Below are 57,671 nucleotides of genomic sequence, written 5' to 3'. Positions count from 1 at the left end.
GCCGGAGAATTCGTGCGGGAAGCGGTTGCGCCAGGCAGGATCGAGCCGGACCTCGTCGAAGGCCTGCGCGGCGCGCCGGTCGCGCTCTTTTCGGGATATGCTGGGCTCATGGACCAGCAGCCCTTCGGTGACAATCTCGCCCGCCGTCATGCGCGGGGAGAGAGACCCGAAGGGATCCTGGAAGACGAGCTGGAGGTGTCGCCGCAAGGGGCGCATCCCGCCGCGATCAAGCGGCATGAGATTGCGATCTTCGAAGCGCACCATTCCCGAGGCCGGCAGGAGGCGCAGGATGGCCCGCCCGAGGGTCGACTTGCCCGAGCCGGATTCGCCTACGACTCCGACCGTTTCGCCGGCGCGGACCGATAGGCTCACCCCGTCGACGGCGCGCAGCACATGGCTCGTGCGGCTGAACAGTCCTGACTTGATGGCGAACTGCACCTCGATGTTCCGGGCATCCATCACAAGGGGCGCATTGAGGGGCGCGGGCTCCTTCCGGCCGGTAGGCTCGGCGTCGATGAGCATCCGGGTATAGGGATGCGTCGGGGCGGAGAAGATGTCCTGCGTGCGGCCGCTTTCCACCACCTCGCCGCGCTTCATCACATAGGTGCGGTCCGCGAAACGGCGCACGATGCCGAGGTCGTGGGTGATGAACACGATGGACATGCTGAGCCGCTTCTGCAGGTCGCGCAGGAGTTCGAGGATTTGCGCCTGCACGGTCACGTCGAGGGCCGTAGTCGGCTCGTCGGCGATCAGCACGTCGGGATTATTGGAAAGCGCCATCGCGATCATCACGCGCTGGCGCTGGCCCCCCGACAATTCATGCGGATAGGAGTCGATGCGCCGGGCCGGATCCGGGATGCGCACGAGCTCCAACAGTTCAATGGCCCGCGCCCGCGCCTGTGCCTTGCTCAATCCTCCATGAGCGGTGAGCGGCAGGGCGAGTTGATCTCCGATCCGATAGAGCGGATCGAGCGACGTCATCGGCTCCTGGAAGATCATGGTGAGCTTGGAGCCGCGATAGTGGTTCAGCTTGTCGGGAGTCAGGCCCACCAGCTCGTCGCCCCGGTACCTCACCGAACCCTCTGCCCAGCCATTCGAGGCTAGAAGCCCCATGACAGACATCATGGTCTGGCTCTTGCCGGAGCCGGACTCGCCCACGATAGCGACCGTCTCGCCCGCGGCTACGTCGAGGTCGATGCCCTTCACCGCATGCAGGGTGCCGTCGCCCGTGCGGAAGCGGACGTGAAGGTTGCGGACCGAAAGAACGGGGTCTGCCATGTCAGCGATCCTTCGGGTCGAGGGCGTCGCGCAGGCCGTCGCCGATGAAGTTGAGGCAGAACAGGATCGCGACCAGGGTGATGGACGGATAGATCAACATCCAGGGCGCTCCCTGGATGTTCTTCGCTCCCTCGGAGATCAGGACGCCGAGGCTTGTATTGGGCTCCTGAACGCCCAAGCCCAGGAACGACAGGAAGCTTTCGAGCAGGATCACTTTCGGGACCAGCAGGGTCATGTAGACCACCACGGGTCCAAGCGTGTTGGGGATCACGTGTCGGCGGATGATGCCCCTCGTTTCCACGCCGAGGGCTTCGGCTGCCTGGACGTATTCCTGGCGTTTGATCGACAGCGTCTGGCCGCGAACGATGCGCGCCATGTCGAGCCATTCCACCGCGCCCACCGCGATGAACATCAGGATGAAATTGCGGCCGAAGAACACGACCAGCATGATGACGAAGAAAATGAACGGCAGCGAATAGAGGATGTCGACGATGCGCATCATCACGAGGTCGACCCGGCCTCCGAGATAGCCCGAGGTCGCGCCGTAGATCACCCCGATGAGAATGGCCACGAAGGTGGCCAGAAGTCCGATGGCCAACGAGATCTGCCCCGCCTTCATGGTCCGGGTCAGAAGATCGCGCCCGTTCGTATCGGTCCCGAACAGGAAGTGCTGGCGTCTCACCGGAACCTCGACCAGGAGGCGCTGGCCTTCGTCCTGGCGCTCCACAACCCGGGCGGTGCTGAAGAGATCCGAGCGCTCGAAATAGGCCAGAAGCCTCTCGTCCACCGGGCGGCTGCTCGTGCTCACCAGGGTCATGCGCGCAACGTCGCCGTCGATCGTGATGTTCTCCGGCTTCGCCCGCACGCGGGAGCCGATGCGCTCGATGTTCGGCTCGATCTGCTCGGCTGTGGGATAGGCCTCGAGGCTCGCCGGAACCTTGACGTAGTCAGGATAGACCCGATCAAAGGGATGCCCGGTGAAAAAGGGCCCGAAAATGCACGCGAGCGCGATCAGCCCCAGGACGATGAGACTGGTGAGGGCTGCGCGGTTGCGCACGAGCCGCCCCCGGGCCTCCGCCCAGAGGGAGCGCCCGACGACGGGGCCGGTCATGGTTTCGACAGGAAGAACAGCGCCTTCGGCCATGGCACACCTCAGTCGTAGCGGATGCGCGGATCGATGAGGGCGTAGAGGATATCGACCACGAGGTTGAACAGGAGAACGAACACGGCGACCACCACGACCGTGCCCATGACGAGGGTGTAGTCGCGGTTGAGCGCCCCTTCGACGAAATAGCGGCCGATGCCCGGCAGGCCGAAGATGGTTTCCACCACCACCGAGCCGGTCAGAAGCGCCGCCGCGGCAGGACCGAGATAAGACACCACCGGCAGCGCCGCGCCGCGCAGGGCGTGGGCCACGATCACCCGGGTCGGCAGGCCGAGCGAACGCAGGGTGCGAATATGGTTGGAGCGCAGGTTCTCGATCATGGCCGCGCGGGTCATGCGCGACACCACGGCGATCTGCGGCAGGGCAAGCACGATCACCGGCAGCACGAGATTGCGCGGGCTGCCATTGGCCCACCCGGCGACCGGCAGCCAAGCCAGCGCAAGGCCGAAGACGATCTGAAAGACCGGCGCCACCACGAAATTGGGGATGGTGAGGCCAAGAGCGCCCATGCCGGTGACGAGATAATCCACCCCGCTGTTCTGGCGCAGGGCCGCGATGGCCCCGAGCGTGCCCCCGACCAAGATCGCGAAGGAGAGGGCCAGCGCACCCAAGGTCATGGAAATGGGAAGACCTCGGGCGAAAAGCTCGGCCACGGAGAAGTCCCGCAGGATGAAGGATGGGCCGAAATCCCCGCGCATGACCGCGCTCAGGTAGAGCCAGTACTGCTCGATGAGGGGACGGTCGAGCTGATAGATGCGGTTAAGGTTCTCCATCACCTTGGCCTCGAGGGGCCGCTCGAGATCGAACGGCCCACCCGGCGCGAGCCGGATCAGGAAGAACGAAATGGTGACGATGATGAAGAGGGTGGGGATGGCCGATAGAAATCGGCGAAGGATGAAGGAGAGCAAGGTAAGCTCCTCCCGCTGCAACGCATCAACGCAAAAGAAATAGGGCGGTCTGGAGACCAGACCGCCCCACGGGGGTCAAAAAGTTACTGGACCTTCGAGAGGAAGCGAGACGGATAGACGCCGCGCGTGTTGTGCTCGAAGCCCTTGATCTTGGGCGAGATCAGGTGGCTCTTGCCGTAGTACATGACCGGAATCCACGGCATGTCCTTCATAGCGACGGCTTCCGCCTTCTTCATGATGTCGGCGCGCTTCTTCAGATCTAGCTCGCCTGCGGCCTGCTTGAGGAGGTTGTCGAACTCAGGATTGTTGTACTTGCCGGCATTGAAGCCCTTGTTGTCGCTCTTGAGCAGGAACAGGAAGTTCTCCGGGTCGGAGAAGTCGGCAATCCAGCCGTAGCGGGCGATGTCGAAATCGCCGCCGTCACGCAGATGGGCGAAGTGGGTCTTGCCGTCCGTATTAATCATGGACGTCTCGACGCCGATCTGCTTCCACTGGTCGGCGACAGCCACAACGGTGTTTCGGTTGTTATCCGTGGTGTTGTAGCGGATTTCGACCTTGAGCGGCTTGCCCGGGCCGAAGCCCGCTTCTTTCAAGAGCTCCTTGGCCTTCTCCTCGCGGTCGATCGGCGACGCGGACTTATAGTCCATGAAGGCCGGCTCGCCGTAGTTGCCAACGCCCGGAGGCATGAAGGAATAGCCGGGCAGCATGGTTCCGCCCCAGATCTGCTCGGCAATGAACTCGCGGTCCATGGCCATGGAGAGCGCCTGGCGCACGCGCACGTCGTTGAGCGGAGCCTTGGAAGAGTTCACGATCATGAAATAGGTCCCGAGCCACGGGCCGACGTGAACCTGATCCTTGAAGCGCTGCTTGAGCGACTTCATCTGGTCGGCTGGAACGTCGTCTGTGGTGTCGAGCTCGCCGGCCTCGTAGCGGCGCACCATGGCGGCGAAGTCCGGGGTCGGGAAGTAGTTGACGGTGTCGATCTGGACGTTCTTGACGTCGTAGTAGTTCTCGTTCTTGGCGAGCTTGATGTGCGAATTCGGCACGAACTCCACGAGCTTGTAGGCCCCATTCGTGACCATGTTGCCGGGCTTCACGAAGTCCTTGCCGAACTTTTCGACAGACGCCTGATGAACCGGCAGGCTGGTCTGGTGGGTCAAGAGCTCGATGAAGTACGGGGTGGGCTGCTCGAGCTTGATCTCAACGGTCTTGTCGTCCACCGCCTTGACGCCGAGATCTTCGATCTTGCCCTGGCCCTTGTTGATCTTCTCCGCATTCAGGATCGGGTACAGGATATTGGCGTATTTCGCGCCCGTCTCCGGGTTCACGATGCGCCGATAGGAGAAGACGAAGTCGGCAGCCTTGACCGGGTCGCCGTTGGACCATTTCAGGCCGTCGCGCAACGTAAAGCGATAGGTCTTGCCGTCGTCGCTGATTTCCCACTTGGTGGCTTGGCCCGGAACGGCTTCGCCCTTCGCGTTGTAGGTGACGAGGCCTTCGAGCATGTCGCGCAGGATGTGGGATTCCTGCACGGTGGAGGTCTTGTGGGTGTCGAGGGTCTCAGGCTCGCCGGAATTGGCGCGATTGTAGACGACTTCGGCCGACGCGGCGCCCATGAGGGCTGCCGTGGCGACGGCTGTGAGCGCCGCTCTTTTCAACCATGACATTGGATCCGTTCCCTTCTCGTTATTGAGTTTTGAAATGCTTCGGCCGCTACCTTGAGGCGTGACCTTGTCTCATTTGTTGCGCGAACAACCGTTCCTGTCCAGTGGGATTGAAAGCCCTGAAAAGACCGGACTTTACCGTCCGCGGGGCCTTACGCTCCGGCATCGAACGTGAGCCCCGCGGCCTCGATTCCGCCCGCGGCCGCGATTTCGTCGTTGTCGGACGTATCGCCCGAGACGCCCACCGCCCCAAGCAGGTGCCCTTGGGAATCCTTGATCAGGACGCCCCCCGGAACCGGCACCATGAAGCCGCCGACTGCGTGGGTCACGCCCGCGATGAAATGAGGCCGGTCGGTCGCCATCTTGTGAAGGGCCCGCGACCCCAAGCCCATGGCCAGCGCCCCCTGGGCCTTGCCCATGGCGATCTCCATGCGCTTGAGGCTGGTGCCATCCTCCGATGCTGCTGCCTTGATGGCGCCGCGCGCGTCGTAGACCACCACGGACAGCGGCTTGAACCCCCTGGTCCGCGCGGCCCTGAGCGTCGATGCGAGAATGGCTTGAGCGGTTTCTAGCGTGAGTTCGGACACAGCCGGTTCCTTGTTGCGTGAGCAGGTTATAGATCAGAGGTTGAGAGCGGCCAGAGCGGAGACGTCCCGTCTTTAGGTGCATGTCCCCTGGAAGGCCTTCACTGCGTTGCCGCTTCCTTCTGGGCCAGCCAGTTGGCCACGATCTTTCGCTCGTCCAGGGTCATCTCTGTGATGTTGTTGGGCGGCATCGCATGGGTCAGCACGCTCTGGATCCGGATGATCTCCGCATGGCGGGCAATCTCCTCCGGCGTGTCGAGCCGCACCCCCTTGGGGGCGATGTGAATGCCCTCCCAGACCGGCTCGGCGGCATGGCACATGGAGCAGCGCGCCTGGATGGCCAGAACCGCCTCGTCGAAGGAAGCCGTCACAGTTGTCGGTGTAGTTTCGCCTTGAACATCCGCCAGATTGGCGTTGCCAGGCTTGCCGATGATCGACAGCCAGATCGCAAGGGCGATGGAGGCGGCAGCCACGCCCCAAGTCCACCAGGGCGAGCGCTTGCCGGCATGCTGCGAGTTGAAGAAGTGCCGGATGATTGCGCCCGCAATGACGATCAGCCCGATGATCGCCACCGCGTAACGGGATGACCAGGCGAGGGGATAGTGGTTCGAGAGCATCAGGAAGATGACCGGCAGCGTCAGGTAATTGTTGTGGGTCGAGCGCTGCTTGGCCTGCTTGCCGAGGGCGGGATCCGGCTCACGGCCGGCCAGCAGGTCCGCCACCACCTTCTTCTGGTTCGGGATGATCACGAAGAAAACGCTGGCCGACATCCAGGTAGCGATCATCGCGCCCGTATGCAGGAAGGCCGCGCGGCCGTTGAAGACCTGGGTGAACACGAAAGCGGCGGCCAGAATGTAGAAGAACAGCACGATGCCCAGCGCGCGGTCGTTCTTGCCGAGGGCTGAGCGGCACAAGCCCTCATAGACCAACCAGCTCAAGAGGATCCCGCCGATGCCGATGACTGGAGCCTGCCAGGGCGCGAGAGCCCGCACGGCAGGGTCGATCGTGTAGAGGTCGGCATGGAGGTAATAGACCCATACGATCAGGAAAAAGCCGGTGATCCAGGTGGAATAGCTCTCCCACTTGAACCAGGTCAGCTCCTTGGGCATCTCGGGCGGGGCCACGAGATATTTGCGCATGTTGTAGAAGCCGCCGCCGTGGACCTGCCAGGCCTCGCCGCTGACACCGTGAGGCAGGCCCTCCCGCCGTTTCAGACTCAGATCGAGATGGATGAAATAGAAGGACGAGCCAATCCAGGCAATCGCGGTGATGACATGGACCCAGCGGAGAAGCTGGCTGATCCATTCGGAAATCTGCGGATCGATCATACGGCCACTTGAAAGATATCGGGAGGCGGTAGCCTAGGGCGGCCCACCGGTTTGCGAAAGGGCCGGGCCGGCGCTTTTTCAACAGGAACCGACTCCCGAAAATCAATCCTTCGCCTTGACGCGGAGACGTGGCATCGAAAAGCTCCGTCGCCTGACTGACGGTACGAGGTTCCCATGGGCCGACTTTCCACCCACGTCCTGGACACCGCCAATGGCAAGCCGGCCAAGGGCGTGGAGATCGAGCTCTTCATCATGGAGAGCGATGCACGGCGCTCGCTTCTGCGCGCGACGACCAATGCGGACGGACGGACGGACGCGCCCCTGATGACCGGGGAGGCCTTCCACACGGGAACCTATGAACTGGTGTTCCACGTGGGGGCCTATTTCAGGTCGGTCGGGACGGCCGCGGCCGATCCGCCTTTCCTCGACACCGTTCCCATTCGCTTTTCCATTGCAGAGCCGCTCGGGCACTATCACGTGCCCCTTCTCGTCTCGCCTTGGAGCTATTCCACCTATCGAGGAAGCTGACCATGGCCGAGACCTCTTACCCCCGCGACCTGATCGGCTACGGCCTGAACCCACCCCATCCCCATTGGCCGAATGTTGCCCGCATCTGCGTCCAGTTCGTGATCAACTACGAGGAGGGCGGCGAGAACAACATTCTGCACGGGGACCGGGCTTCCGAGGCCTTTCTGTCGGAGATCGTGGGCGCTCAGCCCTGGCTCGGGCAGCGGCACATGAGCATGGAGTCGATCTACGAGTACGGCTCCCGCGCTGGCTTCTGGCGTTTGTGGCGGATGTTCAACGAGCGCGGCATGCCGGTCACCGTCTATGGGGTCGCGACCGCCCTCATGCGCAATCCCGACGCGGTCGCCGCCATGAAGGAGGCCGACTGGGAGATCGCGAGCCACGGCCTCAAGTGGATCGACTACCGCGACTTCTCGGTCGAGGAGGAGCGGGCTCACCTCAATGAAGCGATCCGCATCCACACGCAGGTGACCGGGGAGCGGCCGCTGGGCTGGTACACCGGTCGCACGTCCGAGCACACGAACCGCCTTGTGGCGGAGGAGGGCGGCTTCCTGTACAGCGCCGATTCCTATGCGGACGAGCTGCCTTACTGGGAAATGCACGGGCAGCATGTGCAACTGATCGTGCCCTACACCCTCGACGTCAACGACATGCGCTTCGCGACCCCGCAAGGGTTCAACTCCGGCGACCAGTTCTACGCCTATCTCAAGGACACTTTCGACACCCTCTATGCGGAGGGCGAGACGGCGCCGAAGATGATGTCGGTGGGTCTGCACTGCCGGCTGGCCGGTCGTCCCGGGCGCGCGGCGGCTGTGGCGCGCTTCCTCGATTACGTGGCCTCCCACGAGCGCGTATGGGTGGCAAGGCGCATCGATATCGCGCGCCACTGGCTCCGGCGGCATCGCCCGGCCTACCTGAAGCCCAGCACCATGAGCCGGGCTGTCTTCATCGAGGCGTTCGGGGATATTTTCGAGCATTCCGCCTGGATCGCCGGTCGGTCTTACGATGCGGGCCTCTCTCCTGCACAGGACACCGCCGAGGGGCTGCATGCGGCCATGGTCCATGTGCTCTCGGAGGCAAGCCGCGACCAGAAGCTCGCCCTCATCCGCGCCCATCCCGACCTCGCCGGACGGCTGAAACTCGCCGAACTCACCGACGATTCCCGGGGCGAGCAGAGATCAGCCGGCCTCGATAGCCTCACCGAGCAGGAGCGGACCCGGTTCCTGGCCTTGAATGACGCCTACAAGCAGAAATTCGGGTTTCCGTTCATCATGGCGGTCAAGGGCCGGTCGAAGGCCGAGATCATGGCAGCCTTCGAGGAGCGCCTGGAACACGAGGCGGATGAGGAGTTCGACGCCGCCATCGTGCAGATCGAATTGATCGCGCTTCTGAGGCTCAAGGACCGGTTGCCCTCGCTCGCGGACGTATTCTCGTCCCTGGCCTAAGCGGAACCGTTCAGCCCGTCGCACGTCTTGTTCGTAGCTTGGCCGCGTCCTCGACGCGGCGTCCTAGGAGGAGACAGTCATGGGTTTGTTCAAGTTCATCAAGGAGGCGGGAGCCAAGATTTTCGGGGGCGGAGCCCAGGCTGCAACCCCTGAAAAGCTGCAGCAGCAGGTCCAGGGCCACGGTTTCGACGCTGGAAAGCTCGGCATCCAGGTCGAAGGCGACAAGGTCAAGCTGTCGGGCCAGGCGGTCAGCCAGGAGGAGGCCGAGAAGATCATTCTGTCCCTGGGCAACACCTACGGCGTGGCCGAGGTGGACACCAGCGAGCTCCAGATCCAGCAGCCGGCCACCCAGTCGACCATGTATACGGTCCAGAAGGGCGATACCCTCTGGGAGATTGCAGAGAAGCATTACGGCAAGGGCAAGGGCGCGAAGTACACCGAGATCGTGAAGGCGAACTCTCCTCCGGTCAAAGATCCCGACATGATCCAGCCCGGCTGGGTGGTTCGCATCCCGCCGCTTTCATAAGCCGGCGATTGCGGTCCTCCGTGCGGAGACTTAATGAGTCGTCAGCAACACGGAGGATCCTTTCATGAGCGGACACGTCGTCGATCTCGATCGCCAGGACGTCAAACAGGGACTCGCGGACGGCTCGATCGTTCTGGTCGACGTCCGGGAGCCGCATGAATTCGCGGCCGGGCACATTCCGGGTGCGGTCTTGAATCCCTTGTCGGCGTTCGATCCGTCAGCCTTGCCCACCGACAAGCGGATCGTGTTCTCCTGCGCGGCGGGCGTCAGATCCCTGCGGGCCATTGAGTTTGCGCAGGCCGCCGGGCGAGACATTCGCGAGCATTACAAAGGCGGTTTCAAGGATTGGGCGGCGGCCGGAGAGCCGATCGCATAGGCGGCGCAAGAATAAATTGGATCCATCACACAGATTTGTTCGAAGCTAGAGTGCTCATCTTAAGGAACTTGTGCACTAATGTGGCCCGCGGGCGCCGGCCGAAGAGAAGCCGAATGCCGTAGCAAGAATAGGGGAACTGTATGAAGCGTAGTATCTTCGTCGCCGGCCTTCTGGCACTCGGCGTGACCGCAGCGATCGCACAAAGCAACATCGTCGAGCAGCGCCAGGGCCTGATGAAGGAGATGGGCGCACAATCGCGCACGCTGGGCGGCATGCTGCGCGGGCAGGCGCCTTTCGATCTGGCCCAAGCCCAGGCTGGCCTGAAGGTTTTCTCCGAGAACGCCAAGAAGTCCACGCCGCTGTACCCTGAAAGCACGAAGGGCGCCGAGAAGACCGGAGCGCTCCCGACCGTTTGGGAGAAGAAGTCCGACTTCGAATCGCATTTCGCAAAGCTCGATCAGTCGGCGCAGGCCGCGCTCGCCGCCATCAAGGACGAGGCCACCTTCAAGGCGGAACTTCCCAAGGTTCTACAGAACTGCGGCGGCTGCCATACATCCTTCCGCAAGAGCTGAGTTCTTGGCGACTTGATTGATCCGGGCGGCCGACGCGGCCGCCCGTTTTGACGAAAGGTTGGATGATGCGCAGGGCGCTTGCGGGGCTGCTCTTTCTGATCGCGTTCGGAGCGCTGGGCTTCCTGGCACTGACGTCTCCGTCAGCCTACCGTCTCATTCGAGGCGAGACGGCTGCTGCGCCTCCGGCCGCATCCGGCAGCGCACCGAACCTGGAGAACGGCAAGACGATGTTCTTCGCCGGAGGCTGCACCTCCTGCCATGCAACGCCCAATCCAGGCCAGACTTCGACGCCGAACCAGGAGGATCGCCTGCGGCTCGGCGGCGGCTACGCGCTGGAATCGCCATTCGGCACCTTCTACACCCCCAATATCTCGCCGCATGAGCAGGACGGCATCGGCTCCTGGAGCGCCGCCGACTTCATCCGCGCCATGCGCGAAGGTATGTCCCCGGACGGCAGGCATTATTACCCGGCCTTTCCCTATACGTCCTACCAGCGGATGAGCGACGCGGATCTCTCCGACATGTTCGCGTTCATGCAGTCGCTTCCGCCTGTCGAAGGGCGCGCGCGAGACCACGATCTCCCGTTCCCGTTCAACATCCGGCGGGGCGTCGGCCTTTGGAAGCTCGCCTTCCTGGACGGTCACCGGTTCACGCCAGACTCCTCGAAATCCGAGAGCTGGAACCGAGGGGCCTATCTGGTGAACGGGCCCGGCCATTGCGCCGAGTGCCATAGCGAGCGCAATTTTGCCGGCGCGATCATAGACGAGCGCCGTTTCGCCGGCGGACCGGATCCGGAGGGACGCGGCGTCGTTCCCAACATCACCCCGAGCCCCACCGGCATCGGCGGCTGGAGTCCAGAGGAACTCGTGACGCTGCTCACGACGGGAGAGACGCCGAATTTCGACACCGTCAGCGGGCCGATGGGGTCGGTGGTGCGCAACACCTCACAGATCCCGGACGCGGACCGTCAGGCCATGGCGGAGTACATTCTTTCGCTTTCGCCCAAGGAAGGCTTCAAGAAGCCTGAATAAGTCTTTGGAAAAGGCTGGGGATAAGCTGGGGAAAGCGGTCAGTCCATGACCGCCGCTTTGAGGATGCACACCATGGTGGCGCGCCCCGCAGCGTCTCCGACGCAGCGGACCGAGTGTGGACGGTCGCAGCGATAGCGCAGGGTCTCGCCGGTCTTGGCTCGCTGAGTCACGCCTGCGACCTCGACCTCGAACTCGCCTTCGAGGACCGAAAGGCATTCGACCGACCCGCGCTGATGGCTGTCGGAGTCGAGTACGCCGCCGGGCTCCGACTGTACGTCGTACCATTGCAGCCATTCGATCGTCTTGAGCCAGCCGATAATGGCCAGCCGCATCTTGCCGTCCTCGGAAACGAGGATGGGCGTGTCGGCCCGGGACGATTTCTCGATGAAGGGCTCTTCGTCGCTGGTGGCCAGAACCCGCTCGATGGATACGTCCAGGGCCTGGCTCAGACGCCAGATGGTCGCAAGCGTCGGGTTGGTTTCGTTCCGCTCGATCTGGCTGATGATGGACTTGGCGACGCCTGACTGCTCGGCGAGTTCGGACAGGGACAGGTTGTAGGCCTTGCGCAGCCGCTGGATCGTCTTACCCATATGGCCGGACAGAACCTGAGCGCCAGTCTCGAGTTCCCGGTGCCGCTCTTTGCCTTCAACGCCCATCATACCCGCCTGTTCTGAAAAACCGAACGTTCGTTCCTCAAAAAGGTTGTGGGGTAACAGCCTGGATGGGTCAAGCATCTGGGAGGTCGCGGAAGATTTTTCGCGGTGTGCAGGGCCTTCAGCCGCCGGGCTTGGGCGACACGACCTTCAGTTCCTTGGATCGGATCAGGCCGAGCCGGTGCTCGCGCCAGACGATGAACAACCCTGTCGCGGCTACGATCGCCGCCCCCGTCAGCACGGTCAGGGTGGGGAGATCGCCGAACACGAACCAGCCGAACAGGAAGGCCCAGATCATGGTGGTGTATTCGAAGGGCGCAATAATCGACGCATCCGCATAGCGGTAGCTCTCGGTCAGGAGGATCTGGCCGATGCCACCGAGGATGCCTCCAAGCACGAACAGCATGAGATCGAACGCGTCGGGCATGCGCCAGCCGAAGACGATGGTACAAAGGGAAAGGCCCGAGGCCAGGATGAAGAAGTAGAAGACGATCGCGCCGGTCTTTTCGGTGGCCGTGAGGCGGCGGACCTGGATCATCGCGCCTGCCGAGCAGAACGCTCCCAGGAGCGCGCTGACCGCCCCGAGGGTCGGCCCTCCGCTCAGGGTCCCGGTGAACGCGCCGCCCTGAAGGTAGGGCGACAGCATGATTAGGACGCCGATGAGGCCAACGGCGACCGCCGTCCACCGATAGGCGCGAACCTTCTCGTTGAGCAGAAGAGCGGCCAGGACCACGACGAGCAGCGGAGAGGCATACCCGATGGCGATGGCGTCGTGGAGCGGCAGATAGGACAGGGCCGCGAAGCCGAGATACATGCCGCAGGTGCCGATGATGCCGCGAAGGAAATGGCCCTTCACGTCCTTCGTACGCACCGAATTGATAAGATCTCCCTGCCATCTGAGCCAAGCCAGGAGGGGCAGCAGCGCGAAGGCCGAGCGGAAGAACACGACTTCGCCGACCGGATAGCGGGCCATCAGCGTCTTCAGCGTCACGGACATCATCGTGAAGACGAGGGCCGACAGGACTTTGAGGGAGATCCCGAGGAGAGGTTTCAAAACATCGAGTCGCGTTGAGATGGTCGCGCAACCAACCACGTCGACGGTTCTACGTGAACCCCTTTCGGGCAGGAACAACCTGCGCTGAGCGCATAGGTTTAGCCGGTGCAAGATCGCGAGGATGCCGCGCTTACATGAGAAAGGACGAGTGCGAACCCGGGTGAATGGCAGCTCCGTCGGCTAATCGGGCTTTTCCCGGAAAGGGACTTTCTCCATCCGGAACGGGCTTATCGGGCTCGCAAAGCGCCATCAGTCCGCGAATATGACCTTCGAGAAAGCGCAGTGTCTTCAGAATATGCCGGATGCGCTGCTCTGCAATGACTTCGAACTCGCGTTCGCCCTCTGGTCCGGCCGCCTCCGACACGGCTTCGACGAAGCTCTTCAGGTCATCGCTCTCGCTGGGCGCAAGCCCCATCTCCTGCCTGGTCTGGGCGACCGATCGCGCCATGTCGCGCAGAGCCGCCCTGATGACATCCATCGTTCGCCCGGTCTCATCGCCGTTGATTGCCGCTTCGAGCTTGCCCAACTCGGCCAGGACAGCCTCCGTATCGGCATTGCGATTGCGCTTGGCATATTCGCGCAGGAACCAGCGGCCGCGCTCCGTCTCCATCACGGCGGCCTCGATGGCGTCGTATTCCGCGTCGCTGAACGTGACGGGCGTTTCGTCATCGGTCATGCTGGCAATCCATTTTCTGCAGTGGGGCCTGATTCCATTGTGTCCAAACCTGCAGACCCCTCAACCCCTTCAACGCTTTCATTTCCGGTATTGCACCGCGTTCTTGCTTTCGCAGCGTAATTCTGAAACACCACGGCCCGATGTCTTCCGACAAATCCCTCGCCATTCGCCTGTGCGCCCTGCAGGCCGCAAGCTTCTTCGGTCACGGCTTCTACCTGCCGTTCTTTCCCCTGTGGCTGCAGAGCAAGGCGCTCTCCCCGGCTCTCATCGGGTTCGTCGTGGCCATTCCGATTGTCGTCCGCATCGTGGCGACGGCTCCTCTGCTGAGCCTCGCCGACCGGTCCTTCGGGGCGCGCCGCCTGCTTGTCGCAAGCCATCTCGGGCAGGTGGTCGGGTTCCCGCTCCTGATGCTGGCTGAGAGCAACGCGACGATCATCGCGCTTGTCGCCCTCGTGTCGGTCGCGCAGGCGGCGATCATTCCCGGCAACGACCACATGACCATCTCGGCGGTGCAGCGCCATCCGCAGCTGAACTACGGCCGGATTCGCGGGTGCGGCTCGATTGCGTTCTTCATCGCCAACATCGCGGGCGGATATCTCATCGGCGCATTCGGCCCCAACGCGGTGATCCTGGCTCTGACGCTCATCCCCCTCATGGCCATCGTGGCCACATGGCTCGTGCCCGACCAGGAATTGGGCAGGGTTACGGACGCGGAGGCAACCTCTCCCGTTTCGAAGGCGCTCCCACACGTCTTGTGGATCGTGATGATCGCCGCCGCCGTCACACAGGGCAGCCATGGGGCCCTCAACGCCTTTGCAAGTATCCACTGGCGGTCGCTCGGCTTCGCAGACTCCGTCATTGGCTATTTCTGGGCAATCGGGGTCATTGCCGAGATCCTGGTCTTCATCATGCTCGGCCAAGCGGTGGGGCGCGGCTCCGGTCTTGGGCTTTTGCTGATCGGTTCAGGCGCGGCGGCGATCCGCTTTGCTATCATGGCGCTCAGCCCAGGCCTTGCCGTCACTTTCGTGCTTCAGGCCATGCACAGCCTGTCGTTCGGCGCCTCGCATCTCGGTATGATGGCGGCTTTGACCGCGCTGTCGCCGCCAGGGGTGCGCGGGCGGGCGCAAGGGATCTACGGATCCCTGGCCGCCCTGGCGACGGCGGGCTCCACCATCGTGAGCGGCATGATCTATAAGGACGGCGGCGGGGACGTCTTCGCCGCGATGGCGCCTCTCGGCGCTCTCGGCTTCGTCCTTACTCTCCTGGCCGTCATGCGCCTCCGGGCTCAGCCCCACAAGGCCGGCTGAGGCGGGTGGACGATGCTGCCCTCGTAGACGAGACCGGGCTCTCGGTCCTTTGCCAGGAGGAGGGGGCCGTCGAGATCGACGAAGCGGGCGCGGGGCGCGAGCACCAGGGCAGGGGCCATGGCGAGCGAGGATCCGACCATGCAGCCGATCATGAGGGCAAAGCCCTTGGCCTCCGCCGTGTCGGCCAGCGCCAGGGCTTCGGTCAGGCCGCCGGTCTTGTCGAGCTTGATGTTGATCACGTCATAAAGGCCCACCAGCCTGTCGAGGCTCGGCCGGTCGTGCACGCTCTCGTCGGCGAGGATCGGCACCGGACGGGACAGATCGCGCAGGAACTCGTCCCGGTCGGCCGGAAGGGGCTGTTCCACCAAGGCATATCCGGCCTCGGCGCAGGCGGCGAGGTGGCCAGCGATGTTCTCCTCGGTCCAACCCTCGTTGGCGTCGGCGATCAGGACGGCATCGGGGACGGCCTCCCGAATGGCCGCGATGCGCGCTAGGTCTCCGCTCGGTCCCCCGAACTTCACCTTCAGGATCGGCCGGTGCGCAGCCTTTGCGGCGGCCTCGGCCATGGCTTCGGGCGTATCGAGGCTGATCGTGTAGGCGGTGGTGACAGGCAGCCACCGGTTGACGCCTGCCGTCACATGGGCGCGGATCCCGGAGCGCTTCGCATCCAGGTCCCAGAGGGCGCAGTCCAGGGCGTTTCGGGCCGCCCCCGCCGGCATGAGGGTCTGAAGCCCTTCCCGGGTCAGCCCTGCCTCGATCTGCGGCCGCATCGCCTCGATGGCCGCCGCGACGCCTTCAACCGTCTCGCCGTAGCGGGGGTAGGGGACGCATTCACCCTGCCCAATCGCCCCATCTTCAACGATCCTGGCGGTGACCACCACGGCTTCCGTGCGGGACCCGCGGGCGATCGTGAACTTGCCGGCGATGGGGAAACGGTCGACCGACACGGTGAGCTGGCGCATTCTGTGAACTTCTTTCGTAACTTCGGCTCGACTTGTGGCGCAGCGACACGCTATCACCAAGCGGAATCAATGCCGGAAGGATGACAGTGGCGCAGAGCATCTTGGCTCAAGAGCCGCAAGTGAAAATCGAGCGCGCGGGCGACAGGGTGACGGCCAAGCTGGCCGGGCACTGGACCGCCGAGCACGCCGAGATGGTGGAGCCGTTGGCCGGCGAGATCGCCGCCGAGGCGGGGCAGCATCACGTCATCCTCGATCTCGCCGGCGTCGGGCGGATCGACACCCTAGGCGCCTGGGTGCTCGACCGCACGCGGCACGAGCTGGGCGAGCGCGGCCTCGGGGCCGATTTCACCCATGCCAGCCCGGAGCAGCAGATCCTTCTCAACGAGGTTGCCTATCGGGGCTTTCAGGAACAGCCGACAGTCCGGCGCTCCAAAGCCGTCGATTTCCTGGTGGATGTGGGCAAAAGCGTCGCTGGAGCGGGCCGGGATCTGGTCGACGGGGTGGCGTTCCTCGGCGAGCTTGCCTCCGCCATCGTGAGGGTCGTCACCCATCCCCGCCGTTTCCGCGGCACGGCCGTGGTGAACCAGCTCGAACAGATTGCCTATCGGAGCGTGCCGATCATCGTCCTGATCTCGTTCCTGGTCGGCTGCATCGTGGCCCAGCAGAGTATCTTCCAGCTCCAGCGCTTCGGCGCGACTCCTTTCGTGGTCGATCTCATCGGCATCCTGGTTCTGCGGGAGCTCGCCCTCCTTCTCACGTCCATCATGGTGTCGGGCCGGTCCGGATCCGCCTTCACGGCCGAGATCGGCTCCATGAAGATGCGGGAGGAGATCGACGCGCTGCGGGTGATGGGCCTCGACCCCATCGAGGTCCTGATCGTGCCCCGCATCCTGGCGCTCGTGATCGGGCTGCCGCTGCTGACGTTCATTTCGTCCATCGCGGCCCTCTCGGGCGGCGGCATCACCGCATGGCTCTATGGCGACGTGAGCCCCGACGTCTTCCTCTCCCGCCTGCGGGCGGCCGTGGGCATGAACACCTTCCTGGTTGGTCTTTTCAAGGCGCCCTTCATGGCCCTGATCATCGGGATCATCGCGACCCTCGAGGGGTTGGCCGTCGAGGGGTCGGCCGAGTCCCTCGGCCGTCACGTCACCTCCTCGGTCGTGAAGGCAATCTTCATGGTGATCGTGCTCGATGGTCTCTTCGCCATGTTCTTCGCGGCCATCAGGTACTGAAGCGATGCTCGACCAACGCCATCCCGTTCCGGACAGGAACCGCGAAGTGATCATCAGCGCTCGCGGCGTCGAGGTTGGATTCGGCGAGAAAACCATCCTGAAGGGGCTCGATCTCGACGTCTATCGGGGCGAAATCCTTGGCTTCGTAGGCGCGTCCGGCCAGGGTAAGTCGGTCCTGACCCGCACGATCCTGGGGCTCGTCCCAAAGCGGGCCGGCACCATCGAGGTCCTGGGCCAGAACCTGGATGAGGTGTCGCCGTCGGAGCGGCGCCTGCTAGAACGTCGCTGGGGGGTTCTTTTCCAGCAGGGCGCATTATTTTCAGCCCTGACGGTAAAGCAGAACGTGCAGGTGCCCATGCGGGAGTATCTCAACCTCTCGGACAGGCTCCTCGACGAGTTGGCGATGCTCAAGATCGAGATGGTCGGTTTGAAGCCGGATGCGGCCGACAAGCTGCCCTCTGAGCTGTCGGGCGGCATGATCAAGCGTGCGGCCCTTGCGCGCGCCCTTGCACTCGATCCGGACATTCTCTTCCTGGACGAGCCGACCTCCGGCCTCGATCCTATCGGAGCCGGTGAATTCGACGAGCTTATCGCAACGCTGCAACGGACTTTGGGCCTAACCGTATTCATGGTAACGCACGATTTGGACAGCCTTTACACGGTGTGTGACCGAATCGCTGCGCTGGGTGAGGGCAAGATACTGGCCGAGGGCCCTATCGAGACGCTGCTGGCGTCGGATAATCCTTGGCTCCGCTCCTATTTTCATGGGAAACGGGCTCGTGCGGCCATGGCCAGCGGCGCGTAGGATTTGTGATGGAAACGCGTGCAAATTACGCCTTGATCGGTTTGTTCACCCTGGCGGTGATCGCGGCGGCGTTCGGCTTCGTCTACTGGTTTTCCGGCGGAGACCGGGGGCAGGCGAGCCAGACGGTTCGCATCGTCTTCTCGGGCTCGGTCTCAGGTCTCTCGAAAGGGTCGATCGTATCCTTCAACGGCCTGCGGGTTGGCGAGGTGACCGAGCTCAGCCTGCTGCCTGAGGATCCGCGCCGGGTGGTCTCCATCGCGCAGCTCGACGGGAGCACCCCCATCCGCGCCGACACCCGCGCCCGCCTTGAAATGCAGGGACTGACGGGCGTAGCCACCATCGCCCTGTCCGGCGGCGAGCCCGGCTCCCCACCCCTGGTGGCAGGGCCCGGGCAGCCTCTGCCGACCATCTTCGCCGACCGGTCGGACTTCCAGGATCTCATCGAATCCGCCCGCAACATCGCCCGGCGGGCCGACGACGTGCTGGAGCGGGTTGGGCGGGTGATCTCGGACAACGAGGGGTCCATCAACCGCACGGTGCAGAACGTGGAGCGCTTCTCGCAGGCGCTCGGCGAGAACGCGGAAGGCATCGACCAATTCCTCGCCCAAGTCGGGCAGGCGGCCGAGAAGGTGGGCCCGCTCGCCGAAAAGCTTGAGACCTTGGCCACCAACGTGGATGAGGTGGTTCGCTCCGTGGACCGCGAGCGGGTGGCGCGGATCGTCGAGAACGTGGACAACTTCACCCAGGCCCTGGGCGACAGCCGCGAGTCCATCACCACGGCGACCCGCGATGCGGCGAGCCTTGTGGGACGGCTCAATCAGACGGCTCCGAGGCTGGAGGCCGCGGTCAACGACATCGCCAACATCACCCGCACCATCGATCCGGCGAAGGTCGGGCGCAGCATCGACAACATCGACCGAGTCGTAGGTTCCGTCGACAGCCAGCGCGTTGCCCGCATCGTCGAGAACACGGAAGGCTTCACGCAGGCCCTCGCCCAGAACCGGGAGGCCATCAACAACGCGTTGCGGGACGCAGCGAGCCTCGTGGCCAGCCTCAATCAGTCGGCCCCCAAGCTCGACACCGCGCTCACGGAGATCGGCGAGGTCGCCAAGGCCATCGACCCGGCGAAGATCGGCCGGACAGTCGACAATGTGGACACGTTCACCCAAACCCTGAGCCGGCGCTCCCCCGACGTGGACAAGGCGATCCAGGAGGCGCGCTCCATCACCGAAAAGCTCAACAAGTCCGCAGATCGCATCGACGCCGTCCTGCAAGGAGCCGAGAAGTTCCTCGGGTCCGCTTCGGGAGAGTCCGGCAAGGGAGCTTTCGATGAGATCCGGGCGGCAGCAATCTCCGTCCGCGAGCTCGCCGATGATCTGAACACCCGAACCGAGGGCGTTCTCAAGGGCTTCGGCCGGTTCACGGATTCGGGTCTGCGCGAGTACGAGGCTCTTGCTGTCGAGGGCCGCAGGACCCTTGGCGACATCAGTCGGGCGGTCCGGAGCATCGAGCGTAATCCACAGCAGTTTCTCTTCGGCACCCAGTCGAACCTCCCGCAATACAACGGTCGCCGTTAGTCTGTAGAGCAGTATGTTTGGATCATCCGTGTTGCCTCATCCCGTCGGACAGGTCAGGTCGCTTGCGCGGCTCGCGCCCGCAATGGTTCTTGCGGCTTTAGTCTGCGCCTGTTCGTCCGGACCGGCGCCGACGACCTTCGACCTCTCGGCGCCCACGTCGCGCATCGGCGGCACGTCCGGGGTTCAGGTTTTGGTAGCCGAGCCCGCCGCTCTGCAGACTCTCTCGACTCAGCAGATCCTCGTGAAGGACGCCAGCGGGACGGTCTCGTTCCTGGGGGGAGGGCAATGGTCCGACAACCTGCCCCGCTTGATCCAGACGCGCCTGATCAACACCTTCGAGAATGCATCCCAGTTGCGGGGCGTCTCGCGGCCGAGCAGCGGCGCAGTGGGGGACGTCCAACTCGTGTCCGAGCTTCGAAGCTTCGAGATCGCCACTCCCAGCAACGAGGCTGTCGTCGAGATCTCCGTGAAGATCGTCAACGATACGAACGGCCGGATCGTGAGCGGCCGGATCTTCAAGGCAAGGACTCCCGCGGCCACCGTGGACGCTCCCAATGCGGCCCGGGCTCTCGACGAGGCGCTTTCCGTGGCCATGCTCGACATCGTCCGCTGGGTAAGCAGGAGCCCGCTTCCGCGCCGGGACGAGCCTGGAGCAACGGCCAGTACTGCCCCAGGCCAGGAAGAGCGCCGTGACACCGCCGGTACGCCTCCGGCCTGAGCCTAAGGACATTCAAGTCCAAGACAGGCTCGTCGAGCCTCCGTGCTCCTCAGACTGAGTTTCCCGTCATCCCGGGGCCGCGTCAGCGGAACCCGGGATCGTTCAGCGAGAATGGCGCCTCTTTCGGCACACGATCCCGGATCGCCTGCGGCGTCCGGGATGACGTGTTAGGCGCAACACCTCCACCGTCATTCCCGGACTTGGTCCGGGGATCCACGTCTTTCCTCTATGCAGCCCCAAGACGTAGATGGCCTGGACGAGCCCGGCCATGCCGGTGAGTGTGCTATCACCCAATGCCGCATCGGCTTGGTCCAGAAATGAAGATGGCCGGCGCAAGGCCGGCCATCTTCATCATATTGTAGGTCGGCCGGTCAGTCGAAACGGCCGCTCGCATGGGCCAGCATGGTGTAGACCTTGCCGGTTTCCGACGTCAGGTAGGTCTTCGTCAGCATGGAGTCCCGATCATCGCCGGAAACCTCGGCGAGCAGGCGCTCGAACTCCTCCACATACCGGTCGACGGTCTGCTTGAACTCGTCGTCGCGGCGATACTTGCGGCGGATTTCGTCGAAGGTCTGCTGGCCTTGGATCGTGTACAGGCGGCGGGTGAAGACGTTGCTCTCACCGCGCTTGTAGCGGTCCCACAGTTCGACGGCGGCGTCGTGGTCGATCATCCGGGCGATATCGACCGAGATCGAATCCAGGGATTCGAGGCTGTTGACCCGGGAGCGGTCGGCGCGCGCAGGCCCGCGGCCTGGGCCCGTCTCGTCATCCCGCGACGCCCGGTTCAGGAGATCCGAAAGCCAGCCGCCGCCACGGGAGGCATCGCGAACCGGGGCCGGAGCCGGACGTTCCACGGCTGGAGCCGCCTGACGGACTGGCGCCGGGGCCGGGGCAACGGGAGTCGGCGCCACAGGAGCTGGCGCGGGAGCTGCCCTTTGCTCGACAACCTGCCGGGCTACGACGGGCATTGGAGCCGGGGCAGGAGCCGGAGCAGGCGTCGGGGCCGGCATGGCAGCCACCGCAACGGCTGCCGCCGGAGCCTCATTGACGCGGCGAGCCGGGGCGGCAGGGGCGGCGTCGACGCCACGGTTGGAGCGTGAGACCAGGGCCGACAGCTCGTTCAGGGCCTTGATCTGGTCGGCCACGACGCGGCGCATGTTGGCCGTGGTTTCCTGGGTTTCCTGGGGCAGCTCGACGACGCCGCGGCGGAGCTCCGCACGGGTAGCTTCGAGTTCACGCTGGATCTGGCCCGTCATGCCGCGCAGTTCGCCCATGGTGTCGCGGAACTTGGTGGTGGCGTTGCCGAGAGCCTCGGCCATTTCGGCGGCAGCCCGCTCATAGGCCGTGCGCAGGGCGGCGGCAGTCCGCTCGCCTTCCTCACCGGTGGAGGAGCGGATGAGCTCGAACTGCTCGCTGATCGCGTGGGTGGTGGCCTGCGCCGAGTCGGCCAGCACGGTGCCGATCTGGCGGGCTTTGCCTTCCACGTTCTGCAGAGAGCCTTCCACCAGCGTCGTGAAGGTGCGGGTGACGGTTTCCAAGTCCTGCGAACGCTGGTTGATCCGCTCGAGGAGGTCGTTGAGAGCGTCCTGGCGACCGTTCAGGGCAGCGTTCACGCGCGCTTCCACCTGCTCGAGAGCGGCGGCGGCGGCGGTCAGGGTCTGCATCTGCTCGCGGGTGCTGTCGGCGAGCGAACGGCCGCGCTCCTCCAGGCTGCGGGCAAGGTTCGATGCTTCCTGGAACGCGCCGGACGATACGTTGCGCAGGGCATCCACCTGCTCGGAGACCTGATCCGATGCGCGGTTGGTCTGAACCGCGACCTCCGACAGGAGGCCTTCGATCTGCTGGACACGCCCGGCCAATCCGTCCTCGATGGCTCCGAGATTGCCGCTGGCGCTGGCCGATACCTGCTGGAGTGTCTGATTGGCGTCCTGCAGGCGGCCGATTACCTCCGACAGCTCGCCCTGCAGGCGCTGGTTGGTGCCCACGAGGGATTCGACGGTTCGTGCGGCGCTTTCGTCGATGGATGCGCGCAGAACTTCGGTCGATTGCATGTAGGACGAGGTCAGCTCCATCGTGCGCTCCTGGAGCGACGACAGCATGGTGGCGCTGCGGTCCTGCAGGCTGGCGATGACCGCATTGCTGCGCTCTTCGAGATTGCGCAGGGTGGTGTCGCTGATGGCCGCAACCTCGCGGCCGATCTCCTGGCCCCGGTCGTTGAGGCTCGCCACGAGGGAAAGGCCCTGCGTGTCGAAAATGCTCCTGATCTCGCCGATCTGGGTGCCGAGGGATCCGAGCACGGACTGGCTCTTGTCGTCGATGGCGCCCACCACGCCCTCGAGGCGGTTCACGACCCGCTCCTCGAAGGTTGCCACCCGCTCGTCGAGGGTTTCGGCGATCTCCTGGGCGCGGCTGCCGAGGGTCTGGTTGATCTCGAACGCACGGGTGCCCAGAGTCTCGGTGATTTCGCCGGCGCGGTCGCCGAGGATCTGGTTGATTTCCAGAGCCCGTGTGCTCAGCGTCTCGGAAATCTGATCGGCGCGCTCACCCAGGGTCTCGTTCAACGTGGTGGCGCGGGCCGCAAGGGTCTCGCCGATCTGGTCGGCCTTGGCCGAGATGGCGTCCGCGATGGCGCCGGTGCGTGCGGTGATCGCCTGGTTGATCTCGTCCACGCGGGCCTGAAGGGCGGTCGATACGTCGCGTCCGCCTTCCGCCATGACCCGGGCCATTTCGCCCGTCCGGACGACGAGGGCTTCGTTGAGGGCGGATGCCCGGGCGCCGAGGGCCTGATCGACCCGCTCGACGATGGTGTCGAAGTTCGACGTGATCTCTGTGGTGCGACGGGAGGCATGCTCCTCGAGGGCCGTGAGCTGGCTTTCGATGGCGGTGGTCGCCTCACGGGCACGCTCGGAGAAGGTCTCGGCCATGGTGCGGCCCTGGACCGTGATGAGGCGGTTCATCTCCTCGAAGCGACCGCTGATGGTCTCGGTCAGGCTGCCCACATCGTTGGAGATGCGCTCTGCCACTTCGCCGCCGCGAGCCATAACCTCCTCGAACGCCGCAAGGCGGGTGCCGAGGGTGGTCTCCATCACGCTGCCGCGGGTGTCCACGGTCTCGGCCGTGCGGTTGAGGGCCTCGTTGATGCGCGCCCCCTGGCTGGCGATGGCCAGGACGATGTCCTTGCCGGTGGAAGCCAGGCGAACATGCGTCTCATCCGCATGGTGCGACAGGGTCTCGCCGAATTCCTGGCCACGGGTTTCGAAGGCGTTCTGGAACTCCTCCACCTTGGCGCCCATGAGGGCGGCGATGCGCTCGCCTGCCTGGGACAGGCTGCTTTCCAAGGTCTCGCCCTGAACGGTGACGGTCTCGTTGACCCGCTGGCTTGCGGCCTCCAGGCGGGTGGCGAGGTCTTCGACCCGGCTGCCGATGGATTCGTCCGCAAGGCGCACGGCGCTCTCGAGCTGCTCGCGCACCTCGCTGCCGCGCAGGGCAATCTGCTCGACCACTTCGGTGGCCGTGGAGGCAAGCTGCTCACGCACATTCGTGCCGCTCGCGGTCAGTTCCTCAACGAGCGAGGCGCCCGTCGAGGAGAGCTGCTCGCGCACCAATGCCCCGCGGGAGACGATTTCCTCGCTGACGCCCATGCCGGCCGCCGCGATCTGGTCGCGCAGCTCCGTGGTGCGGGCGGAAATGTCGTCGGCGATCACGCCGCCGGTCGCGGCGAGCTTCTCGGTGATCTCGCTGCCGCGCAGGATGAAGCTCTCTTCGAGGGTCTTGGCCGTGCTCTCGAAAGCCTCCCGCACGTCGTTGCCCTGCTGGGCGAGGGCGTCGATCACGCCGCGGCCGGTCTCCGCGAGGGTGCGGGTCACCTGGCTCGCGCCATCCTGGAGGTGGCGGGTCAGCACGTCGCCGGTGCGCTCGAAGGCGCCGGTGATGTCCTGGGCCTTGCTCTCGAGGGCGCCCGTGATGACGGTCCCGACTTCGGCGATGCCGACCTTGATGTCTTCCGTGGTGCCGGTGATGCGGTGGACGAGCTCGACGCCGCGGCTCGCCATCTCTTCGATGACCCGTTCGCCGGCCCGGCCAAGCGCCTGTGTGATCTGCTCGCCCCGCTGCTCCAGGGAGCCGCTGACCCGTTCGCCTGCGCCTTGAACGGCTGATACGAGCCGCTCGGCGGTCTCGTCCAGATCCTGAGTGAAATTCTGGTGAGCGCCGTTGATGGCGCCGCGAACCCGCTCGGCATTGGCCACGATGGCCTCGCGCTGGGTGACGAGTTCGTCCACCAGCGAGCGGATGCGGATCTCGTTGTCGGAATAGGCGCGCTCAAGGGTGGAGATTTCGCTGCGCACGAGCGTCTCCAGCTCACCGGCGCGGGCCAGAGCGCGCTCCACGCCGTCGCCGACGGCGGCAACTTCGCGGCGCACCGCCTGCGAGACCGACAACACGGCGTCGGTGGAGAAATTCTCGGGCTGGGCCAAGCGCAGAGCCACGTCGCCAATGGCGCGGGCCACGAGCTTCATCTCCTGCGCCCGCACGGTGATCATCGCCACCATGTAGAAAAAGAAAATCGGGGCTAGGAGCACGGCGCCCGCGATCGCGAGCTGGGTCGGCGAGAAGGTGGCCAGGACCTGCTCGGGAGTGGTGATGCCCCTGGAATACAGGAAGGCCCCGGCCGCTCCCAGCCAGAGAAGCGACGCAAGGGTCGCGATCACATAAGCCCCCCGGGAGGGACGAACCTGGAGAGTTTGCAGCATGACGCCGACATTCTGCCGGTCATCGTTGGCGACGGCGTTCCGGTCGGGCGCGACAAAGCCGGAACGGGGCGCGTCCTCCGGCTTCGCGTCGCGAGCGCTCCTTTGGGATTCCTGCCGTTCGCCGGGCTCGGACTCGAGGCCGAAGGGACCTCTGGTGAAGTCGTGATCGTCGATATCGGGAAGACGGGGCTCTTCCGAGGAGGCGGGATCGCCGGACCGGTTCTGTGTCTGGAGCACGAATGTCTCGTCGTCGAGATTGAGCGCATGCTCGACAGCAGACAGAGCAGCCTCTGCCGGATCCTTCATCTTCTTCGTCTCGATCGCCATGAAATCCGCCCTCGTGACGCAACTGATGATGGTCAATGCCGTTGCTGTCGGCCAAGATAACCCGAACACGACATCAGTACGAACCGAAATAACCTTTCACGGTAAATTCCGGTAGGTAACCTGCCATTTACCAAACGAGTTTAGCGGCCGGTCCGGGTGAAGGGAACCCGATGCCCCCCATCACTTGAGAACGTCGTTAACGGCTCGGTAACCAGTGCTGCCGGGTAAAATAAGGCAGGAAGATGGCGCGATATCGTGTCCGGTGTCTCGTTTTCCGGTGCCCGCTGCTTTAAATATGCGCCGTAAGACAGAGGTCCGCAATGATCAACATCACCTACATCGATGCCGAGGGCACGGCCCGCACAGTCGAAGCCGAGGAGGGCGCGACCGTGATGGAAACCGCGATCCGCAACGGCGTTCCCGGCATCGAAGCGGAATGCGGCGGCGCCTGTTCCTGCGCCACATGCCATGTTTACGTGGATGAGGAATGGGAGAGTGCTACGGGGCAGCCGCAGCCGATGGAGGAGGACATGCTCGATTTCGCCTTCGACGTCCGGCCGAATTCACGGCTCTCATGCCAGATCCGCGTCAGGCCCGAGCTGGACGGCCTAGTCGTCCACACCCCCACCCGCCAAGGCTGAACGCGAGGTTTCGCCATGTTCAAGACGCTCTTGGTTCCCGTCGATCTCGGCGAGGTCGAAGCCGCCCAGCCCGCCATCGACAAGGCGGTGGAGCTTGCCAAAAGCGCTGATGGCACCCTGCGGCTGGTCTATGTGCGTCCGATCGTGCCGGTCACCTATATGGAGTTCATGCCCCCGGCCTTCGACGAGGAGCAGCAGGGGGAAAGCGAGATAAGGCTTGCGGAGATCGCGGCGAAGATCGACCTTCCGGCCGAGTCCGTGTCCGCCGTTGTGCGCTTGGGCTCGGTCTATAACGAGGTTCTGGACGAGGCCGAAAAGACCGGGGCGGACCTCGTGGTGATCGGATCGCACCGGCCGACCATGGCCACCTTCCTGCTCGGTTCGAACGCCTCGACCATCGTGCGCCATGCCCGATGCTCGGTCCTTGTCGTCCGGGATTGAACGGCCAATAAAAAAGCCGCAGCGAAAACGCTGCGGCAAGGTGGGATTTGGAAGAACGCCCCCCGGGCCAAGCGGCCCGGAAGAGTGCCTTAGATTACCACTGGGTCGGGTCGCCCTTGACCGCGACGACGATCCGCTGCTCCTTCTGCATCGCCACCGTGCCGAATACGGCGCCGCCGACGAGAGCAAGAGCAAGTGCGACTTTAACGAATGAACTGAGTTTCATTCTTTTACCCCTTGGTGAGGCTCCATCGGACTTCTCTCCGACAAAGCATAATGATATTACATTTCAATATTGCTCGACTCGTCAATGAAATTTTCGAGCCAGGGGCATCTCGTCCGAAAATAATTGAGTTTCTTCAATCGGCGGGAGGGAATGACCGAGGGTCAAAAAATCCCAGATTGTAAAACTCAGGCGGGCAGAAGGTTCGGCGGCGGAGATTCGGGACGAAAGGCCCGCGGCTTGTTGAGTCTCACCATTGGCTCGATCTGCCAGGCGCCGATAGCGACGAAGAGCCCGCCCAGCAGGGCGACATCCGTGAGGCCACGTTGGACCGCTTGCCAGATCAGGAATGCCATGCCCAACAGGCAGGCGACTCCCAGGATCGTGGTAGAAAGCCATAGCCACCAGGGCTTCCCGGCGATGAAGCGGGCGTTCGGATTGGCGCGCCGAACGGCCTCGAACAGGGCGTGCGCAAAGGCCCGGTATTCCTGGGTGAGTTGCTCGGCCTCGATCAAGCTCCTCCAGCTGAGGGACGTGAACGAAAACGCCTTGCCATCCTTCATCACAACTTTCGTCCGGTAAGCCTTCCGGCCCAGCCGCCCGGGCTCGAACGTCATCCTGACCGATTCGACCGCTCCCAGCTGGACTTCATGAACCTTGCGGCCGGAATCCACCGTCAGCGTCTCGCCCTTGAGGGTGAAAGAGATAGGCCCGCCCACGGGGCGGGGACTGTGCTGATAGGTCTGTGTCATGTGCCCTTAACGTACCAATTCCCGCATCGCCTGATCGATGCCTTCCAGGTTGAGCGGATACATGCGGTCCGAGAAGAGCTGACGGATATGCGCAATCGATTGGGTATAGGCCCAATGGGAGCGCGTCACCGGGTTCAGCCAGACCGCCTTGGGGAAGTGGTGCAGGATTTTCTGGAGCCAGACCTGTCCGGGCTCCTCGTTCCAATGCTCCACCGATCCGCCCGGCATCAGGATCTCATAAGGGCTCATGGAGGCGTCGCCAACGAAAACCACCCGATAATCCGACGGATAGGTGCGGATGACGTCCAGGGTCGGGATCTTTTCGTCGAAGCGGCGGCGGTTTTCCTTCCAGAGGTTCTCGTAGACGCAGTTGTGGAAATAGAAGTGCTCGAAATGCTTGAATTCGAGCCGGGCTGCCGAAAACAGCTTCTCGGCCACCTGAATGTGCCAGTCCATGGATCCGCCCACGTCGAGGAAGAGCAGCACCTTCACGGCGTTCCGGCGCTCTGGACGCAGGCGGACGTCGAGATAGCCCTTGTGGGCCGTTTCATGGATCGTCTCGTCGAGATCCAGTTCTTCCACTGCACCGGTGCGGGCGAAGCGGCGCAGGCGGCGCAGCGCCACGCGCATGTTGCGCACGCCAAGCTCGACGGTGTCGTCGAAATCCTTGAACTCGCGCTTGTCCCACACCTTCACGGCACTGAAATTGCGGTTCTTGTCCTGGCCGATCCGGATGCCCTCGGGGTTGTACCCATAAGCTCCGTAAGGCGACGTGCCGGCAGTGCCGATCCATTTGTTGCCGCCTTGATGCCGGCCCTTCTGCTCCTTCAGCCGCTCCTTCAGGGTCTCGAAGAGCTTGTCCCACCCCATGGCTTCGATCTGGCGCTTCTCCTCGTCGGTCAGATAGCGCTCGGCGAGCCTGCGCAGCCATTCGTCCGGGATGTCGGCTTCCTCCACGGCCTGGCCCAACGTCTCGAGGCCCTTGAAGACCTGGCTGAACACCTGGTCGAACCGGTCGAAGTGACGCTCGTCCTTCACCAGGCAGGCGCGGGACAGGTAGTAGAATTCCTCGATCCGCTTGTCGGCCAGATCCTGGTCGAGGGCTTCGAGCAGCGAAAGATATTCCCGCAAGGTCACTGGGATCTTGGCCGCGCGCAGCTCGGTAAAGAGGTTGAGAAGCATCGCGCCAGTGTCCGGCAACGGGCACGGAGGTCAAGGGTCAATCAGGTGCCGGGTTACAATTCGCCCTGCGCGGCCTGTTCGTTGAGGGTCGGGGTCGCGGTCGAAGGTTTCCCTACCGTGCGCCTTGCCCGGAACTCGATGCGACTGGCGTCGCGTATGCGGTTGCTGGCTTTGAGAATTGTCCTGAACTCATCCCTGCGCTCGTGAATGGACGCGATCACGAGGCCCATGGGTACGCCGATATCGGCCAGGACCGCCTCGCTCAACTGCAGGGAGGCCTCGATGGTCTCCGGAACCGCGTCGTCGACGCCAAGCTCATAGAGCTGCGCCGCATGCTTGGCGTCGCGTGCGCGGGCCACGATGGTGATGTCCGAGCGCTCCTGCCGGGCCGCCCCCACCACCGCCTCGACGGAGGTGCGCGTGTCCAGGGTCACCACGAGGGCGAGGGCCCGGTCGATGCCGCAAGCGCGCAGGAATTCCGGATACGATGCGTCACCGTAGTAGACCGGCTTTCCGGCTTTTCGCTCTGCCGCCACGCGAGCCGGGTCCATGTCGACCGCAAGAAACGGGACCTTATGGCGTTCCAGCATTTCGGCGATGAGCTGTCCGACGCGCCCGTAGCCCGCGATGATCACCCGCCCGACCTCATCGGACGGGGGAGGCACGGCCGCGACGGCGTCGAGGGGACGCCGCTCGGAGATGCGGCGGCTCAGGCGCAGACCGAGGCGGGCAAGGAGCGGAATGGCCACCATGGTGAGAGTGGTGACCAGAAGGAGCATTTGGCCGATCCCGATGGGCACGAGCCCGGCCACCATGGCGCTCCCTAAGATGACCAGAGCGAATTCACCGCCAGGACCAAGGAGAAGGCTCGTCTCGGCCGAATCCGCTGCCGAGAGGCCGAAGGGCCGTGCCAGGGCGAAGATGATCACGCCCTTGACCACGATGACGAGGGTGGCGAGCCCCAGGATTGCCAACGGGGCTTCGAGGAAACGGAACAGGTCGAGGCTCATGCCCACCGACACGAAGAAGACGCCGAGCAGCAGGCCCTTGAAGGGCTGGATGGTCACGTCCACGGCGCGCTTGTACTCGGTTTCCGACAGCAGGATGCCGGCGATGAAAGCGCCCAGCGCCATGGACAGGCCGCTCACGGCGGCGATCAGGCTCGTCACCATCACCACGAGCAGGCAGGCTGCCATGAAGAGCTCAGGGCTCTTGGTGGCCGAGACGAGCTGAAAGAAGGGCCGAAGCACCACCCGCCCAAGGCCCACGATTACCGCCAGCGCCAGGGCCGCCTGAAAGAGCGCCCAGCTGAAGGACGACATGGTCACCTCGGGTTGGCCCGTGTCGAATACCGCGATGGTGAACAGGATCGGCGCAACGGCGAGATCCTGGAACAGAAGGGCCGAGAAGCTCGCCCGCCCGGCCGCGGTGTTGAGCCGCCGCTGTTCGGCCAGCACCGGAATCACAATGGCGGTCGACGAAAGGGCGAGACCCAGGCCCACGATGGCGGCCCCCGTGATGCTGCCGATCAAGTTGAGCGCCAGGATTCCGATCGCCAGGGCGCACAGGAAGACCTGGAGCGTTCCGAAGCCGAACACGAGCCGGCGCAAGGTCCGCAGGCGCTGCCAGGACAGTTCGATGCCGATGGTGAAAAGAAGGAACACGACGCCGAATTCCGCAAGATGCGACGTGCCTTCCGGATTAGTGAAGGTCAGCCAGTCGACCCAAGGATGGTTCGGCACGAGCCGCCCGAGCCCATAGGGTCCGAGCAGGGCGCCCGCACCGAGGAATCCAAGGACCGGGCTAATTCTCAGCCGGTGAAAGACCGGCACGACGATGGCCGCCGTCGCAAGAAACAGGATCGGCTCCTGATAAGCATGCAGGTCTATCGAGACGGCCATCAATCCCTGTCCAAGTTCAGATCATCATGGGTTGAGAGACGTCCGTAGAGCAAGGCTGGATTCGGTGCAATCTGAGTGCGGTGACGGCAGAGTGATGCAGCGGCGAGCACGCCAAGCGACATCCACGTGCCATGGCCGTCCCCTAAGCCGTCATGCCCGGCACAAGGCCGGGCATGACGAGGAGGCGAGGGCTTTACTCCAGCGTCGCCAAGGCCTGGGCGAGGTCCGCCACGAGGTCGTCCGGATGCTCGATGCCGATGGAAACGCGGATTGTTGCGTCGCTCACGCCAAGACGGTCGCGGGTCGCCTTGGGCACGCCCGAATGGGTCGTCGAGGCGGGGTGCGAGATCAAGGATTCCGTCCCGCCCAAGCTCACGGCCAGCTTGAAGACCTGAAGGGCGTTGAGCACGCGGAAGGCTTCAGCCTCGCCGCCGGCCACGTCGAACGAGAACGTGGAGCCGGGAGCGCTGCTCTGCGCCTCGAAGACTTCCCGGGCTCGCGAGCCTTCGGGCAGATAGGCGAGGTGGTGCAGCTTCACGACCTTCGGGTGCTCGTTCAGGAACGCGGCCACGATCTCGCCGTTGCGGTTCGCCGCGTTCATGCGCAACGCCAGGGTTTCCAGCGAGCGCCCGAGCATCCAGCAGGAATGCGGGTCGAGCTGCGTGCCGATGGCCGAGCGCAGGAGGCGGACCGGCTTCATCAGCTCCTTGGAGCCCAAGGCCGCGCCGGCGATCAGGTCCGAATGGCCGCCGACATATTTGGTCAGCGAATAAACCGAAATATCGGCTCCGTCCTTGAGCGGCTTCTGGAAGAGCGGGCCGAGCAGCGTGTTGTCGCAAACGATGATCGGCCGGTGGCCTTGCGCTGCGCCGATTTCTTCGGCCACCGCGCGGATGAGAGCGATGTCCACGAGGGTGTTGAGCGGGTTCGACGGGGATTCGATCATGATGACCGAAACGCGGCCCTTGGCCTGCGCCTCCTTGGCGGCGGCGCGGATGCCGGCCTCGTCGACCCCGTCTCCGAAGCCGACCGCCTGGATACTGAAATTGGCGAGCGTCTTGGCGATCAGGGTCTCGGTGCCGCCATAAAGCGGCTGCGAGTGGAGGATCACGTCCCCGGGCTTGGCGAAGGCCAGGATCGTGGTCGAGATGGCTGACATGCCGGACGAGAAGAGGAGGCCCGCCTCCGCCTCCTCGAAGATGGCGAGCCTGTCCTCGACGATTTCGGAATTCGGATGGTTGAAGCGGGAATACACCAGACCGGCGGCCTCACCCTTGGGGGGCTCGCGCCGGCCGGCTACGTAGTCGAAGAATTCCTTGCCGTGCTCGGCGCTGTTGAACACGAAGGTCGAGGTGAGGAAGACCGGCGGCTTCACAGCTCCTTCCGATAGGGTCGGATCATAGCCGTAGCCCAGCATGAGGGTCTCGGGCTTCAGCTTGTGATTGCCGATGCGATCCTTGTGATAACGATTGTACGCCATAAGTCAGTCCTCTCCGTTTGTAATGGACTTACCCTATGAGGGCGGTTGCCGAAAGGCGATGACAGGTCATAGGGTCGCGTTGGTAACAGGGAAGGTGAGACAATTGCGCTTCGTCGGGACAGAATCCTATGTGGCGACCGAGGATCTGACGGTGGCGGTCAACGCCGCGATCGTTCTGGAGCGCCCGCTTCTGGTGAAGGGCGAGCCCGGCACCGGCAAATCCGTTCTGGCGGAGGAGATCGCCAAGGCCCTTGGCGCGCCGCTTCTCACCTGGCACATCAAATCGACCACCAAGGCCCAGCAGGGGCTTTACGAATATGACGCGGTCTCCCGCCTGCGCGACAGCCAGCTCGGCGACCCCCGCGTCTCCGAAATCCGGCACTACATCAAGCGCGGCAAGCTGTGGGAGGCGTTCGCCGCCGAGACACGGCCGGTTCTGCTCATCGACGAGATCGACAAGGCCGACATCGAATTCCCCAACGACCTCCTGCTTGAGCTCGACCGCATGGAGTTCCATGTCTACGAGACCGGTGAGACCGTGCGCGCCGTTCGCCGCCCCATCGTGATCATCACGTCGAACAACGAGAAGGAGCTGCCTGACGCCTTCCTGCGCCGCTGCTTCTTCCACTACATCAAGTTTCCCAACGTCGACACCATGGAGCGCATCGTGGAGGTGCATTATCCCGGAATCAAGCACCGCCTCGTGGAGGAAGCCCTCAAGATCTTCTTCGAGGTGCGCGAGGCTCCGGGCCTGAAAAAGAAGCCTTCCACCTCCGAGCTGCTCGACTGGCTCAAGCTCCTCCTGTCCGAGGATATCGGCCCCGAACAACTCCGGGAGCGCGACACCCGCAAGCTCATCCCTCCGCTGCACGGGGCCCTCCTGAAGAACGAGCAGGACATGAGCCTCTTCGAGAAGCTCGCCTTCATCGCTCGCCGGGAAGGCCGCTGATGCTGCGTCTCATGCTTCTCCGCCACGGCAAGGCGGCTTGGCCGCAGGGCACCCTCGACATGGACCGGCCGTTGGCCAAGCGCGGGCGCGAGGCTTCGGTCCTGATGGGGAATTATCTCAAGAACGAGGATCTCGTGCCGGATCTGGTCCTGGTGTCGCCCGCACGCAGGACCCTGGAGACCTGGGAACATGTCGCGCCCATCGTCGGCGACATCGAGGTCCGTCACGACCCCCGCATCTACGAAGCACCCGTCGCCCGGCTCCTGAGCGTGCTGCAGGAGGTCGAGCCGGAAAACGCCACCCTGCTGATGATCGGCCACAATCCGGGCTTCGAGGATCTGGCGGCCCTACTGGCCAGCGACGGCGACCGCGATGGCATCTTGAGGATCGGCCAGAAGTACCCCACCGCCGGGCTCGCGGTGATTGATTTTCCCGAGAATAGCTGGCGCGACGTGAAGCGCGGATCCGGCCGCCTCGAACGTTTCACGACGCCGAAGTCCCTTGGGACTGGAGAAGACGACTAAGAGATCCATATGACCTCACCATGGTTCTGCCTGAAACCTTCCCAAAGGTTTTCTGTGCATTCGGGGGCTGATCCTCATCATGGTGCCGCAAACTCTCGTTGCGCTCGTTCTTGCCGGCCGCGCTTTCCTGCCGGGCGGAGGCGAGCCTTCGCCTGCCGTTCCCTCCGGCGGAGCCGCGCTGCCCCCCATCACAGCGCGCTATGAGGCAGGGCCTCGGGAGGTCACCAACTGGCGGTTCGAGGCCGTCGACGATCTCCAGCCCAAGTCGCTCGTGGTGCTGGCCGCCCTGTTCAGGGCGGAGCGTCCCGTGGTCAGTCGCTGTGTCAAGCTCAACAACTATTGGTGCATCAAGAGCGCCCGCTGGAATGGCGAACTCGCCACCGACAGCGAAGGCCATGTGGGCTTCGCGTCCGCCGATCACGGAGCGGATGCCGCCGCGAACCTTCTGCGGCGCTACTACCTGAACTTCGGCCGAAAATCGGCCCTCGACATCGTGCGCCGCTGGGCCCCGGCGGAGTGCAACATCGCGACGAGCCTCGGCGGAGCGGCGATGCTGGCCGTCAAAGGCATTGGCGGCACCCTGCGCGCCCGCTATCTCGCCTCGCGGCGCAAGGGAGGGAGCGTGCGGTACACGGCGAAGGCCGGTCCGAGTGGCAAGCCCGGCCGGGTTTCGATGGTGCTGCCCATCCGGACGCCGCAATACCGGGTGCCCGATATTGCCGCCGGAATGGGGGAGAAGAAGAAAGCCGTCCAGCCGGCAGCTCCCCTCGTTCGCGAGGCTCGTCCGGCCCCAAGGCCGGCACCCAGACCCGCCGCTCAGCCAACGGCCACCGCCTCGGTCGCGCCCAAACCCATGCCAAAGCCCGAGACGTCCACAGCCTGCGCCCCGGACGAGCAGCGCCTTCGCAACTATGCCGGCCGCATGGTCGAAACCCTCGGCATCGGCCCGACGGACGACCTCAAACTCTTCGAGGCCAATGGCACCCCGCTGCCGAACCTCGCCGCCGTGATGCTCGCCATGTCGTCCTTTGAACTCGGCGTGCTGCGCGCCACGCCAGACCTCATCGAGGGGGCGATCCAGCGAATGAAAGAGCGGGCGGCAAGCGAGCGGGCGGCGTTGCAGGGTGGCGGAGGAGCGCCGTCTTCCCAATGACAGGCATGTGCCATTTCGCACATTCCCGCAGATTGTCGGCGATTTCCGCGCTCCTATAACGAAACTTTATAACAATCTTTAGCGCGATATGGCTGCGCGGCCTTCCCTCAAGGGCCTGCTGGCGGTGTCGGGGAGCCCTGCTATGCCTTTCACATTAAATGTTCTGTCGTCCAGCAACACTGCCAATTTTTTCACCCGCATATCAACCGCAGCGGATGGAGCTCAGGGCAACGGAGATAGCTATTATTCCTCGTTCAATTCGGACGGGCGCTACGTGGTGTTCACGAGTGAAGCCAGCAATCTGGTCGCGAACGACACCAACGGCAAACAGGACATCTTTCGTAAGGACCTGCTGACTGGCCAAATCGTTCGCGTTTCGACCGCGACCGATAGTACCCAAGCTGACAGCGGAAGCTATGCACCCCAGATCACTACCGATGGCCGATACGTATTCTTCGAGAGTTTTGCCGGCAACCTGACCGTGGGTGACTCGCTCGACAACAACGATATCTTCCGCAAGGACTTGCTCACAGGGGAACTGGTATGTGTCTCGACCGCCCAAGGCGGCGCGGCGGGGAATGCCAGCAGCGAGAGCGCTCACATAACCCCGGATGGCCGTTACATCGTGTTCAGCAGCGACAGCAGCAACCTGGTCGCAGGCGACACCAACAACCGGGAGGATATCTTCTGCAAGGACTTGCTGACAGGCGCCGTGACTCTCGTATCCGCTAATCTGCAAGGCCAACAGGGAAGCAACCCAAGTCATGATTCCCACATCAGCGCCAACGGCCGCTATGTGATATTCTCGAGCGCCAGCAACAACCTGGTTGAAAATGACACCAATGGCAGCAGCGATATTTTCCGCAAGGACCTGGTGACCAACGAGATCGTGCGTGTTTCGACGACTGTCAGCGGCGCTCAAACTGCCGGCTCCGGTTATGAATCCAGCATCAGCGCCGATGGCCGTTATGTTGTGTTCACAAGTTGGAGCGATGCCTTGGTGGCCGGAGACACGAACGGCAGCGTCGACGTCTTTCGCAAGGATCTGGCGACAGGGGAGGTGCTGCGCGTCTCTACGTCGGTTAACGGCACTCAAGGTGTCGAAGATAGCGTAGGAGGCGTGGTCAGCGCCGATGGCCGCTATGTGGTGTTCACGAGTTTGAGCTATAACTTGGTGGCGGGAGACACGAATGGCAACGCCGATGTCTTTCGAAAGGACCTGCTCACTGGTGAGTTGTTGCGCCTGACGGACCAACCCGATGGAACCCAGGGAAATCAAAACAGCGGCTTCGCTGAAATCAGCCTAGACGGTCGGTTCATTGCATTCGCAAGCGGTGCAAGCAATCTTGTTTCCGGCGATTCAAATGGAAAAACGGACATCTTTGTCCTGGACGCGAACCTGCTGCCTTACAGGCAGGCTATCGCCGAAAAGCGCTTCATCGACCTCAAGCTCGGGGTCGGCGCTGCCTCCAGCGTGAGCGTCGCCTGGGGCGATGGCGCGGTCGACACCGTCTCGCCTGCAGGCGGCAGCGCCAGCTTCCGGCATTCCTACGCCAGCACCGGCTCCAAGGCCGCCATGGTGACTGTCAAGGAAGGCGCGCAGACCTGGGTCGTGCCGCACACCATCACCCTGTCGACCGGGCAGGCCGCGCGTAACACAGCCCTGATGGACACACTCTCGGGCAGCGCCGGGATCGACACACTGACCGGTGACGCGTTCGGCAACGTGCTGATCGGCAACGGCAGCAACGATATGCTCTTGGGAGGCCTAGGAGACGACAAGCTTTGGGGCGGAGCCGGCAAGGACGTGCTGACCGGCGGTAACGGCAAAGACATTTTCGTATTCGATGCCCGGCCGAACAAGCGGACCAACCTGGACAAGGTCACTGACTACGACGTGCGCAACGACAGCATTTACCTGGACAATGCGGTCTTCACCAAGCTCGGCAAGAACGGCACCCTGGACGCACCCAGCAGGGTCGACCGGAAATTCTTCGCCTTCGACAAGGCCAAGGACCGCAACGACTACATCGTGTTCAACAAGAAGAACGGCAAGGTCTACTACGATCAGGACGGCTCGGGCGGGAAGGCGATGGTGGAGATCGCCACTCTCAAGAAGAACCTCAAGATGACCGCCTCCGAGTTCTTCGTGATCTGAGGCGAACTTCCAATACTCGCCCTTGGCGATTCTTGCGGGCAGGCAGCGGTCTCGCGTGTCCCCGTGTTGCATTCAAGCGCGGCTAGAAATCCGATTGTTGCCGCAAAAGGAGCATCGAGATGGCAATCAAGGTCGGGCGTTCCAGGGTTCCTGTCGTACTTGATTTCATCAAATTGGAGCCACTGGGTGCCTTGCATCTCAAGAGTCGGCAAATTCTTCTTGAGGGCGTTGACGGCTCTTCGAGCAATGTTGCCTCGTCCATCCGAGCCCAGGTCGTTGAAGTTCCGAACGCCCCTGCCGATGGTCTCGCACCGTTCGATCCGGACGCGCCGTTAATAAGCCTTGAGTATGAGAGTGCTTTCGACGGGAGCAAGGTTGCGGTCGCAGAGGATGCCGGCAGCAATCCTAACCAGAGCGCCGGCTTCATTGTGCACATGTCGAGCGATATCGGCGCCTCCGGAACCAATGGTGACGATGTCATCAATGGCGGGGCTGGCAACGAGGCGCTCTACGGCGAGGGTGGCGACGATACGATCGAGGGCGGGGGCGGTGCCGACAGGATCGATGGCGGGGAGGGCTTCGATTTTGCCTGGTACAACAGCAATTCCACAGTAGGCGTTGTCGTCAATTTAGAAGAAGGCATGGCTCTAGAGGCGAGGCTGAAGGCGACAGGCTTATCAGCATAGAGGGCGTCATCGGCTCAAGAGGTCGGGACTACCTTTTTGGGGATGCAGGCACCAATGTGCTCAATGGTGGCGGTACGCCGGGCGGCAACGACGGTGGCGACGATTGGCTGGATGGAAGCGGTGGCGACGATGCCCTTAACGGCGAGGGTGGCGACGACGTCCTTATAGGTGGCGAGGGTGCGGACACACTGGTTGGCGGCCAAGGGTACGATTACGTAAACTATGTCTACTCCAATGATAGCATCAACATTGATCTGGAGTCGGGTGCTGTTTCCGGCGGCGAAGCGGAAGGCGATGTACTGTCAGGTGTCGAGGGCATCATGGCCACGCAAAAAGACGACACGGTTCGCGGCAACGCTGGCGCTAACTGCCTGATCGGCTATTCAGGCAACGACGTGCTCTCCGGCCGCGGGGGGAATGATACGATCGAGGCCTGGGACGGTAACGATACTCTGGAAGGTGGTGCAGGGGCGGACCTGCTCTATGGCGACATCGGCTTCGATTTCGCTTGGTACAACAGCGGCTCGATGGTGGGTGTCATCGTCGATCTGGAGGAGGGCTTGGGCGCTGGCGTCAACAATGACACCACTAGTGAGGCGGCTGGCGATACTCTGGTCGGCATTGAGGGCGTCGTCGGCTCGCGTGTGTCCGATCTCCTGTCCGGGGATGCGGGCGACAATGTGCTCAACGGCGGCGGCACGCCTGCCGGGAACGATGGCGGCAATGACCAGCTCGATGGCCGCGGCGGTAACGACGCAATCAACGGCGAGGGTGGCAACGATAAGCTCCTAGGAGGTCAAGGTCTCGACACTCTCATCGGCGGCAAAGGCGACGACGAACTCACTGGCGGACTGGATAACGACAGTCTCGATGGCGGTGAGGGCCTCGACAAAGCGATCTTCACCGGCGCCCGCTCCAGTTACATGATCCGACAGAACCAAGACGGCTCCTACACCATCATCGATCGCCGGGCCGATGGTAATGGACGAGATCTTGTCTCGGGCGTGGAGCAGTTCGCGTTCTCCGACGGCACATTCAGCGCAGCCCAGTTGCTGACGACCAATCCTCCGTCCCTGCCTCCGACGGATGTGCGACTGGACGGCCAGACCACGGTGACAATAGCCGAGAACACTGCCTTCGCGGCTGGTTTGAGCGCTACAGATCCGGAGGGCGATACCCTCACTTTCGCGTTTGATATCGACGCGGCGGGCGGCGGGAATGCGGGCGGCATGTTCGTCATCGACAACACCACCAACCAACTTAAGCTTGCGCCCGGCAAGGTGCTGGACTTCGAGAGCGTCCGCAGCTTGACGGTTTACATCAAAGCCTTCGATGGCCAAGGCGTAAGCGCCTCGCAGGCGCTGACCGTCAATCTGACGGACGTGGCTGAGCCATCCGGTCAAGTTCTCATCAGGACGCGCCGGGTCGACAACCTGACAGGCGGTGCCGGTGACGACAAGCTCTATGGGAAGCTCGGTAATGACCTGCTCGCCGGCGGCGGCGGCAAGGACATCTTCGTGTTCGACACCAGACCAAATCACAAACCGAAGACCAAGATGAATGTGGACAAGATCGGAGACTACACCGCGTCCGACGACACGATCTGGCTCGACAATGCAATTTTTAGGAAGCTAGGCAAGGAAGGGGTCTTGAAGAAGGGCTTCTTCAAAGCGGGGATCAAAGCAGGGGACGGCAACGATTACGTGCTCTACAACAAGAAGACGGGAGTGTTATCGTATGATGAGGATGGGTCGGGACTGAAGGCTGCGGTCCGGCTGGCCGTGCTGACTAATAAGCCCAAGGACCTTTCCTTTACGGACTTCGTCATCATCTAGAAATTGATCTCAGCCTTGGATCGCTCATCAACGTTCAATCTCCTTAGGAAACATCAGGCTCTCACCATTGCCCGAGGTGAAAAAGCGCGCGCCTGCTTTGCAATCGGGCCCGCGGGACCCATCTTGAAACGGACCTAAAGCAAAGCTCGGGATCGTCCTTGTCCGTCATTACCAATATCGCGTCCCGCGCCGGGTCGGCTGCGCAATCGATCTGGGAGGCTTCAGGCCAGCTCGTCCAGCCGTCTCTTCGGCTTGGGGTTACGGGCTTGGCCCGCTCGGGGAAAACCGTGTTCACCACGGCTCTGGTGCACCATCTCACCCGCGGCACAAACCTGCCGGCCTTCCGGGCCTCGGCAGAGGGGCGAATCCGGCGGGCGCATCTGGCCCATCAGCCGGACGACACCATCCCGCGCTTTCCCTACGAGGAGCACCTGACGGCCCTGACGGAGGACCGCCGCTGGCCGCAATCCACCAACCGCATCAGCGAGTTGCGGGTCGATGTGGAATATGAACGCAAAGCCGGCTGGCGGACCGGGCCTGCGTCGCTTGCCCTCGATATCGTCGATTATCCGGGCGAGTGGCTGCTCGACCTCGCGCTTCTCGATGCCGATTATGCCGACTGGTCGCGCCAGACCGTGGAGGCCAGCCGCAAGCGCGACCGGGCCGCGATTGCGGCCGGGTGGCACGAATTCCTGAAGACCATCGATCCGGCCGGACCGGCGGACGAGGTTCTGGCCGCCAAGGCCAGCGACGCGTTCAAGTCCTATCTTCAGGCTCTTCGGGCGGGCGAGGAATCGGTTGCCACCACGCCGCCAGGCCGCTTCCTGATGCCGGGCGATCTCGCCGGTTCCCCTGCGCTTACCTTCGCGCCCCTCGATCTGCCCATGGGCCAGCCCATTGCGTCCGGCAGCTTTGCGGCTCTGATGGAGCGGCGCTTCGAGGCCTACAAAACCTATGTGGTGAGACCCTTCTTCCGGGATCATTTCCAACGCATCGACCGGCAGATCGTGCTGGTGGACGTGCTGGCCGCCATCGATGCCGGTCCGGTTGCCCTGGCGGAGTTGGAGGAGGCGCTCGACCAGGTGCTCATGGCCTTCCGGACCGGGCGCAACACGTTCCTGTCCCGCCTCTTCTCGCCCCGCGCCGACCGGGTGCTGTTCGCGGCCACGAAGGCCGATCATATCCACCATACGGATCATGACCGCCTCGACGCTATCCTGCGCCTTCTCGTCAATCGCGCCGCACGCCGCACCGAGGCCGCCGGCGCAAGGGTCGGCACGGTGGCGCTCGCATCCGTGCGCGCCACGCGGGAGACCACCGTGCGCGAGGGCCGCGAAACCCTTCGCGCCGTGGCCGGAGTGCCGGAGGCCGGCGAACAGGTGGGCGACGAGATCTTCGATGGCCTCACCGAGGCCGCCATCTTCCCGGGCGAGCTGCCGGAAAAGGCGGACGCGGTCTTCCATGGGGCGGTGCCGCCGGGTTCCTTGAGGTTCCCGCGTTTCAGGCCGCCCCAATTATCCGTCGACGCGGCGGGACGGATGTCCAAACTGCCCCACATCCGCCTCGACCGCGCCCTTGAGTTTCTCCTGGGGGATCGCCTCGCATGACCCGTCAGCCCCGCGCCTTCCGGCTCGACAATCCCGAAGCGACAAGCGGCTCCGTAGTGGTGACGGACGAGCCGTTCGACGCCATCGAGGCTGCGGACGGCACCGTCGTGCCCATGGGGACGAGACGCCGAGCCCCCTGGCTGGCCGTCTTTGTCTCGGCCCTGTCGGGCCTGCTCCTCCTCGGTCTCGGCCTCGCCATCGAGAACCTGATCGTCGATCTTTATAGGGTCGCGCCCTGGCTCGGTTGGGTCGCGCTGGTCCTGGCTGTTCTGGCGGTCGTGGCATTCCTGGCGCTGATCGGTCGCGAGGTTACGGGCATCTGGCGCGAGGAGAAGATCGAGCGCCTGCGCGAGGCGGCCGTGGATGCGATCGCCGTGAGGGATCACAAGGCCGCCAAGGCCATCGCATCGCAGGTGCTGAGCCTCTACGGCTCGCGGGCCAGCGCCGTGAAGGGCACAGCCCGGCTGATGGCTTCCATGGACGAGATCATCGATGCGGATGATCGCCTGGCGATTGCCGAGCGCGAGCTGCTGGCCCCCCTGGACGCGCAGGCGAAGCGCGCCATCGCGGGGGCGGCCAAGCAGGTATCCCTTGTGACGGCCGTCAGTCCCCGCGCCATCGTGGATGTGGCCTTCGTGGTGTTCGCGGCCGTTCGCCTGCTGCGGACCCTCGCGCGGATCTATGGGGGGCGGCCCGGCTTCTTCGGGTTTCTGCGCTTGGCGAAAGCGGCTTTCAACCATCTGGCTGTGACCGGCGGCGTGGCTGTCGGCGACAGCCTCATGCAGCAGGTTCTAGGGTTGGGGCTTGCAGCCCGCATTTCGGCAAAGCTCGGTGAGGGGGTGCTGAACGGGCTGATGACGGCCCGGTTTGGTCTCGCGGCGCTTTCCGTCTGCCGCCCCCTGCCGTTCATCCGCGAGGAGCCGCCCAAGATCGGGGACGTAGCCGGCGAACTCGTGAGCCGGGCGGAGGCCGCGGCGGAGTGAGCGCCAGAATCGGAGCCACAAGCTGGGCGGTCCTGCTTCTCCCTCATCGAAACCAGCGTTCTTCGGCTACCCATTAAGGGGTGCGGCAAATCGTTCGAAAGCGGCTAATTCCCTTGTTTTCCGGGGTTCCTGGGCGGACCTGAGAGAACGTCTTAGACAAAACGTTGACGCTTAAGTCCGTTGTCGTGCGCCTCGCTTGTCTATATAGGGGCGCCAGTCCAATCGGGGATAGAACGGCCCAACATGACAAACATCGTAATAGATGAGGGTTACCGACCGACAGAAGACGAACCGTTCATGAACGAACGGCAGAGGGAGTATTTCAGGCGCAAGCTCATCCGGTGGAAGGGCGATATCTTGAGGGAGGCCCAGGAGACCCTGGCGACACTGCAGAGCGAGAACGAGAACCATCCCGATCTCGCCGACCGCGCCTCCTCCGAAACCGACCGTGCGATCGAGCTTCGCGCCCGAGACCGCCAGCGCAAGCTCATCGCCAAGATCGACTCCGCCCTCGCGCGGATCGATGATGGAACCTACGGCTATTGCGAGGAGACCGGAGACCCGATCTCCCTCAAGCGCCTCGAGGCCCGTCCCATCGCGACGCTTTCCCTGGAGGCGCAGGAGCGCCACGAACGCAACGAGCGCGTCTACCGGGACGACTGAACGACCTCCCGTCTTCTTCACAACGAAAAGGGCTCCGCTTGCGGAGCCCTTTTTCTTGTCTGCGAGGATGCTTCCGTTCGGAAACCGCGCACTCTAGGGAAAACCGGATCTGCCTCTGCGCAGGATGCGGCTGGGCCTAGCGCTTATTCCTTTTTGCCCGCGTCGAGCGGCCTGCCGAGCAGCCGGGCGAACTCGGCCTCGATCTCATCCACCGAAAACGGGTCGGCGGCCTTAGGAGCGGGCTTGGGCGGCGCGGGCGTCTCGGCCGGCGAAGGATTGGGTTGAGCCGGAGGAGGAACCGGCCGCACCGGCTCGACCGGGCGGGACGGGGCCGCGGCGACGGGCTGCTCAGGCGGTCGAGGCTGCTCTTCCTCCGGCACGTCCTGGAAGGGGGCGTTGCTCACGGGGACATGTTCGTGGCCCTGCGGCGCATTCGGCTCGAGAAGCTCGTCCTCGTCCTCGATGCCCTCTGGAAGATTGACGGGCGCCGGGGGAACAGGGGGCGGGACCGGCATCGCAGGACGCCTCAGCGCTTCCTCCAGCTGCCTTGCCATGTCGGACAGGATCACCGCGTCGGGGCTTTGCCGATCCGGTGTGGCCGGCTGGGGTGCACGGGCCATCGGGGGTTCGACGGGAGGCGGAGGCGGAGGCGGAGGCGGCGGAGCCGGAGGCTGGGCTTGGCGCATCGGGTACACGGCCGGCGAAGGAGCCGGCTCGGGACGGCGGACCTCCGGCGCAGGGGCCGGCGAGAAGCCCGGGGACGCGGGAGTCTTGGCTTCCGCCCGCAGGCCCCGGATGCCGGGAGCGGGATCGGCTGCCGCCAGGGTCACCGCGTCGGGCTTGAGCATGGGCTCGGGTCGGGCAGGCATCGGGGCGCTGACGGACGCGATGGGGGCAAGCTCCTGGTCCATGTCGGATTCCTCCGACGGACGCCTGTTGAAGGTTCCAAGCTGGGCGGCGAGCTGCGTCTCGATCGAAGGGCGGGGCGCTCCCTCGACCTGGGGACGGGGCGCCTGTTCGAGAACGGGCTCGAAGCGCTCGGCTGCGCCGGGCTCGCTGGAGGGGGCCGGAATGCGGGCCCCGGCTGCGCGAACGATGTTTGTTTCAATGACGACGTCATTCAGCCCGCCGATCAGCAGGAGATGCTCGACGTTGTCGCGGCGCAGGAGAACGAGCTGGCGCTGGCGGTCCAGGTCGTAGATGTCGACGATGCCCAGTCTCGGCTGGCGGCTTCTCCCGCGATCCTGGCTCGGCAGCATGAGCCGAGCGCCCGTAAGCTTGCGCAGAACCACGCCGAACAATGCGACCAGAACGAGGATGATCGCGAAGGCAATGACGTACTGGGCCGCCCGTGACGCTTCGATACCAAATTGAGCTAGCACGATGAACTCTCAAGCGTTGTGGAGGCCTTTTCAGGCCATGTTCCTAAAGTTGCTTGTATCACATTGGCCATCAAAGCGAGCGGCAAGGTTAACAGATGGTTAACGGGCCCGCATCGGCGCGGAAGAGATACAGAATAGCGTATAGTTTTGAGGGACCAGCAGAATATGAGCCTCAAGCTCACTTTCTACGGGACTCAATGTGGCCTAGACTGAGCAAAGCTCAAGGCCGCGGCGGCCAATAACAGGGCGCCTCTTGTGCTTTCTCTTGCTGCCGCCTTAGAGGTCAGTCAATAAATTCCGCGTAGCATGATCGGAAAGATCCGGCGGCCGGCGCGCAATCCTGCGGCTCTGTGCTGGCGGCAATAACCATCGTTCCTTGGGGATACCGACGTTCCATGGCTCACGCAGGCGACACGGCAAAGGGCTCGACGATCGACCGTTCCGACCGGCCGGGCCATATCGGGTTCGTTCTGCTCCTGGCCAGCGTCCTGGTCGGTGCGATCCTGAGCCTGCGTTTTCTCGGCAGCGATCAGGCGCAGCCGTTGATCCTGGGGCTGCTGGCGTTCTTCGCCATGGCGGGCGTGTTCTTCCTCTTCGCCATGGCCATCGGCTTCATCCAGTTCGCCGGCCAGACCACGCGCAACGACATTACGAAGGTCATGTCTGACACGTCGGGCGAAGGCCTTGTGGTGATCGAGGACGACGGCCGCGTGGTCTACGCGAACGAGACCTACTTGTCCTTGTCGGGCTCGAACCCGGGCGACGTTCGGGCGGTCGAGCGCCTCTTCACGGGCGCGCCGGAAGTGTCCGAGGCGATCTATCGTCTGGCCCAGGCGGCCCGTGAGCACCGCACCGGCACCGAGGAGATCCGCCTTTCGCCGTCTCTGGACGGGTCGCAGGAATTCGGCTGGTACCGCGTCCGCGTGCGCCCCTTGGCCCGGCCCGGCAGCCGGCAGGCCACCTTGTGGACCATCGCCGACGTGACCCACGAGCGGGAGCGGCAGGAAAACGTCTTCCAGGAACTGCAGCACGCCATCGACTACCTCGACCACGCGCCAGCGGGCTTCCTGTCCATCGACCCCAACGGGTCGATCATCTATCTGAATGCCACCCTGGCGTCCTGGCTCGACTACGACCTCGCGCAGGTGGGATCAGGGGGGCTGGCGCTCGCCGACATCGTGCCGCGCAACGTGGTAGCCATGATGACGTCGTTCTCGGGCGAACCGGGCAGCGTCCGCACGGAGAATTTCGACCTCGACCTGCGCCGCCGCAACGGCCAGTTCCTGCCGGTGCGCCTCTATCACCGCATCGCCTTCGGCCAGGACGGGCGCATGGGCGCATCGCGCACCCTGGTGCTCAACCGTTCGGCCGGCGTCGAAGTGGATGAAGGACAGCGCGCCGCGGAAGTGCGTTTCGCCCGCTTCTTCAACAACACGCCGATCGCCATCGCGACGGTGGGCCGAACCGGCCGCATCATCCAGTCCAATGCTCCCTTCACGAAGCTGTTCGGCACCCTGCCGCGCACCGGTGAGGCCGGCGAGGGGCCATCGATCCTCGGCGCCTTCCGGGACGGGGAGGGCGCTCAGGTCGAGGCGGCTCTCAGGGCGGCGGCGGAGAACAAAGGCGACATCCAGCCCCTCGAGCTGCACACAGCGGGAGAGAATGGCGGCTCCGTCCGGATTTGGGTCACGCCTGTGGGTGACACGGCCTCCGAGGGTGAGACGGCGATCCTCTACGCCCTCGACACCACGGATTTCCGCAAAGTCGAGGAGCAGCTCGCCCAGTCGCAGAAGATGAACGCGGTCGGGCAGCTCGCCGGCGGCGTGGCCCACGACTTCAACAACGTGCTGCAGGCGATCATCGGCTACAGCGATCTTCTGCTCGCCAACCACAGGCCGACGGACCCGTCGTTCCAGGACATCATGCAGATCAAGCAGAACGCCAACCGGGCCGCGAGCCTGGTGCGTCAGCTCCTGGCGTTCTCTCGTCGCCAGACCCTGCGGCCGGAGGTTCTCAACCTCAACGACCGGCTCTACGACCTCTCGATGCTTCTGAAGCGTCTTCTGGGCGAACGCGTAGAGCTCGATCTCACTCACGGCCGCGACCTCTGGTTCGTCAAGGCGGACGTGAATCAGTTCGAGCAGGTGGTGGTCAATCTCGCGGTCAACGCCCGCGACGCCATGCCCAACGGCGGCAAGCTCGCGATCCGCACCGCCAACGTCACGGCCGCCGAGGCGGCGCGCCTGAATGTCAGCGGCATGCCGCCCGCCGACTATGTGGTGGTCGAGGTGACCGACCGGGGCACTGGCATGACGCCGGACGTGCTGGAAAAGATCTTCGAGCCCTTCTTCACCACCAAGGAGGTGGGCAAGGGCACCGGTCTTGGCCTGTCGACGGTCTTCGGCATCGTCAAGCAGTCGGGTGGCTTCATCGATGTCGATTCGAAGGTCGGGCAGGGCACGACCTTCCGAATCTACCTGCCGCGGCATGTGCCGGATGTGCAGGAGGAGAAGCCGGAGGAGGCCAAGGCCGAGGCCGTCAAGAAGCCCACCGCCGACATGACCGGTCAGGGCACTATCCTGCTGGTGGAGGACGAGGATCCGGTGCGGGCCGTCAATGCCCGGGCGCTGACCGCCCGCGGCTACACGGTGCTCGAGGCAGCCTCCGGGGTCGAGGCGCTTCAGATCATCGAGGAGCGGGGAGCACCCGTGGATCTCGTGGTCTCGGATGTGGTCATGCCCGAGATGGATGGGCCGACTCTGCTGGGCGAGCTGCGCAAGCTCTACCCCGACCTGAAGGTCATTTTCGTGTCCGGATATGCCGAGGATGCCTTTAGAAAAAATCTCCCCGAAGGCGAGCAGTTCAACTTCCTGCCCAAGCCCTTCAGCCTGCGTCAGCTGGTGGAGATTGTGAAGCAGGTAATCGGACAGTAAAATACTGACAATAATAGACTTTTTTGCCTGCGACACTAAGGCTTAACCAAGGCCTGTGAATATTGTTCCTGAGAACGGAAAAGGAACTTGCATAAGAGAACAAAGAGGGTACATATATCTCCTCAACACCGCGTTGAGATTCAACAGCCCTCCGTGCCATAAGGAACACTGGTCATGTCGCAGTCTTCTCTGAGACTGGTGGAAAGCTCATCAATGGATAAAGATAAGTCGAAAGCTCTCGACGCGGCGCTCTCTCAGATCGAACGCGCCTTCGGCAAGGGCTCGATCATGCGGCTCGGCAAGGGCCAGCAACCGGTAGAAATCGAAACCATCTCGACGGGTTCGCTCGGCCTGGACATCGCTCTTGGCGTCGGCGGCCTGCCGCGCGGGCGCATCATCGAGATCTACGGGCCCGAATCGTCCGGTAAGACGACCCTGGCCCTGCACACGATCGCCGAGGCCCAGAAGAAGGGCGGCGTCTGCGCCTTCGTGGACGCGGAGCACGCGCTCGATCCGATCTATGCGCGCAAGCTCGGCGTCAACCTGGACGATCTCCTGATCTCTCAGCCCGACACGGGCGAGCAGGCTCTCGAAATCGCCGACACGCTGGTCCGCTCCGGCGCGGTCGACGTGCTGGTCATCGACTCGGTGGCGGCCCTGACGCCGAAGGCCGAACTCGATGGCGAGATGGGCGACGTTCAGCCCGGCCTTCAGGCCCGCCTCATGAGCCAGGCCCTGCGCAAGCTCACGGGTTCGATCTCCCGGTCGAACACGATGGTGGTCTTCATCAACCAGATCCGCATGAAGATCGGCGTCATGTACGGCAGCCCCGAGACCACGACGGGCGGCAACGCCCTGAAGTTCTACGCTTCGGTGCGCCTCGACATCCGCCGCGTCTCGACCCTGAAGGATCGCGACGATCCAATCGGCAACTCGGTGCGCGTGAAGGTCGTCAAGAACAAGGTCGCTCCGCCCTTCAAGCAGGTCGAGTTCGACATCATGTTCGGCGAAGGCGTCTCGAAGGTCGGCGAACTCATCGATCTGGGCGTCAAGGCCGGCATCGTTGAGAAGTCCGGCGCCTGGTTCTCCTACGACAGCCAGCGCCTCGGCCAGGGCCGCGAGAACTCCAAGCAGTTCCTGCGCGACAACCCCGAGATCGCCAACAAGATCGAAGGCCTGATCCGCCAGAACGCCGGCCTCCTGGCCGACCGCATCCTGGAGCAGGCGACCCCGACGGCGGAAGACCTCGACGAGGGCAGCGCCGAGTAACGAGTTTTGCTCTCCTTCAAGGGCAAAGAACAGGCCGTCGCGAGGAATCGCGGCGGTCTTTTCATATATGAAGCGTATCGAAATAAAGTTTCATCATCGGAGCGGTTGGTGTAAGAAGTCCCAGCATTGGTGCGTAAGGGCAGGTTATGGGACAGGGGGATCAGACCGCGCGAAAGTCATTGGCCAATGAGGTCGGCACGATCCATTGGGTACTGCCTCTGCCAGGTATCGGCTACGAAACCTATCGTCTGAACCGCTCGATCCTGTCTAAAATGCTGGTTCGTCAGACTTTGTCGTGGCGACTGAAGACTGTCCTGCTGATGGTCTGCCTCTTCGTACTGCCAGTTTCTATGGGCCTGATTTATCTCCAGACCTATGTGTTCATGTACGCTGGAAGCGCCCGCATAGGCGCTGCTTTTCATCTTGGCACCCACGGCTTCGTCATGGCCGGCCTGGGCTGTTTCGCAACACTTTACGGTCTCCTTTACGCTTACTACCGAGCTCACAACCAACGCATCCAACATGTGCTTTTCGGCATGCTCAGTTCCGAGGAGCCCGCACGCGAACTGATCGTCGGAGATTGGGGTCTCCTCGCCGCTACCCCGACTTCGGAGTTGCTGACACTCTGGGAGAAAGCAAGCGCCTTCCGCCGTATCGGAAGCCACTGGGTTCTCATGGCAAAGCCCGCGAGCGTCTTCTGCATTCCGGATTCTGCCCTCAATGCTTACCCCAGCCGCGACGCTTTGATTGCGTTCATCATGGACAAGGTCGAACAGAGCAAATCGGCGGCGGGATAAGCAGGCCGTTCGAGGGCGAGTAGGTCTGGCTAGGCACCTTTGGAGAGAAGGCCCAAAACGCCGCCTCGACAGTTTCAGCCTGGGCGTCTAAAACCGCCCACGAATGAACACCTTTTCGGGCCCTGGCGGCCCTTATCCGAGCACCAGAATCCCATGAGCGGCGTCAACGAAATCCGGTCGACCTTCCTCGATTACTTCGCCAAGAACGGTCACGAGGCCGTCGCGTCGAGTCCTCTCGTGCCGCGCAACGACCCGACCCTGATGTTCACGAATGCCGGCATGGTGCAGTTCAAGAACGTCTTCACGGGCGCCGAGAAGCGACCCTATACCCGGGCGACGACAGCGCAGAAATGCGTCCGCGCCGGCGGCAAGCACAATGATCTCGACAATGTGGGGTATACGGCCCGGCATCACACCTTCTTTGAGATGATGGGCAACTTCTCGTTCGGCGATTACTTCAAGGAAACCGCCATCGAGCTCGCCTGGAACCTGATCACCAAGGAGTACGGCCTGACCAAGGACCGGCTGCTGGTCACCGTCTACCATGACGACGACGAGGCGGCTGATCTGTGGAAGCGGATTGCCGGGTTCTCGGATTCCAAGATTATTCGCATCCCGACCTCGGACAATTTCTGGCAGATGGGCGACACCGGCCCCTGCGGCCCGTGCTCGGAAATCTTCATCGATCAAGGCGAGGCCCTGTGGGGCGGCCCTCCCGGCAGCCCGGACGAGGACGGCGACCGGTTCCTGGAGTTCTGGAACCTCGTCTTCATGCAGTACGAGCAGATCGAGCCGGGCAACCGGATCGCCCTGCCCAAGCCTTCCATCGATACCGGCATGGGCCTCGAGCGCATGTCGGCGATCCTCCAGGGCGTGCATTCGAATTACGACACCGACCTGTTCCGCACCCTGATCGAGGCGGTGGCGCATGCGACCGGCATTGCGCCGGAGGGCGACCGCAAAGCCTCGCACCGAATCATCGCCGATCACCTGCGTGCCTCGTCGTTCTTGGTAGCTGACGGCGTGCTGCCGTCGAACGAGGGCCGTGGCTACGTGCTCCGCCGCATCATGCGCCGTGCCATGCGCCATGCGCAGCTGCTCGGTTCCAAGGATCCGCTGATGTACCGCCTCGTGCCTGCCCTCGTACGGGAGATGGGCCAGGCGTATCCGGAACTGGTCCGGGCCGAGCCGCTGATCACCGAGACCCTGCGCCTCGAGGAAACCCGCTTCCGCAAAACCCTGGAGCGCGGCCTGTCGATCCTCGACGAGGAGACCCGCGCCCTTGAGAAAGGCCAGAACCTCTCGGGCGAGACGGCTTTCACCCTCTACGATACATACGGCTTCCCGCTCGATCTCACGCAGGATGCGTTGAGGTCCCGCGGCATCGGCGTCGACACGGACGCGTTCAAGGCCGCCATGGAGCGCCAGCGCGAGATGGCCCGGGCCGCTTGGTCCGGTTCCGGCGAGGCGGCGACCGAGACCGTGTGGTTCGGCATCAAGGAACGGGTCGGCGCGACTGAGTTCCTCGGCTACGACACCGAGACCGCCGAGGGTGTCGTGCTTGCGCTTCTGAAGGACGGGCAGGAGGTCCAGGAGCTGAATGCCGGCGAGACCGGCCTCGTGATCGTCAACCAGACCCCATTCTATGGCGAGTCCGGCGGTCAAGTCGGCGACACCGGAATCATGAAGGGCGAGGGCGCGCGCCTTCGCGTGACTGGCACGGACAAGAAGCTCGGCGATCTCTTCGTCCACCACGTGACGGTCGAACATGGGACGCTGAAGCTCAATCAGGCGCTCGAACTGCAAGTCGATCACGAACGCCGCTCAGCCGTTCGCTCCAACCATTCGGCTACGCACCTCCTGCACGAGGCGCTGCGTCAGGTGCTGGGCGATCACATCGCTCAGAAAGGTTCGCTCGTCGCACAAGATCGCCTTCGCTTCGACTTCAGCCATCCGAAGCCGATCAACGACGAAGAGCTTCAGGTGGTCGAGGACACGGCAAACGCGGTGCTCCTGCAGAACGAGCCTGTCGTAACCAAGCTCATGGCGGTCGATGAGGCCATCGAGTCGGGAGCGCGTGCGCTGTTTGGCGAAAAATACGGCGACGAGGTGCGTGTCGTGTCCATGGGTAAGGCCGAGGGCAACAAGACCTTCTCGATCGAGCTCTGCGGCGGCACCCATGTCAACCGCACCGGCGATATCGGCCTCATCACCATCGTCAACGAAGGCGCGGTGGCGGCGGGCGTGCGCCGGATCGAGGCCATGACTGGTGAAGCCGCAAGGCGGTACCTGACGGAGGAAAGCCGCAAGTTGCGCCAGATGGCCGGCCTGCTGAAGACCCCCGTTGACGAGGCGGCCGATCGTCTAGCCGCCCTCCTGGAAAGCAACCGCAAGCTCGAGCGCGACCTCTCGGACGCCCGCCGCAAGCTCGCCATGGGCGGTGGTGGGGGCGGCGAGGAGCCGATCCGCGACGTGGGCGGCGTCAAGCTCATGGCGCGCTCGGTGTCCGGCGTCGAGATGAAGGATTTGAAGAGCCTCGCCGACGAGGGCAAGCGCCGCATTGGGTCCGGGGTGGTCGCCATCGTGGGCGTGGCCGAGGATGGCAAGGCCGGCATCGTGGTCGGCGTCACCGAGGACCTGACGCAGAAACTCGACGCGGTTGCGCTCGTGCGCATCGGTTCCGAGAAGCTCGGCGGCAAGGGCGGCGGCGGCCGCCGCGACATGGCCCAGGCGGGCGGTCCCGACGGCGCGCAGGCGGAAGCTGCCCTGGCGGCGATCGAGGCCGCAATGGCGGCGGCTTGAGCAATGCGCCTTCTCCCGCTCCCTTGTAGTTGTCCAGTTTGGGACGGCAGGGAGGGTGGCTGCGTCTCGCAGCCGATTGAGAGACGATGAGGTGAGGCTGTAACAGAGCCTTGCACTTCAACAATGAAGCACAGCGCTCTGACTTGACGACCCCCACCTCCACTTCCTCCCCGCAAAGGGGAGGAGAGATCGTCGACCCACGCTCATTCGACCTCCCGCCGGTAAGGGCCGCCTTGCCTTACCTGATGATCCTCAATTGTGGTCCGGATGCTGGCGCGAGCGCATCCTAGCCAGTTCCTCGGGCGTCGCGCCATCTTCCGTTTTCTCGCCCGGCAACGTGTCCAGGGTCTCGAAGGCGGGAAGCCTGCTTTCAATCCCGTATTGAATCTCAGGCTGCACGCGCCCGGGATCATCGAGGCTGCCGATCGAGACGGTGATGCGGTCGCGCTCGATATATCGGAAGGTCAAAGGCGTGCCGCAATCCCGGCAGAAGCCGCGCTCGACCGCCTCCGAACTCTTGAAGATGCTCAGGCTCCCTTTCGTCCACACAAGGTCCTTCTTCGGCACCCCGGTCAGCGGCGCGAAGTAACTGCCGAAGGCCTTCTGGCACATGCGGCAATGGCAGATGCTGGCGTGCGTCGGCTCCGACATCAGCGCATAGCGAACCGCGCCGCACTGACAGCCGCCGGTCATAACGGGATCAGCTTTTGCTTCGCTCACGTCTGCCTCCATGGAACATTGATGCGTCATTCTATGGGTGGTTCGCGCAAGACGGCAACGCCCTGGCCAAGAAGAGGAAGCTCTCGGCCAGGGCCTCTTCAGTGTTGAAGGTGGAACGTTTGAAGCTACTCCCCAAGGATTTCACCCATTCGACAGGGTTGCATCGCGTCCATGCCGATTGTGAACCAAAGCAGCAAACCGGCGCGCCTGACGTCTAGGCGTATGCACTTGAGCTTCTGAGAGCCGGGCCGAAGAGAGAATTTCCAGATGACGGAAAGCCGACAAAGCTGGGCATCTGAGAGCGCGCGGCACGGGTCACGAGGACGTCGTACTCGTCCTGGGAGATCATCACCATCGGCATGGATGGGATGACCACCCGGGCAAGACCGTGTGTCACCACGATGGCTGTCGTCAGCAGGAGCATATAGGCCAGCAGGATGGGCCATGCGGGCAGGAAGTTGAGCTGGGGGAATGCGCCCAGCACGAGCGGCACATACCACGACGTGGCTGAGATTGACCCTGTTACGAGCAGCAGCGAGCGCTGGCTCGGGGTAATGCCGTCGAACAGGCTGCGACCGATGCGGTTGCGCATCAGCGGCAGAACGGTCCGGTGGATGAACATGCCGTTGAGCGTCAGGACGACCACAATGGCGATCTTGGCCCAGACCTTCTGGTTCGTCAGTTTGACGGGATCGAACAGCGCGTAGTGGATCAGGAATCCGATGCCGGTCACCCAGAGTATCAGAAGGCCAAGCGTCACGATCTTCGAGGCAAAGTCGACGACGTTGCAGTATTCCTTGCTCACCTTGCCCAAGATCATGAAGCGGACGATGAACAGGTCCAGCAACGTGGCCGCACCGACACCAAGAAGGAGGCCAAAAAGATGAGCTGCGATCAGGCTCGACTTCAATGTTGCGATTGGGTCGGCTGAAAGCCTTTCCACGAGCACCAATAAATTCATGTATCTTCCCCTTCTTCCCTTATTGGATTGGCTGGGAACCTGTTCACAGAAAGTGACCAGAGTTTGAGAGAAAGTGACCAGAAAAAGGTAATTAATAGAATTATTGCCTTAGCCGTAAGAAGTTTTTCACTACCAAATAGGCCATAGTGGTAATACCTTGGTAGTATATATAATAAATAAATCAATACTATTTACTTAATACGATTTTTAAAAGTTATCTTACTTTGGTTGTCATCTGTATCTATTAATTCAAGCCATATTCATAAGGGCTTAAGGGGTCATCGTCGAAGTGACTCTGGTGCGAAAACGCTATACTACGGTAGCTGACCCATAGAAAAACCTCGTCGCCTCAGGGCTGATCTGTCTGCCCACGGATTGGAAGCGCGCGACGCGCCTCATTCCGGTTAAGAAAAACCTTGATCGACCCACCGCCGTTGACGCGAGAGCCAATCCTTTGACCCAACACTTCGCAACTGGGTCATGGCCCAAAGGGGCAACGCGCTTGATTAAGAGAATGGTCGTGTTTCGCCGAAACGGCATCGAGTGCCGTCGTTTAGGGTCGCTTCCGATCAGGACGGCTGGGCAGCTCACGGTAGCGCTGGTTGAAGCCCTTGCGCTATGTGGGGCACCCTTGCCCAAGGTGCTTCGCTGGATGTGCCTCGCGGATGCGAGGCACGGCTTTCACACAAGCCCAGGCTTCAGCGTTTGAAGATGCCCTTCAAAAACTGGGCGACCTTATTGTGCTTTTTCTTGCGCTCCACATCGGCCTGGCTTTTGACCCAGGCAACCTGAACGACCCGACGCTCACCGACAAAAGGCCTGTGGCCATGCCAGGAATTATCCGAGCGTAGAAAGGCGAACATGGTGCCCATGGTGGGAGGCACCTCGACCGCATAGGGCTCGTACTTCTTGTCGTCGTAAAGAACCCGCAGCCTGCCTCCGTCATCCTGCTGCCAGTCGTCGTTCATATAAACCAGCATGGTCATGATCTTCGAAGGGCCATCGGTATGGATTGCACCGTATTTAGGCTGCGAGCGCTTCATGATGGTCGTCAGCCGTGGGAACTGGTGGAGATCCCGGCCGAACTTGGAGGATAGCTCCTCGGTCAGCTCAGGCCCTTCGAGCTCGTCGATGAGAGCCTTGAAACGACCATGGAGATCGACTTCGTCGACGGTCAAGTAGCCCGGCTTAGCGATCGACGGGAAGTCCCGCCGCACGTCGGCAATGGCATCGGCTCGCAGAAAGTCGGACCCAAGAATAAAATCGTATGGGGTCTTGGAGTATTTCGCATCTCGCACAGCTTTGAGATCGATAATGTCCATGGGAGAAGCACCCAGCTCGAGCCGAATAATCGGTTGCATCGTTAGACTGCGGTAGCGGAGGGTTACATTCGTGGCCGAATGAGGCCAATCCCTCTTGTGGATAGTAAGAGCCACAACGCTTCCATGGAAAGCCGGCCGTCCGGCCATTCCTTCCGCTGGTCGGGACCCCTCGCATATGGAAAAAGCCCGGCATCGAGCCGGGCTTTCTCATCAGTCGCAATTGAAGCAGGCTGGCCTTAGGCCGCCATGGCCTTCTTGAGGTTCTCGTCGATCTTGTCGAGGAAGCCGGTGGTGGAGAGCCATTTCTGCTCAGCGCCGACCAGGAGCGCCAGGTCCTTGGTCATGTAGCCGGATTCCACCGTGTCGACGCACACCTTCTCGAGAGTTGCGGCGAAGCGCGCCAGTTCGGCATTGTCGTCGAGCTTCGCCCGGTGGGCGAGGCCACGGGTCCAGGCGAAGATCGACGCGATCGAGTTGGTCGAGGTCTCCTTGCCCTTCTGGTGCTCGCGATAGTGGCGCGTCACCGTGCCGTGGGCGGCTTCCGCCTCCACGGTTTTGCCGTCCGGCGTCATCAGCACCGAGGTCATCAGGCCCAGCGAGCCGAAGCCCTGCGCCACGGTGTCGGATTGCACGTCGCCGTCGTAGTTTTTGCACGCCCACACATAGCCGCCCGACCACTTCAGGGCCGAGGCCACCATGTCGTCGATCAGCCGGTGCTCGTAGATGATGCCGAGCGCGTCGAACTTCTGCTTGAACTCGGTCTGGTAAACTTCCTCGAAGATGTCCTTGAAGCGTCCGTCATAGGCCTTGAGGATGGTGTTCTTGGTCGACAGGTAGACCGGGTACTTGCGGTTCAGGCCGTAGTTGAGCGACGCGCGGGCGAAGTCGCGGATCGATTCGTCGAGGTTGTACATGGCCATGGCCACGCCCGCCTCGGGGAACTTGAACACTTCCTTCTCGATGACGGTGCCGTCATCGCCCTCGAACTTGATCGTCAGGCGGCCCTTGCCGGGCACCTTGAAGTCGGTAGCCTTGTACTGGTCGCCGAAGGCATGGCGGCCGACGATGATCGGCTGGGTCCAGCCCGGTACGAGACGCGGCACGTTCTTGCAGATGATCGGCTCGCGGAAGATCACGCCGCCCAAGATGTTGCGGATCGTGCCGTTGGGTGACTTCCACATCTCCTTCAGGCCGAATTCCTGCACGCGGCCCTCGTCGGCCGTGATGGTGGCGCATTTGACGCCGACGCCATGTTCGCGGATGGCGTGCGCCGCATCGACCGTGACCTGGTCGTTGGTGGCGTCGCGGTTCTCGATCGACAGGTCATAGTACTTGAGGTCGATGTCGAGATAGGGGTGGATCAGCTTGTCCTTGATGAAGTGCCAAATGATGCGGGTCATCTCGTCGCCGTCGAGTTCGACGACCGGGTTGGCTACCTTGATCTTCGCCATGATCTCACCTTAACGCTCTGGAGCGGGAAACACCTGCCGGATGGCAGAATTGCTGCCGCGCCTATAGCGCGACTGGAGCCACGGGGGAAGGTGGGACTTTAGCATCGGCTCCAAAAGCGGAAGCCACTTTTGAAATGCTCTATGATGCTCAATTCAAACAGGCGCAACCGGAGCGGAAAAACGAGTCCACTTTTCGCCAATGCGGGCCTTCAGTTTCGCACGACGCGCTAGGCTGACTTCAGGCGATTTTTGGCTGCTGCCCAGCATTTTGCGGGCTTGACGCAGGGTGGAGCACTAAAAAGCGAACTGGCAGTGGCTGCCATACTCCCGATATCACGTGCGCCGGAACACCTTGTGTCCACGATATAGTGTCCTGCCGACCAGAATCCTCTAGGCACCCATTTTGCAATAATGTAATAACATTATTGCATATCCGGCTATCCCATGAGGGAAATCCGCTCTGGAGCCGTCGCCGGTGTGAGGCAACACATAAACTAACAGGGACACACATGCGTCTTGCAATCGTCATCGGGGCCGCGGCTCTCGTTCTCGCAGGCTGCCAGACCGCCGAGCAATCCATGGTCAATGCGGAATCCGTCTGCATGGAGACTGGCCTGAAGCCCAGCTCAAGGCAGTACCAGCGCTGCGTCAATGCTGGTTACCGCAACAACGTCGCGCAGTCGAACGCCGCCAACCAGGCGGCCGCCGGCGCAGCCGTCGGCGTCATCGGCGTGCGGTGATCGGCGCAGCTGCGGCGCGTCCAAGTTATTACTGCGGCTGGGGCGGCTGCTGGTAAGCGCGAACGCGCGATCCACGTTAAGAGCTGGCTCGGGAAATTTAGACAGTGGGATCAGTGGAGTTTCTGCCTGATTGCGGCCAGAATGGCTGCCGAACAGGAGAAACGATGAGCAAGAGACCGCGCCGGAACCACTCTCCGGCCTTCAAGGCCAAAGTGGCCTTTGCCGCTGTGAAGGGAGAGAAGACCCTGACCGAGTTGGCCCAGCAGTTCGATGTCCATCCCAACCAGATCACCCAGTGGAAGGCGCAGCTCCTCGGCGGGGCGGCCAACGTGTTCGGGGCCGAGAAGGCTGCAGCCGCAAACCCATCCGTGGATGTGAAGACGCTGCATGCCAAGATCGGCGAGCTGACCCTGGCCAATGATTTTTTAGAACACGCGCTCGGCAAAGCCGGAGTGTGGCCGAGCGCAAAGCGATGATCGACCGCTCGCATGCCCTGCCGCTGATCCGGCAGGCCGAGGCACTCGGGATCAGCCGGGGCAGCCTTTACTATCGCCCGCAGCCCGTCTCAGCAGCTGACCTGGTTCTGATGCGGCGGATGGACGAGTTGCATCTGGAGTTTCCGTTCGCAGGTAGCCGAATGCTGCGCGAT

At 63.2% G+C, this 57,671-nt stretch carries 48 protein-coding genes and 1 pseudogene (1 of these 49 running past the window's edge); 28 read left to right on the top strand and 21 right to left on the bottom strand.

Going from position 1 to position 57,671, the window contains the following annotated elements:
* The 6 genes from DRB19_RS01520 to DRB19_RS01495 form a co-directional block, all read right to left on the bottom strand.
* Positions 1 to 1,278, bottom strand: partial view of an ABC transporter ATP-binding protein gene (locus DRB19_RS01520; RefSeq protein ID WP_114184260.1) — the 5' portion only. The gene continues 354 nt to the left of window position 1, outside the view; the window shows 1,278 of its 1,632 coding nt (coding positions 1-1,278); the start codon lies at positions 1,276 to 1,278; its stop codon lies off the left edge, out of view.
* A gap of 1 nt (position 1,279) precedes the next feature.
* On the bottom strand, positions 1,280 to 2,422 hold the full coding sequence (locus DRB19_RS01515; RefSeq protein WP_114184259.1) for an ABC transporter permease subunit: 1,143 nt from the start codon (positions 2,420 to 2,422) through the stop codon (positions 1,280 to 1,282).
* Between the two features lie 8 nt (positions 2,423 to 2,430).
* Positions 2,431 to 3,351 (bottom strand): ABC transporter permease subunit, encoded by a 921-nt coding sequence (locus DRB19_RS01510; RefSeq protein ID WP_114184429.1) that lies wholly within the window; start codon positions 3,349 to 3,351, stop codon positions 2,431 to 2,433.
* A gap of 83 nt (positions 3,352 to 3,434) precedes the next feature.
* On the bottom strand, positions 3,435 to 5,018 hold the full coding sequence (locus DRB19_RS01505) for a peptide ABC transporter substrate-binding protein (protein ID WP_114184258.1): 1,584 nt from the start codon (positions 5,016 to 5,018) through the stop codon (positions 3,435 to 3,437).
* A gap of 149 nt (positions 5,019 to 5,167) precedes the next feature.
* Entirely contained in the window at positions 5,168 to 5,602 is a 435-nt protein-coding gene (locus DRB19_RS01500) for a GlcG/HbpS family heme-binding protein (RefSeq protein WP_114184257.1), read from the bottom strand.
* A gap of 98 nt (positions 5,603 to 5,700) precedes the next feature.
* Positions 5,701 to 6,927: a urate hydroxylase PuuD gene (locus DRB19_RS01495; RefSeq protein WP_114184256.1), complete on the bottom strand. Its 1,227-nt coding sequence runs from the start codon at positions 6,925 to 6,927 to the stop codon at positions 5,701 to 5,703.
* A gap of 174 nt (positions 6,928 to 7,101) precedes the next feature.
* Between DRB19_RS01495 and uraH the strand changes: the two genes are divergently transcribed.
* The 6 genes from uraH to DRB19_RS01465 all read left to right on the top strand — a co-directional run bounded on the left by uraH (position 7,102) and on the right by DRB19_RS01465 (position 11,405).
* On the top strand, positions 7,102 to 7,455 hold the full coding sequence (uraH, locus tag DRB19_RS01490; RefSeq protein ID WP_114184255.1) for a hydroxyisourate hydrolase: 354 nt from the start codon (positions 7,102 to 7,104) through the stop codon (positions 7,453 to 7,455).
* Positions 7,456 to 7,457: 2 nt separating this feature from the next.
* Positions 7,458 to 8,900: an allantoinase PuuE gene (puuE, locus tag DRB19_RS01485; RefSeq protein WP_114184254.1), complete on the top strand. Its 1,443-nt coding sequence runs from the start codon at positions 7,458 to 7,460 to the stop codon at positions 8,898 to 8,900.
* 79 nt (positions 8,901 to 8,979) lie between these two features.
* Positions 8,980 to 9,426 carry a peptidoglycan-binding protein LysM gene (gene lysM, locus DRB19_RS01480; protein WP_114184253.1) on the top strand — a complete coding sequence of 149 codons (447 nt, stop codon included), beginning with the start codon at positions 8,980 to 8,982 and terminating at the stop codon, positions 9,424 to 9,426.
* 64 nt (positions 9,427 to 9,490) lie between these two features.
* Complete coding sequence (locus DRB19_RS01475; protein ID WP_114184252.1) at positions 9,491 to 9,802, top strand: rhodanese-like domain-containing protein; 312 nt, start codon at positions 9,491 to 9,493, stop codon at positions 9,800 to 9,802.
* Positions 9,803 to 9,942: 140 nt separating this feature from the next.
* Entirely contained in the window at positions 9,943 to 10,374 is a 432-nt protein-coding gene (locus DRB19_RS01470) for a c-type cytochrome (RefSeq protein WP_114184251.1), read from the top strand.
* A 62-nt stretch (positions 10,375 to 10,436) separates the two neighbouring features.
* On the top strand, positions 10,437 to 11,405 hold the full coding sequence (locus DRB19_RS01465) for a c-type cytochrome (protein WP_308494252.1): 969 nt from the start codon (positions 10,437 to 10,439) through the stop codon (positions 11,403 to 11,405).
* A gap of 38 nt (positions 11,406 to 11,443) precedes the next feature.
* On the opposite strand, the gene DRB19_RS01460 is transcribed toward DRB19_RS01465, so the two are convergent.
* From DRB19_RS01460 to DRB19_RS01450, 3 genes are all read right to left on the bottom strand, one after another.
* Positions 11,444 to 12,061: a helix-turn-helix domain-containing protein gene (locus tag DRB19_RS01460; protein WP_114184427.1), complete on the bottom strand. Its 618-nt coding sequence runs from the start codon at positions 12,059 to 12,061 to the stop codon at positions 11,444 to 11,446.
* A gap of 118 nt (positions 12,062 to 12,179) precedes the next feature.
* Positions 12,180 to 13,112 (bottom strand): DMT family transporter, encoded by a 933-nt coding sequence (locus DRB19_RS01455; RefSeq protein WP_114184250.1) that lies wholly within the window; start codon positions 13,110 to 13,112, stop codon positions 12,180 to 12,182.
* 130 nt (positions 13,113 to 13,242) lie between these two features.
* Positions 13,243 to 13,788: a hypothetical protein gene (locus DRB19_RS01450; protein ID WP_114184249.1), complete on the bottom strand. Its 546-nt coding sequence runs from the start codon at positions 13,786 to 13,788 to the stop codon at positions 13,243 to 13,245.
* Between the two features lie 140 nt (positions 13,789 to 13,928).
* On the opposite strand from DRB19_RS01450, the gene DRB19_RS01445 reads away from it, so the two are divergent.
* Entirely contained in the window at positions 13,929 to 15,095 is a 1,167-nt protein-coding gene (locus DRB19_RS01445) for an MFS transporter (RefSeq protein ID WP_114184248.1), read from the top strand.
* Here DRB19_RS01445 and dgcA read toward each other — a convergent pair.
* A complete protein-coding gene (dgcA, locus tag DRB19_RS01440; RefSeq protein ID WP_114184247.1) occupies positions 15,074 to 16,057 on the bottom strand; it encodes an N-acetyl-D-Glu racemase DgcA in 984 nt (327 codons plus the stop codon). The genes DRB19_RS01445 and dgcA overlap by 22 nt on opposite strands.
* Positions 16,058 to 16,137: 80 nt before the next feature.
* On the opposite strand from dgcA, the gene DRB19_RS01435 reads away from it, so the two are divergent.
* From DRB19_RS01435 to DRB19_RS01420, 4 genes are read left to right on the top strand one after another with little or no spacing between them, the layout of a single operon-like run.
* Entirely contained in the window at positions 16,138 to 17,289 is a 1,152-nt protein-coding gene (locus tag DRB19_RS01435; RefSeq protein WP_114184246.1) for an ABC transporter permease, read from the top strand.
* A 4-nt stretch (positions 17,290 to 17,293) separates the two neighbouring features.
* Positions 17,294 to 18,094: an ABC transporter ATP-binding protein gene (locus DRB19_RS01430; protein ID WP_170148894.1), complete on the top strand. Its 801-nt coding sequence runs from the start codon at positions 17,294 to 17,296 to the stop codon at positions 18,092 to 18,094.
* A gap of 8 nt (positions 18,095 to 18,102) precedes the next feature.
* Positions 18,103 to 19,671 (top strand): MlaD family protein, encoded by a 1,569-nt coding sequence (locus DRB19_RS01425; protein WP_114184245.1) that lies wholly within the window; start codon positions 18,103 to 18,105, stop codon positions 19,669 to 19,671.
* 28 nt (positions 19,672 to 19,699) lie between these two features.
* Positions 19,700 to 20,389 carry an ABC-type transport auxiliary lipoprotein family protein gene (locus DRB19_RS01420; RefSeq protein ID WP_245439228.1) on the top strand — a complete coding sequence of 230 codons (690 nt, stop codon included), beginning with the start codon at positions 19,700 to 19,702 and terminating at the stop codon, positions 20,387 to 20,389.
* 371 nt (positions 20,390 to 20,760) lie between these two features.
* On the opposite strand, the gene DRB19_RS01415 is transcribed toward DRB19_RS01420, so the two are convergent.
* Positions 20,761 to 25,467, bottom strand: coding sequence for an apolipoprotein A-IV repeat region-like domain-containing protein (locus DRB19_RS01415; protein ID WP_114184425.1), 4,707 nt, complete (start codon positions 25,465 to 25,467; stop codon positions 20,761 to 20,763).
* A 320-nt stretch (positions 25,468 to 25,787) separates the two neighbouring features.
* On the opposite strand from DRB19_RS01415, the gene DRB19_RS01410 reads away from it, so the two are divergent.
* A complete protein-coding gene (locus DRB19_RS01410; RefSeq protein ID WP_114184243.1) occupies positions 25,788 to 26,108 on the top strand; it encodes a 2Fe-2S iron-sulfur cluster-binding protein in 321 nt (106 codons plus the stop codon).
* Between the two features lie 15 nt (positions 26,109 to 26,123).
* On the top strand, positions 26,124 to 26,549 hold the full coding sequence (locus DRB19_RS01405) for a universal stress protein (protein WP_114184242.1): 426 nt from the start codon (positions 26,124 to 26,126) through the stop codon (positions 26,547 to 26,549).
* A gap of 94 nt (positions 26,550 to 26,643) precedes the next feature.
* Here DRB19_RS01405 and DRB19_RS31440 read toward each other — a convergent pair whose 3' ends face one another.
* From DRB19_RS31440 to DRB19_RS01385, 5 genes are all read right to left on the bottom strand, one after another.
* A complete protein-coding gene (locus DRB19_RS31440; protein WP_276330589.1) occupies positions 26,644 to 26,775 on the bottom strand; it encodes a hypothetical protein in 132 nt (43 codons plus the stop codon).
* A gap of 185 nt (positions 26,776 to 26,960) precedes the next feature.
* Entirely contained in the window at positions 26,961 to 27,524 is a 564-nt protein-coding gene (locus DRB19_RS01400; RefSeq protein WP_114184241.1) for a hypothetical protein, read from the bottom strand.
* A 6-nt stretch (positions 27,525 to 27,530) separates the two neighbouring features.
* Positions 27,531 to 28,706, bottom strand: coding sequence for a vWA domain-containing protein (locus tag DRB19_RS01395; RefSeq protein WP_114184240.1), 1,176 nt, complete (start codon positions 28,704 to 28,706; stop codon positions 27,531 to 27,533).
* 53 nt (positions 28,707 to 28,759) lie between these two features.
* A complete protein-coding gene (locus tag DRB19_RS01390; protein ID WP_114184239.1) occupies positions 28,760 to 30,607 on the bottom strand; it encodes a cation:proton antiporter domain-containing protein in 1,848 nt (615 codons plus the stop codon).
* Positions 30,608 to 30,800: 193 nt separating this feature from the next.
* Positions 30,801 to 32,087 (bottom strand): cystathionine gamma-synthase family protein, encoded by a 1,287-nt coding sequence (locus tag DRB19_RS01385; RefSeq protein WP_114184238.1) that lies wholly within the window; start codon positions 32,085 to 32,087, stop codon positions 30,801 to 30,803.
* A gap of 103 nt (positions 32,088 to 32,190) precedes the next feature.
* Between DRB19_RS01385 and DRB19_RS01380 the strand changes: the two genes are divergently transcribed.
* From DRB19_RS01380 to dksA, 9 genes are all read left to right on the top strand, one after another.
* The gene (locus tag DRB19_RS01380; protein ID WP_114184237.1) at positions 32,191 to 33,036 is read left to right on the top strand and encodes an AAA family ATPase; all 846 of its coding nucleotides are present in this window, start codon (positions 32,191 to 32,193) and stop codon (positions 33,034 to 33,036) included.
* Positions 33,036 to 33,560 carry a SixA phosphatase family protein gene (locus DRB19_RS01375; RefSeq protein WP_114184236.1) on the top strand — a complete coding sequence of 175 codons (525 nt, stop codon included), beginning with the start codon at positions 33,036 to 33,038 and terminating at the stop codon, positions 33,558 to 33,560. Before DRB19_RS01380 ends, DRB19_RS01375 begins: the two co-directional genes overlap by 1 nt.
* 79 nt (positions 33,561 to 33,639) lie before the next feature.
* On the top strand, positions 33,640 to 34,713 hold the full coding sequence (locus tag DRB19_RS01370) for a hypothetical protein (RefSeq protein WP_114184235.1): 1,074 nt from the start codon (positions 33,640 to 33,642) through the stop codon (positions 34,711 to 34,713).
* Between the two features lie 142 nt (positions 34,714 to 34,855).
* Positions 34,856 to 36,871, top strand: coding sequence for a PD40 domain-containing protein (locus tag DRB19_RS30970; RefSeq protein ID WP_162815552.1), 2,016 nt, complete (start codon positions 34,856 to 34,858; stop codon positions 36,869 to 36,871).
* Positions 36,872 to 36,990: 119 nt separating this feature from the next.
* Positions 36,991 to 37,557, top strand: coding sequence for a calcium-binding protein (locus DRB19_RS01360; protein ID WP_114184233.1), 567 nt, complete (start codon positions 36,991 to 36,993; stop codon positions 37,555 to 37,557).
* 56 nt (positions 37,558 to 37,613) lie between these two features.
* Complete coding sequence (locus DRB19_RS01355; RefSeq protein ID WP_114184232.1) at positions 37,614 to 39,392, top strand: hypothetical protein; 1,779 nt, start codon at positions 37,614 to 37,616, stop codon at positions 39,390 to 39,392.
* A 158-nt stretch (positions 39,393 to 39,550) separates the two neighbouring features.
* A complete protein-coding gene (locus DRB19_RS01350) occupies positions 39,551 to 40,999 on the top strand; it encodes a YcjX family GTP-binding protein (RefSeq protein WP_114184231.1) in 1,449 nt (482 codons plus the stop codon).
* Positions 40,996 to 41,982: a YcjF family protein gene (locus DRB19_RS01345; protein ID WP_114184230.1), complete on the top strand. Its 987-nt coding sequence runs from the start codon at positions 40,996 to 40,998 to the stop codon at positions 41,980 to 41,982. Before DRB19_RS01350 ends, DRB19_RS01345 begins: the two co-directional genes overlap by 4 nt.
* A gap of 243 nt (positions 41,983 to 42,225) precedes the next feature.
* Positions 42,226 to 42,645 (top strand): RNA polymerase-binding protein DksA, encoded by a 420-nt coding sequence (gene dksA / locus DRB19_RS01340; protein ID WP_114184229.1) that lies wholly within the window; start codon positions 42,226 to 42,228, stop codon positions 42,643 to 42,645.
* Between the two features lie 143 nt (positions 42,646 to 42,788).
* On the opposite strand, the gene DRB19_RS01335 is transcribed toward dksA, so the two are convergent.
* On the bottom strand, positions 42,789 to 44,027 hold the full coding sequence (locus DRB19_RS01335; protein WP_245439227.1) for a flagellar biosynthetic protein FliO: 1,239 nt from the start codon (positions 44,025 to 44,027) through the stop codon (positions 42,789 to 42,791).
* 395 nt (positions 44,028 to 44,422) lie between these two features.
* Between DRB19_RS01335 and cckA the strand changes: the two genes are divergently transcribed.
* The 4 genes from cckA to alaS all read left to right on the top strand — a co-directional run bounded on the left by cckA (position 44,423) and on the right by alaS (position 51,828).
* Positions 44,423 to 46,960: a cell cycle histidine kinase CckA gene (gene cckA / locus DRB19_RS01330; protein WP_114184228.1), complete on the top strand. Its 2,538-nt coding sequence runs from the start codon at positions 44,423 to 44,425 to the stop codon at positions 46,958 to 46,960.
* Between the two features lie 174 nt (positions 46,961 to 47,134).
* On the top strand, positions 47,135 to 48,229 hold the full coding sequence (recA, locus tag DRB19_RS01325; protein ID WP_114184227.1) for a recombinase RecA: 1,095 nt from the start codon (positions 47,135 to 47,137) through the stop codon (positions 48,227 to 48,229).
* A 146-nt stretch (positions 48,230 to 48,375) separates the two neighbouring features.
* The gene (locus DRB19_RS01320; protein ID WP_114184226.1) at positions 48,376 to 49,026 is read left to right on the top strand and encodes a hypothetical protein; all 651 of its coding nucleotides are present in this window, start codon (positions 48,376 to 48,378) and stop codon (positions 49,024 to 49,026) included.
* 153 nt (positions 49,027 to 49,179) lie between these two features.
* Positions 49,180 to 51,828, top strand: a complete 2,649-nt coding sequence (alaS, locus tag DRB19_RS01315) for an alanine--tRNA ligase (protein WP_114184225.1) — start codon at positions 49,180 to 49,182, stop codon at positions 51,826 to 51,828.
* Between the two features lie 252 nt (positions 51,829 to 52,080).
* Here the strand turns inward: alaS and DRB19_RS01310 are convergent, their stop codons facing one another.
* From DRB19_RS01310 to DRB19_RS01295, 4 genes are all read right to left on the bottom strand, one after another.
* Positions 52,081 to 52,560 (bottom strand): GFA family protein, encoded by a 480-nt coding sequence (locus DRB19_RS01310; RefSeq protein WP_162815551.1) that lies wholly within the window; start codon positions 52,558 to 52,560, stop codon positions 52,081 to 52,083.
* A gap of 202 nt (positions 52,561 to 52,762) precedes the next feature.
* The gene (locus tag DRB19_RS30680) at positions 52,763 to 53,509 is read right to left on the bottom strand and encodes a hypothetical protein (RefSeq protein ID WP_174799905.1); all 747 of its coding nucleotides are present in this window, start codon (positions 53,507 to 53,509) and stop codon (positions 52,763 to 52,765) included.
* Between the two features lie 698 nt (positions 53,510 to 54,207).
* Positions 54,208 to 54,831, bottom strand: coding sequence for a 2OG-Fe(II) oxygenase (locus DRB19_RS01300; protein WP_114184223.1), 624 nt, complete (start codon positions 54,829 to 54,831; stop codon positions 54,208 to 54,210).
* 236 nt (positions 54,832 to 55,067) lie between these two features.
* Positions 55,068 to 56,282 (bottom strand): NADP-dependent isocitrate dehydrogenase, encoded by a 1,215-nt coding sequence (locus DRB19_RS01295; RefSeq protein ID WP_114184222.1) that lies wholly within the window; start codon positions 56,280 to 56,282, stop codon positions 55,068 to 55,070.
* 509 nt (positions 56,283 to 56,791) lie between these two features.
* Here DRB19_RS01295 and DRB19_RS01290 point away from each other — a divergent pair.
* A complete protein-coding gene (locus tag DRB19_RS01290; RefSeq protein WP_245439224.1) occupies positions 56,792 to 57,022 on the top strand; it encodes a hypothetical protein in 231 nt (76 codons plus the stop codon).
* Between the two features lie 164 nt (positions 57,023 to 57,186).
* Positions 57,187 to 57,671: pseudogene (locus tag DRB19_RS01285) on the top strand (transposase); the annotation flags it as partial.

The sequence above is a fragment of the Microvirga aerophila genome (genome assembly GCF_003332305.1).
Lineage (GTDB): Bacteria > Pseudomonadota > Alphaproteobacteria > Rhizobiales > Beijerinckiaceae > Microvirga > Microvirga aerophila.
Note: the sequence above shows the minus strand (reverse complement) of the source record. Positions and strands in the feature narration are given on the sequence as shown.

Excerpts from the sequence above, each read along its gene's own strand:
- DRB19_RS01460 (WP_114184427.1), bottom strand. The coding sequence starts at position 12,061 with ATGGGCGTTGAAGGCAAAGAGCGGCACCGGGAACTCGAGACTGGCGCT.
- DRB19_RS31440 (WP_276330589.1), bottom strand. The coding sequence starts at position 26,775 with ATGAAACTCAGTTCATTCGTTAAAGTCGCACTTGCTCTTGCTCTCGTC.
- recA (WP_114184227.1), top strand. The coding sequence starts at position 47,135 with ATGTCGCAGTCTTCTCTGAGACTGGTGGAAAGCTCATCAATGGATAAA.
- DRB19_RS01295 (WP_114184222.1), bottom strand. The coding sequence starts at position 56,282 with ATGGCGAAGATCAAGGTAGCCAACCCGGTCGTCGAACTCGACGGCGAC.
- uraH (WP_114184255.1), top strand. The coding sequence starts at position 7,102 with ATGGGCCGACTTTCCACCCACGTCCTGGACACCGCCAATGGCAAGCCG.
- DRB19_RS01410 (WP_114184243.1), top strand. The coding sequence starts at position 25,788 with ATGATCAACATCACCTACATCGATGCCGAGGGCACGGCCCGCACAGTC.
- DRB19_RS01400 (WP_114184241.1), bottom strand. The coding sequence starts at position 27,524 with ATGACACAGACCTATCAGCACAGTCCCCGCCCCGTGGGCGGGCCTATC.
- dksA (WP_114184229.1), top strand. The coding sequence starts at position 42,226 with ATGACAAACATCGTAATAGATGAGGGTTACCGACCGACAGAAGACGAA.
- DRB19_RS30970 (WP_162815552.1), top strand. The coding sequence starts at position 34,856 with ATGCCTTTCACATTAAATGTTCTGTCGTCCAGCAACACTGCCAATTTT.
- DRB19_RS01290 (WP_245439224.1), top strand. The coding sequence starts at position 56,792 with ATGCGTCTTGCAATCGTCATCGGGGCCGCGGCTCTCGTTCTCGCAGGC.
- DRB19_RS01465 (WP_308494252.1), top strand. The coding sequence starts at position 10,437 with ATGATGCGCAGGGCGCTTGCGGGGCTGCTCTTTCTGATCGCGTTCGGA.
- DRB19_RS01370 (WP_114184235.1), top strand. The coding sequence starts at position 33,640 with ATGGTGCCGCAAACTCTCGTTGCGCTCGTTCTTGCCGGCCGCGCTTTC.
- DRB19_RS01405 (WP_114184242.1), top strand. The coding sequence starts at position 26,124 with ATGTTCAAGACGCTCTTGGTTCCCGTCGATCTCGGCGAGGTCGAAGCC.
- DRB19_RS01475 (WP_114184252.1), top strand. The coding sequence starts at position 9,491 with ATGAGCGGACACGTCGTCGATCTCGATCGCCAGGACGTCAAACAGGGA.
- DRB19_RS01360 (WP_114184233.1), top strand. The coding sequence starts at position 36,991 with ATGGCAATCAAGGTCGGGCGTTCCAGGGTTCCTGTCGTACTTGATTTC.
- DRB19_RS01320 (WP_114184226.1), top strand. The coding sequence starts at position 48,376 with ATGGGACAGGGGGATCAGACCGCGCGAAAGTCATTGGCCAATGAGGTC.
- DRB19_RS01495 (WP_114184256.1), bottom strand. The coding sequence starts at position 6,927 with ATGATCGATCCGCAGATTTCCGAATGGATCAGCCAGCTTCTCCGCTGG.
- cckA (WP_114184228.1), top strand. The coding sequence starts at position 44,423 with ATGGCTCACGCAGGCGACACGGCAAAGGGCTCGACGATCGACCGTTCC.
- DRB19_RS01345 (WP_114184230.1), top strand. The coding sequence starts at position 40,996 with ATGACCCGTCAGCCCCGCGCCTTCCGGCTCGACAATCCCGAAGCGACA.
- lysM (WP_114184253.1), top strand. The coding sequence starts at position 8,980 with ATGGGTTTGTTCAAGTTCATCAAGGAGGCGGGAGCCAAGATTTTCGGG.
- DRB19_RS01310 (WP_162815551.1), bottom strand. The coding sequence starts at position 52,560 with ATGGAGGCAGACGTGAGCGAAGCAAAAGCTGATCCCGTTATGACCGGC.
- DRB19_RS01430 (WP_170148894.1), top strand. The coding sequence starts at position 17,294 with ATGCTCGACCAACGCCATCCCGTTCCGGACAGGAACCGCGAAGTGATC.
- DRB19_RS01445 (WP_114184248.1), top strand. The coding sequence starts at position 13,929 with ATGTCTTCCGACAAATCCCTCGCCATTCGCCTGTGCGCCCTGCAGGCC.
- DRB19_RS01415 (WP_114184425.1), bottom strand. The coding sequence starts at position 25,467 with ATGGCGATCGAGACGAAGAAGATGAAGGATCCGGCAGAGGCTGCTCTG.
- DRB19_RS01390 (WP_114184239.1), bottom strand. The coding sequence starts at position 30,607 with ATGGCCGTCTCGATAGACCTGCATGCTTATCAGGAGCCGATCCTGTTT.
- DRB19_RS01395 (WP_114184240.1), bottom strand. The coding sequence starts at position 28,706 with ATGCTTCTCAACCTCTTTACCGAGCTGCGCGCGGCCAAGATCCCAGTG.
- DRB19_RS01450 (WP_114184249.1), bottom strand. The coding sequence starts at position 13,788 with ATGACCGATGACGAAACGCCCGTCACGTTCAGCGACGCGGAATACGAC.
- DRB19_RS01375 (WP_114184236.1), top strand. The coding sequence starts at position 33,036 with ATGCTGCGTCTCATGCTTCTCCGCCACGGCAAGGCGGCTTGGCCGCAG.
- DRB19_RS01470 (WP_114184251.1), top strand. The coding sequence starts at position 9,943 with ATGAAGCGTAGTATCTTCGTCGCCGGCCTTCTGGCACTCGGCGTGACC.
- dgcA (WP_114184247.1), bottom strand. The coding sequence starts at position 16,057 with ATGCGCCAGCTCACCGTGTCGGTCGACCGTTTCCCCATCGCCGGCAAG.
- DRB19_RS01425 (WP_114184245.1), top strand. The coding sequence starts at position 18,103 with ATGGAAACGCGTGCAAATTACGCCTTGATCGGTTTGTTCACCCTGGCG.
- DRB19_RS01435 (WP_114184246.1), top strand. The coding sequence starts at position 16,138 with ATGACAGTGGCGCAGAGCATCTTGGCTCAAGAGCCGCAAGTGAAAATC.
- DRB19_RS01385 (WP_114184238.1), bottom strand. The coding sequence starts at position 32,087 with ATGGCGTACAATCGTTATCACAAGGATCGCATCGGCAATCACAAGCTG.
- puuE (WP_114184254.1), top strand. The coding sequence starts at position 7,458 with ATGGCCGAGACCTCTTACCCCCGCGACCTGATCGGCTACGGCCTGAAC.
- DRB19_RS30680 (WP_174799905.1), bottom strand. The coding sequence starts at position 53,509 with ATGAATTTATTGGTGCTCGTGGAAAGGCTTTCAGCCGACCCAATCGCA.
- DRB19_RS01300 (WP_114184223.1), bottom strand. The coding sequence starts at position 54,831 with ATGGACATTATCGATCTCAAAGCTGTGCGAGATGCGAAATACTCCAAG.
- alaS (WP_114184225.1), top strand. The coding sequence starts at position 49,180 with ATGAGCGGCGTCAACGAAATCCGGTCGACCTTCCTCGATTACTTCGCC.
- DRB19_RS01505 (WP_114184258.1), bottom strand. The coding sequence starts at position 5,018 with ATGTCATGGTTGAAAAGAGCGGCGCTCACAGCCGTCGCCACGGCAGCC.
- DRB19_RS01515 (WP_114184259.1), bottom strand. The coding sequence starts at position 2,422 with ATGGCCGAAGGCGCTGTTCTTCCTGTCGAAACCATGACCGGCCCCGTC.